This window comes from Pseudomonas sp. FP1740, assembly GCF_030687165.1.
In the GTDB taxonomy this organism is placed as follows: Bacteria; Pseudomonadota; Gammaproteobacteria; order Pseudomonadales; family Pseudomonadaceae; genus Aquipseudomonas.
Genome location: NZ_CP117461.1, coordinates 4,097,292 through 4,153,230, shown reverse-complemented (window position 1 = coordinate 4,153,230; position 55,939 = coordinate 4,097,292). Strand labels below are relative to the sequence as shown.

General features: G+C 59.7%; 58 protein-coding genes (2 of these 58 only partly in view). 27 read left to right on the top strand and 31 right to left on the bottom strand.

Annotated features, from left to right (window positions below):
* From nuoF to PSH69_RS18530, 14 genes are all read right to left on the bottom strand, one after another.
* Nucleotides 1-1,107, bottom strand: the 5' portion of a protein-coding gene (gene nuoF / locus PSH69_RS18595; RefSeq protein WP_018925511.1) for an NADH-quinone oxidoreductase subunit NuoF. The gene continues 249 nt to the left of window position 1, outside the view; only the first 1,107 of its 1,356 coding nucleotides appear in the window; its start codon is at nt 1,105-1,107; the stop codon falls past the left edge of the window.
* Entirely contained in the window at nt 1,104-1,601 is a 498-nt protein-coding gene (nuoE, locus tag PSH69_RS18590; protein ID WP_007905058.1) for an NADH-quinone oxidoreductase subunit NuoE, read from the bottom strand. The genes nuoF and nuoE overlap by 4 nt, the downstream gene beginning before the upstream one ends.
* Before the next feature lie 2 nt (nt 1,602-1,603).
* On the bottom strand, nt 1,604-3,388 hold the full coding sequence (gene nuoC / locus PSH69_RS18585) for an NADH-quinone oxidoreductase subunit C/D (RefSeq protein WP_305409384.1): 1,785 nt from the start codon (nt 3,386-3,388) through the stop codon (nt 1,604-1,606).
* 72 nt (nt 3,389-3,460) lie between these two features.
* Nucleotides 3,461-4,135, bottom strand: coding sequence for an NADH-quinone oxidoreductase subunit B family protein (locus tag PSH69_RS18580; protein WP_007940869.1), 675 nt, complete (start codon nt 4,133-4,135; stop codon nt 3,461-3,463).
* Nucleotides 4,136-4,145: 10 nt separating this feature from the next.
* The gene (locus tag PSH69_RS18575) at nt 4,146-4,559 is read right to left on the bottom strand and encodes an NADH-quinone oxidoreductase subunit A (RefSeq protein ID WP_007940868.1); all 414 of its coding nucleotides are present in this window, start codon (nt 4,557-4,559) and stop codon (nt 4,146-4,148) included.
* A gap of 545 nt (nt 4,560-5,104) precedes the next feature.
* Nucleotides 5,105-6,430, bottom strand: a complete 1,326-nt coding sequence (aceA, locus tag PSH69_RS18570; protein WP_018925513.1) for an isocitrate lyase — start codon at nt 6,428-6,430, stop codon at nt 5,105-5,107.
* 514 nt (nt 6,431-6,944) lie between these two features.
* Entirely contained in the window at nt 6,945-7,706 is a 762-nt protein-coding gene (locus PSH69_RS18565) for a secretin N-terminal domain-containing protein (protein WP_305409383.1), read from the bottom strand.
* Nucleotides 7,707-7,876: 170 nt separating this feature from the next.
* On the bottom strand, nt 7,877-8,302 hold the full coding sequence (locus tag PSH69_RS18560) for a GNAT family N-acetyltransferase (protein ID WP_305409382.1): 426 nt from the start codon (nt 8,300-8,302) through the stop codon (nt 7,877-7,879).
* Nucleotides 8,295-9,464, bottom strand: coding sequence for a cupin domain-containing protein (locus PSH69_RS18555; protein ID WP_019580081.1), 1,170 nt, complete (start codon nt 9,462-9,464; stop codon nt 8,295-8,297). Before PSH69_RS18555 ends, PSH69_RS18560 begins: the two co-directional genes overlap by 8 nt.
* An 86-nt stretch (nt 9,465-9,550) precedes the next feature.
* Nucleotides 9,551-10,921: an adenylosuccinate lyase gene (purB, locus tag PSH69_RS18550; RefSeq protein WP_018925518.1), complete on the bottom strand. Its 1,371-nt coding sequence runs from the start codon at nt 10,919-10,921 to the stop codon at nt 9,551-9,553.
* A gap of 128 nt (nt 10,922-11,049) precedes the next feature.
* Nucleotides 11,050-11,673 (bottom strand): high frequency lysogenization protein HflD, encoded by a 624-nt coding sequence (gene hflD, locus PSH69_RS18545; protein ID WP_007940860.1) that lies wholly within the window; start codon nt 11,671-11,673, stop codon nt 11,050-11,052.
* The gene (gene mnmA / locus PSH69_RS18540) at nt 11,670-12,803 is read right to left on the bottom strand and encodes a tRNA 2-thiouridine(34) synthase MnmA (RefSeq protein ID WP_305409381.1); all 1,134 of its coding nucleotides are present in this window, start codon (nt 12,801-12,803) and stop codon (nt 11,670-11,672) included. Before mnmA ends, hflD begins: the two co-directional genes overlap by 4 nt.
* A 59-nt stretch (nt 12,804-12,862) precedes the next feature.
* Complete coding sequence (locus PSH69_RS18535) at nt 12,863-13,309, bottom strand: NUDIX hydrolase (RefSeq protein WP_305409380.1); 447 nt, start codon at nt 13,307-13,309, stop codon at nt 12,863-12,865.
* A gap of 127 nt (nt 13,310-13,436) precedes the next feature.
* A complete protein-coding gene (locus PSH69_RS18530) occupies nt 13,437-15,662 on the bottom strand; it encodes an NADP-dependent isocitrate dehydrogenase (protein WP_018925521.1) in 2,226 nt (741 codons plus the stop codon).
* Nucleotides 15,663-16,168: 506 nt separating this feature from the next.
* Here PSH69_RS18530 and icd point away from each other — a divergent pair.
* A complete protein-coding gene (icd, locus tag PSH69_RS18525; protein ID WP_305409379.1) occupies nt 16,169-17,425 on the top strand; it encodes an NADP-dependent isocitrate dehydrogenase in 1,257 nt (418 codons plus the stop codon).
* 73 nt (nt 17,426-17,498) lie between these two features.
* On the opposite strand, the gene PSH69_RS18520 is transcribed toward icd, so the two are convergent.
* The gene (locus PSH69_RS18520; RefSeq protein ID WP_305409378.1) at nt 17,499-17,780 is read right to left on the bottom strand and encodes a cold shock domain-containing protein; all 282 of its coding nucleotides are present in this window, start codon (nt 17,778-17,780) and stop codon (nt 17,499-17,501) included.
* 224 nt (nt 17,781-18,004) lie between these two features.
* Here PSH69_RS18520 and clpS point away from each other — a divergent pair, with 224 nt between their 5' ends.
* Complete coding sequence (gene clpS, locus PSH69_RS18515) at nt 18,005-18,367, top strand: ATP-dependent Clp protease adapter ClpS (protein ID WP_015094394.1); 363 nt, start codon at nt 18,005-18,007, stop codon at nt 18,365-18,367.
* Nucleotides 18,368-18,397: 30 nt separating this feature from the next.
* Nucleotides 18,398-20,668: an ATP-dependent Clp protease ATP-binding subunit ClpA gene (clpA, locus tag PSH69_RS18510; RefSeq protein WP_018925524.1), complete on the top strand. Its 2,271-nt coding sequence runs from the start codon at nt 18,398-18,400 to the stop codon at nt 20,666-20,668.
* Between the two features lie 222 nt (nt 20,669-20,890).
* Here clpA and infA read toward each other — a convergent pair whose 3' ends face one another.
* The 4 genes from infA to trxB form a co-directional block, all read right to left on the bottom strand.
* On the bottom strand, nt 20,891-21,109 hold the full coding sequence (gene infA / locus PSH69_RS18505) for a translation initiation factor IF-1 (RefSeq protein WP_002553999.1): 219 nt from the start codon (nt 21,107-21,109) through the stop codon (nt 20,891-20,893).
* Nucleotides 21,110-21,209: 100 nt separating this feature from the next.
* Nucleotides 21,210-21,917 (bottom strand): arginyltransferase, encoded by a 708-nt coding sequence (locus tag PSH69_RS18500; RefSeq protein WP_305409377.1) that lies wholly within the window; start codon nt 21,915-21,917, stop codon nt 21,210-21,212.
* 87 nt (nt 21,918-22,004) lie between these two features.
* Nucleotides 22,005-22,685, bottom strand: coding sequence for a leucyl/phenylalanyl-tRNA--protein transferase (gene aat / locus PSH69_RS18495; protein WP_305409376.1), 681 nt, complete (start codon nt 22,683-22,685; stop codon nt 22,005-22,007).
* A gap of 68 nt (nt 22,686-22,753) precedes the next feature.
* Nucleotides 22,754-23,713: a thioredoxin-disulfide reductase gene (gene trxB / locus PSH69_RS18490; RefSeq protein WP_018925527.1), complete on the bottom strand. Its 960-nt coding sequence runs from the start codon at nt 23,711-23,713 to the stop codon at nt 22,754-22,756.
* A 306-nt stretch (nt 23,714-24,019) separates the two neighbouring features.
* On the opposite strand from trxB, the gene PSH69_RS18485 reads away from it, so the two are divergent.
* The 6 genes from PSH69_RS18485 (at nt 24,020) to cysG (ending at nt 31,574) form a co-directional block, all read left to right on the top strand.
* Nucleotides 24,020-26,425, top strand: a complete 2,406-nt coding sequence (locus PSH69_RS18485) for a DNA translocase FtsK (RefSeq protein WP_086944984.1) — start codon at nt 24,020-24,022, stop codon at nt 26,423-26,425.
* A gap of 68 nt (nt 26,426-26,493) precedes the next feature.
* Entirely contained in the window at nt 26,494-27,117 is a 624-nt protein-coding gene (gene lolA, locus PSH69_RS18480) for an outer membrane lipoprotein chaperone LolA (protein WP_018925528.1), read from the top strand.
* A gap of 69 nt (nt 27,118-27,186) precedes the next feature.
* Nucleotides 27,187-28,509: a replication-associated recombination protein A gene (locus PSH69_RS18475; protein WP_007941126.1), complete on the top strand. Its 1,323-nt coding sequence runs from the start codon at nt 27,187-27,189 to the stop codon at nt 28,507-28,509.
* Entirely contained in the window at nt 28,509-28,883 is a 375-nt protein-coding gene (gene crcB / locus PSH69_RS18470) for a fluoride efflux transporter CrcB (RefSeq protein WP_007941127.1), read from the top strand. The genes PSH69_RS18475 and crcB overlap by 1 nt, the downstream gene beginning before the upstream one ends.
* Before the next feature lie 15 nt (nt 28,884-28,898).
* Nucleotides 28,899-30,179, top strand: a complete 1,281-nt coding sequence (gene serS / locus PSH69_RS18465; RefSeq protein WP_258669397.1) for a serine--tRNA ligase — start codon at nt 28,899-28,901, stop codon at nt 30,177-30,179.
* Nucleotides 30,180-31,574, top strand: coding sequence for a siroheme synthase CysG (cysG, locus tag PSH69_RS18460; RefSeq protein ID WP_019580092.1), 1,395 nt, complete (start codon nt 30,180-30,182; stop codon nt 31,572-31,574).
* 64 nt (nt 31,575-31,638) lie between these two features.
* Here the strand turns inward: cysG and PSH69_RS18455 are convergent, their stop codons facing one another.
* The 8 genes from PSH69_RS18455 to PSH69_RS18420 form a co-directional block, all read right to left on the bottom strand.
* Nucleotides 31,639-32,640, bottom strand: coding sequence for a glutathione S-transferase family protein (locus tag PSH69_RS18455; protein WP_305409375.1), 1,002 nt, complete (start codon nt 32,638-32,640; stop codon nt 31,639-31,641).
* Nucleotides 32,641-32,730: 90 nt separating this feature from the next.
* The gene (locus PSH69_RS18450) at nt 32,731-33,732 is read right to left on the bottom strand and encodes a glycosyl transferase family protein (protein ID WP_064618781.1); all 1,002 of its coding nucleotides are present in this window, start codon (nt 33,730-33,732) and stop codon (nt 32,731-32,733) included.
* Nucleotides 33,729-34,064, bottom strand: a complete 336-nt coding sequence (locus PSH69_RS18445) for a TusE/DsrC/DsvC family sulfur relay protein (protein ID WP_018925534.1) — start codon at nt 34,062-34,064, stop codon at nt 33,729-33,731. The genes PSH69_RS18450 and PSH69_RS18445 overlap by 4 nt, the downstream gene beginning before the upstream one ends.
* A complete protein-coding gene (tusB, locus tag PSH69_RS18440; protein ID WP_086944981.1) occupies nt 34,061-34,354 on the bottom strand; it encodes a sulfurtransferase complex subunit TusB in 294 nt (97 codons plus the stop codon). The genes PSH69_RS18445 and tusB overlap by 4 nt, the downstream gene beginning before the upstream one ends.
* Nucleotides 34,354-34,716 (bottom strand): sulfurtransferase complex subunit TusC, encoded by a 363-nt coding sequence (gene tusC / locus PSH69_RS18435; protein ID WP_018925536.1) that lies wholly within the window; start codon nt 34,714-34,716, stop codon nt 34,354-34,356. The genes tusB and tusC overlap by 1 nt, the downstream gene beginning before the upstream one ends.
* 1 nt (nt 34,717) lies before the next feature.
* Entirely contained in the window at nt 34,718-35,110 is a 393-nt protein-coding gene (gene tusD, locus PSH69_RS18430; protein WP_026286366.1) for a sulfurtransferase complex subunit TusD, read from the bottom strand.
* Nucleotides 35,111-35,208: 98 nt separating this feature from the next.
* A complete protein-coding gene (locus PSH69_RS18425; protein WP_305409374.1) occupies nt 35,209-35,538 on the bottom strand; it encodes a DUF6388 family protein in 330 nt (109 codons plus the stop codon).
* 18 nt (nt 35,539-35,556) lie between these two features.
* Nucleotides 35,557-35,805, bottom strand: coding sequence for a hypothetical protein (locus tag PSH69_RS18420; protein WP_305409373.1), 249 nt, complete (start codon nt 35,803-35,805; stop codon nt 35,557-35,559).
* Between the two features lie 148 nt (nt 35,806-35,953).
* Here PSH69_RS18420 and PSH69_RS18415 point away from each other — a divergent pair, with 148 nt between their 5' ends.
* Nucleotides 35,954-36,304, top strand: coding sequence for a hypothetical protein (locus PSH69_RS18415; RefSeq protein ID WP_086944979.1), 351 nt, complete (start codon nt 35,954-35,956; stop codon nt 36,302-36,304).
* 61 nt (nt 36,305-36,365) lie between these two features.
* Here the strand turns inward: PSH69_RS18415 and PSH69_RS18410 are convergent, their stop codons facing one another.
* Complete coding sequence (locus tag PSH69_RS18410) at nt 36,366-36,791, bottom strand: GNAT family N-acetyltransferase (protein WP_305409372.1); 426 nt, start codon at nt 36,789-36,791, stop codon at nt 36,366-36,368.
* 149 nt (nt 36,792-36,940) lie between these two features.
* Between PSH69_RS18410 and PSH69_RS18405 the strand changes: the two genes are divergently transcribed.
* The 6 genes from PSH69_RS18405 (at nt 36,941) to PSH69_RS18380 (ending at nt 40,617) form a co-directional block, all read left to right on the top strand.
* Nucleotides 36,941-37,378 (top strand): hemerythrin domain-containing protein, encoded by a 438-nt coding sequence (locus PSH69_RS18405; protein WP_305409371.1) that lies wholly within the window; start codon nt 36,941-36,943, stop codon nt 37,376-37,378.
* Between the two features lie 158 nt (nt 37,379-37,536).
* Nucleotides 37,537-38,037, top strand: a complete 501-nt coding sequence (locus tag PSH69_RS18400; protein ID WP_305409370.1) for a hypothetical protein — start codon at nt 37,537-37,539, stop codon at nt 38,035-38,037.
* A gap of 12 nt (nt 38,038-38,049) precedes the next feature.
* Nucleotides 38,050-38,292 carry a hypothetical protein gene (locus tag PSH69_RS18395; protein WP_019580101.1) on the top strand — a complete coding sequence of 81 codons (243 nt, stop codon included), beginning with the start codon at nt 38,050-38,052 and terminating at the stop codon, nt 38,290-38,292.
* Between the two features lie 242 nt (nt 38,293-38,534).
* Nucleotides 38,535-39,128: an NUDIX domain-containing protein gene (locus tag PSH69_RS18390; protein WP_305409369.1), complete on the top strand. Its 594-nt coding sequence runs from the start codon at nt 38,535-38,537 to the stop codon at nt 39,126-39,128.
* Between the two features lie 125 nt (nt 39,129-39,253).
* Entirely contained in the window at nt 39,254-39,793 is a 540-nt protein-coding gene (locus PSH69_RS18385) for a kinase inhibitor (protein WP_305409368.1), read from the top strand.
* Nucleotides 39,794-39,798: 5 nt separating this feature from the next.
* Entirely contained in the window at nt 39,799-40,617 is an 819-nt protein-coding gene (locus PSH69_RS18380) for a helix-turn-helix transcriptional regulator (RefSeq protein WP_305409367.1), read from the top strand.
* A gap of 119 nt (nt 40,618-40,736) precedes the next feature.
* Here the strand turns inward: PSH69_RS18380 and PSH69_RS18375 are convergent, their stop codons facing one another.
* A complete protein-coding gene (locus tag PSH69_RS18375) occupies nt 40,737-41,459 on the bottom strand; it encodes a pirin family protein (protein ID WP_305409366.1) in 723 nt (240 codons plus the stop codon).
* Nucleotides 41,460-41,685: 226 nt separating this feature from the next.
* On the opposite strand from PSH69_RS18375, the gene PSH69_RS18370 reads away from it, so the two are divergent.
* Together PSH69_RS18370 and PSH69_RS18365 are read left to right on the top strand one after the other, a co-directional pair.
* A complete protein-coding gene (locus PSH69_RS18370) occupies nt 41,686-42,636 on the top strand; it encodes a GlxA family transcriptional regulator (protein ID WP_305409365.1) in 951 nt (316 codons plus the stop codon).
* Nucleotides 42,637-42,821: 185 nt separating this feature from the next.
* On the top strand, nt 42,822-44,300 hold the full coding sequence (locus tag PSH69_RS18365; protein WP_305409364.1) for a winged helix-turn-helix domain-containing protein: 1,479 nt from the start codon (nt 42,822-42,824) through the stop codon (nt 44,298-44,300).
* Here the strand turns inward: PSH69_RS18365 and PSH69_RS18360 are convergent.
* Complete coding sequence (locus tag PSH69_RS18360; protein ID WP_305409363.1) at nt 44,265-47,069, bottom strand: winged helix-turn-helix domain-containing protein; 2,805 nt, start codon at nt 47,067-47,069, stop codon at nt 44,265-44,267. The two genes, PSH69_RS18365 and PSH69_RS18360, sit on opposite strands and share 36 nt — an antisense overlap.
* Nucleotides 47,070-47,400: 331 nt before the next feature.
* Between PSH69_RS18360 and PSH69_RS18355 the strand changes: the two genes are divergently transcribed.
* Both PSH69_RS18355 and PSH69_RS18350 read left to right on the top strand, forming a co-directional pair.
* Entirely contained in the window at nt 47,401-47,976 is a 576-nt protein-coding gene (locus PSH69_RS18355; RefSeq protein WP_305409362.1) for a flavodoxin family protein, read from the top strand.
* A gap of 32 nt (nt 47,977-48,008) precedes the next feature.
* Nucleotides 48,009-48,833 carry an alpha/beta fold hydrolase gene (locus tag PSH69_RS18350; protein WP_007937066.1) on the top strand — a complete coding sequence of 275 codons (825 nt, stop codon included), beginning with the start codon at nt 48,009-48,011 and terminating at the stop codon, nt 48,831-48,833.
* A 16-nt stretch (nt 48,834-48,849) separates the two neighbouring features.
* Here PSH69_RS18350 and PSH69_RS18345 read toward each other — a convergent pair whose 3' ends face one another.
* On the bottom strand, nt 48,850-49,314 hold the full coding sequence (locus PSH69_RS18345) for a helix-turn-helix domain-containing protein (protein ID WP_305409361.1): 465 nt from the start codon (nt 49,312-49,314) through the stop codon (nt 48,850-48,852).
* A 279-nt stretch (nt 49,315-49,593) separates the two neighbouring features.
* Between PSH69_RS18345 and PSH69_RS18340 the strand changes: the two genes are divergently transcribed.
* From PSH69_RS18340 to PSH69_RS18310, 7 genes are all read left to right on the top strand, one after another.
* A complete protein-coding gene (locus PSH69_RS18340; RefSeq protein WP_305409360.1) occupies nt 49,594-50,589 on the top strand; it encodes an MBL fold metallo-hydrolase in 996 nt (331 codons plus the stop codon).
* Between the two features lie 47 nt (nt 50,590-50,636).
* Entirely contained in the window at nt 50,637-51,560 is a 924-nt protein-coding gene (locus PSH69_RS18335; protein ID WP_305409359.1) for a LysR family transcriptional regulator, read from the top strand.
* A gap of 138 nt (nt 51,561-51,698) precedes the next feature.
* On the top strand, nt 51,699-53,183 hold the full coding sequence (locus PSH69_RS18330; RefSeq protein WP_305409358.1) for a hypothetical protein: 1,485 nt from the start codon (nt 51,699-51,701) through the stop codon (nt 53,181-53,183).
* 389 nt (nt 53,184-53,572) lie between these two features.
* Nucleotides 53,573-53,941 (top strand): DUF6124 family protein, encoded by a 369-nt coding sequence (locus tag PSH69_RS18325; RefSeq protein ID WP_305409357.1) that lies wholly within the window; start codon nt 53,573-53,575, stop codon nt 53,939-53,941.
* Between the two features lie 257 nt (nt 53,942-54,198).
* Entirely contained in the window at nt 54,199-54,615 is a 417-nt protein-coding gene (locus tag PSH69_RS18320) for a DoxX family protein (protein ID WP_064618759.1), read from the top strand.
* Nucleotides 54,608-55,234, top strand: a complete 627-nt coding sequence (locus tag PSH69_RS18315) for an antibiotic biosynthesis monooxygenase (RefSeq protein WP_018925556.1) — start codon at nt 54,608-54,610, stop codon at nt 55,232-55,234. The genes PSH69_RS18320 and PSH69_RS18315 overlap by 8 nt, the downstream gene beginning before the upstream one ends.
* Before the next feature lie 45 nt (nt 55,235-55,279).
* A protein-coding gene (locus tag PSH69_RS18310) for an amidohydrolase (RefSeq protein WP_305409356.1) crosses the window boundary here: on the top strand, nt 55,280-55,939 show its start. 1,179 nt of this gene lie beyond the right edge of the window; the window shows 660 of its 1,839 coding nt (coding positions 1-660); the start codon lies at nt 55,280-55,282; the stop codon falls past the right edge of the window.

Sequence of the window (55,939 nt, the reverse complement as noted above, 5' to 3'; positions counted from 1 at the left end):
GTCACGGCATGGGGTGCAGAAGCCGCAGGATTCACGGGCGAAGAACTCTTCCATGTTGCGCAGCAGGGACACCATGTTGACGCTGTCGTCCACCGCCATGGCCAGGCCGGTACCCATACGGGTGCCCACTTTGGCGATGCCGCCGGCGTACATTTGTGCGTCCAGGTGTTCCGGCAACAGGAAACCGGTACCGGCGCCGCCTGGCTGCCAGCACTTGAGCTTGTAACCGTCGCGCATGCCACCGGCGTAGTCTTCGAACAGCTCGCGACCGGTAACGCCGAACGGCAATTCCCACAGGCCCGGATTCTTGACCTTGCCGGAGAAGCCCATGAGCTTGGTGCCCATGTCTTCGCTGCCTTCGCGGGCCAACGATTTGTACCAGTCCACGCCGTCGGCAATGATTGCCGGCACGTTGCACAGGGTTTCAACGTTGTTCACGCAAGTCGGCTTGCCCCACACGCCCACGGCGGCAGGGAAGGGCGGCTTGGAGCGCGGGTTGGCGCGGCGGCCTTCGAGGGAGTTGATCAGTGCGGTTTCTTCACCGCAGATGTAACGCCCGGCGCCGGTGTGGACGAACAGCTCGAAATCGAAGCCGCTGCCCAGGATGTTCTTGCCCAGCAGGCCTGCTGCCTTGGCTTCTTCCACGGCACGGTTCAGGTGCTTGGCGGCGGTGGTGTACTCGCCACGCAGGAAGATGTAGCCACGGTAGGTTTTCAGCGCGCGAGCACTGATCAGCATGCCTTCGATCAGCAGATGGGGCAGTTGCTCCATCAGCATGCGGTCTTTCCAGGTGTTCGGCTCCATTTCATCCGCGTTGCACAGCAGGTAGCGGATGTTGATGGATTCGTCCTTGGGCATCAGGCCCCACTTCACGCCCGTGGGGAAGCCTGCACCGCCGCGACCCTTGAGGCCGGAGTCTTTCACGGTCTGGACGATGTCGTCCTGGGCCATGTCGGCGAAGGCCTTGCGTGCAGCGGCGTAACCGTTCTTGGCCTGGTACTCGTCGAGCCATACGGCTTCGCCGTCGTCACGCAGGCGCCAGGTGAGCGGGTGAGTCTCGGCCGAACGCTTGATGCGGTTGGCAGGACCGAAGGAAGTCAGGGTCATACGTAGCCCTCGAGCAATTTGGCAACGCCGGCAGGCTGCACATCACCGAATGTGTCGTCGTCGATCATCAACGCCGGCGCCTTGTCACAGTTGCCGAGGCAGCAGACCGGCAGCAGGGTGAAGCGACCGTCGGCGGTGGTCTGGCCCAGGCCAATGCCCAGCTTGCTCTGGATTTCGCTGACCACCGATTCATGGCCGCCGATGTAGCAGACCATGCTGTCGCAGACGCGGATGATGTGACGGCCGACTGGCTGACGGAAGATCTGGCTATAGAAAGTAGCCACCCCTTCAACGTCGCTGGCCGGGATGCCGAGGATTTCGCCGATGGCGTAGAGCGCGCCGTCAGGCACCCAGCCACGTTCCTTCTGGACGATCTTCAGGGCTTCGATCGACGCCGCGCGCGGGTCTTCGTAGTGATGCAGCTCGTGCTCGATGGCCGAGCGCTCGGTTTCGCTGAGGGCGAAACGGTCTGTCAGGATAAGCGTGCTGTTCATGCTTAACGGTCCACGTCGGCCATAACGAAATCGATACTACCCAGGTACGCGATCAAGTCCGCGACCATGCTGCCTTTGATCACCGAAGGGATCTGCTGCAAGTGCGGGAAGCTTGGGGTACGAATCCGGGTGCGGTAGCTCATGGTGCCGCCATCGCTCGTCAGGTAATAACTGTTGATGCCCTTGGTCGCTTCGATCATCTGGAAGGATTCGTTGGCCGGCATGACCGGGCCCCACGAAACTTGCAGGAAGTGCGTGATCAGGGTCTCGATGTGCTGCAGCGTGCGCTCTTTAGGCGGCGGTGTGGTCAGCGGGTGATCCGCCTTGTACGGGCCTTCCGGCATGTTGCGCAGGCACTGCTCGATGATCTTGATGCTCTGGCGCATTTCTTCGACGCGAACGATGCAACGGTCGTAGGCATCGCCATTGGCCGCCAGCGGGACTTCGAATTCGAAGTTTTCGTAGCCGGAGTAGGGGCGAGCTTTACGCACGTCGAAATTGCAACCGGTCGAACGCAGGCCGGCACCGGTGACGCCCCATTCCAGGGCTTCCTTGGTGTTGTAGGCGGCAACGCCGATGGTCCGGCCACGCAGGATGCTGTTGTCCAGTGCGGCTTTCTGGTATTCGTCCAGACGCTTTGGCATCCACTCGACGAAATCCTTGACCAGTTTTTCCCAGCCGCGTGGCAGGTCGTGGGCGACGCCACCGATGCGGTACCAGGCCGGGTGCAGGCGGAAACCGGTAATGGCTTCGATCACCGTGTACGCCTTCTGGCGGTCGGTGAAGGTGAAGAACACCGGAGTCATCGCGCCGACGTCCTGGATGTAAGTCCCCAGGAACAGCAGGTGGCTGGTGATCCGGAAGAACTCGGCCATCATGATGCGGATGACATCGACCTTCTCGGGCACCTTGATGCCGGCCAGCTTCTCGACCGAGAGCACGTACGGCAGGTTGTTCATCACGCCGCCGAGGTAGTCGATACGATCGGTGTACGGAATGAAGCTGTGCCAGGACTGACGCTCGGCCATCTTCTCGGCACCACGGTGGTGGTAGCCGACGTCTGGCACGCAGTCGACGATCTCTTCACCGTCCAGCTGCAGGATGATACGGAACGCACCGTGGGCCGAAGGGTGGTTCGGACCCAGGTTGAGGAACATGTAGTCCTCGTTCGGGCCGGAACGCTTCATGCCCCAGTCTTCAGGCTTGAAGCGCGCGGCTTCTTCCTCGAGCTGTTGCTTGGCCAGGGTCAGGCTGAACGGATCGAACTCGGTGGCACGGGCCGGGAAGTCCTTGCGCAGCGGGTGACCTTCCCAGGTCGGCGGCATCATGATGCGGCTCAGGTGCGGGTGGCCGGCAAAGTGAATGCCGTACATGTCCCACACTTCACGCTCGTACCAGTTGGCGTTCGGCCAGATGCTGGTGACGGTCGGCAAGCTGAGGTCGCTCTCGGACAACGCGACCTTGATCATTACGTCACTATTACGTTCGATCGACATCAAGTGATAGAACACAGTGAAGTCGACGCCGTTTGGCAGCCCTTGACGCTTGGTACGCAGACGCTCGTCCACGCCGTGCAGGTCATAGAGCATGACGTACGGCTTGGGCAGGTTGCGCAGGAAAGTCAGGACTTCGACGAGTTTGGCACGGGCAACCCAAAGCACCGGCATGCCGGTGCGGGTAGGCTGGGCGGTGAACGCCTCTGGGCCAAAACGGTTGTTCAGTTCGACGACCACATCCTGGTCGTCTGCCTTATAAGGCGGGATGTACAGAGCACTGCCTGCAGTCATGGTTATTTATCGCTTTCGGTCAACGTAAAGAATGAAGCCAGTTTCTCGTTCTATAAAAGAAGCAGATCTGGATCAGACTTCGTCGGGGCTGCGCAGGTTGGTTACCTGAATACGCTGTTCGCGGCGCTGTTCCTTTTGCGAAGGCATCTCGGCGCGGTAAACGCCTTGATCGCCAACGACCCAGGAAAGTGGGCGACGCTCCTGGCCAATCGACTCCTGCAACAGCATCAAGCCTTGCAGAAAAGCTTCAGGGCGGGGTGGGCAGCCAGGCACGTAGACGTCCACGGGCAGGAACTTGTCCACCCCTTGAACGACGGAGTAGATGTCGTACATGCCACCGGAGTTGGCGCACGAACCCATGGAAATGACCCATTTAGGTTCGAGCATCTGCTCGTAGAGACGCTGAATGATCGGCGCCATCTTGATGAAGCAGGTACCGGCGATAACCATGAAATCCGCCTGACGCGGCGATGCCCGGATTACCTCGGCGCCAAAGCGCGCGATGTCGTGGGGCGCCGTGAAGGCGGTGGTCATTTCCACGTAGCAGCACGAAAGACCGAAGTTATACGGCCACAGGGAGTTCTTGCGCCCCCAGTTGATCGTGCCGTTGAGCACGTCTTCGAGCTTGCCCATGAAAATGTTTTTGTGAACTTGATCTTCTAACGGATCGGAAACGGTTTCCCGTTGGCCAATCGGATACTGCTCGTTAGGAGCATCGGGGTCGATCCTGGTGAGATTGTATTGCATTGCCAAAGCCTCATTGTTTCAGCTTCGCTTGCCGCTTAAGACGAGCTGCCGGAGCCCAGTCAAGGGCGCCCACTCGAAATAGGTAGACAAGACCTGCCAACAGAATTGCTATGAAAACGAGAGCTTCGACGAATCCGGTCCAGCCGCTTTCGCGGACGGACACAGACCAGGCAAAGAGAAAGAGGGCTTCGATATCGAAGATCACGAAGAGCATCGCGACCAGATAGAATTTGGCTGAGAGCCGCAAGCGGGCGCCACCTGTAGGTAGCATGCCGGACTCGAACGGTTCGTTTTTGCTGCGGCCCCAGGCTTTTGACCCGAGGAGGCTGGAGACGCCGAGCATGAAGGCGCAAAGGCCGCCGACACCCAGAAGGAAAATGGCAAAGCCCCAGTTGTGGGCCATGAGTCCGGTCGCTTCGGGCATGCTGGTAATCCTTAACAGAGAGCAAAGGTCTCTGAGCTTGATAAAGAAATAAGGCAGTGACGATATGTCGCAGCAATCAATCCCGCTGATTTTATGGCTAAACACCCTGCAAGTAAAATTCCTATAGCGAAATTATTTATTGGAATAAGGACATGGCGTATCTCCAAAGCCCTGTAGCCCATACGGTTCGGGCATTGGCGGGGGTTTTGTCAAATATGTTTTGTAGGGAATGTAACGAACATAGTTGTCGCTAAATGATAATCAATGTTATTTGGTGTGGTTTTCAAACTGTTTAGCGAGCAGCGGTACGGCAAGTTGTCTTATATGCGCGTTACTGCAAGTAGCGCGCGGGGTGGTTTTACCTTGTTTTCCTGATCGTGAAACTGCTCTGGATCAAGGTTTTTCCCTGCGCTCGATCCTGTAGGAGTGAGAGGAGGGGAATCCCAGGCAAAAAAACACCCCGAACCAGTCGGGGCGTCAGATGAGCGGCTTTGCGGTTAGCTTTTTATTCGGTCCGCAAGGGCCGTTTGTTTAAGCGAAGCAGATCAGTGGAACTGTTCTTCTTCGGTCGAGCCGGTCAGTGCGGTGACCGAAGACGTGCCACCCTGGATCACGGTGGTCATGTCGTCGAAGTAGCCGGTGCCCACTTCCTGCTGGTGAGCCACGAAGGTGTAGCCCTTGGCGGCGTCAGCGAACTCTTGCTCTTGCAGCTTCACATAGGCAGTCATGTCGTTGCGGGCGTAGTCGTGCGCCAGGTTGAACATGCTGTGCCACATGTTGTGAATGCCGGCCAGGGTGATGAACTGGTGCTTGTAACCCATGGCGGACAGTTCGCGCTGGAACTTGGCGATGGTCGCGTCGTCCAGGTTTTTCTTCCAGTTGAAGGAAGGCGAGCAGTTGTACGACAGCAGTTGGTCCGGGTATTCCTTTTTGATCGCTTCAGCGAAGCGACGGGCTTCGTCCAGATCCGGCTTGGCGGTTTCGCACCAGATCAGGTCAGCGTACGGCGCATAGGCCAGGCCGCGAGCGATGGCCTGGTCGAGACCGGCGCGAACCTTGTAGAAGCCTTCCTGGGTACGGGTGCCGGTCACGAATGGCTGGTCGTACGGGTCGCAGTCGGACGTCAGCAGGTCAGCAGCGTTGGCGTCGGTACGGGCCAGGATAATGGTCGGTACGCCGGCGACGTCGGCTGCCAGACGAGCAGCGGTCAGCTTCTGTACGGCTTCCTGGGTCGGAACCAGTACCTTGCCGCCCATGTGGCCGCATTTTTTCACGGAGGCCAGTTGGTCTTCGAAGTGAACGCCGGCGGCGCCTGCTTCGATCATGCTTTTCATCAGCTCGTAAGCGTTCAGCACGCCGCCGAAACCGGCTTCAGCGTCAGCCACGATCGGGGCGAAGTAGTCGATGTAGCCTTCGTCGCCCGGGTTCTTGCCGGCTTTCCACTGGATCTGGTCAGCGCGACGGAACGAGTTGTTGATGCGCTTGACCACGGTTGGAACCGAATCCACCGGGTACAGCGACTGGTCCGGGTACATCGATTCGGCGGAGTTGTTATCCGCAGCCACTTGCCAGCCCGACAGGTAGATCGCCTGGATGCCGGCCTTGACTTGTTGTACCGCCTGGCCGCCGGTCAGGGCGCCCATGCAGTTAACGAAATCTTTCTCGGGACGGAAGGATGGCTTGGCGCCCTGGGTCACCAGATTCCAGAGCTTCTCGGCGCCCATTTTTGCAAAGGTGTGCTCAGGTTGAACCGAGCCACGCAGACGGACGACGTCAGCAGCGGAGTAATTGCGCTTCACGCCTTTCCAGCGTGGGTTTTCAGCCCAGTCTTTTTCGAGGGCTGCAATTTGCTGTTCGCGTGTCAGTGCCATGGAGATAAACCTCGTCGCGTCTTTAATCGAAAATGGTTCTGGGTGAACAATTCCTGCGTGCCAAATACGCTCATTCAGTTGGGGCGTACATGGCTGCTCGCTGACCAGAAGCTTAGGCGGTCAAGTCGGGTTCGGCGGGGATGGCGACGGGATGAACGATGGGCTCGAGGGGGAGGTGAGCAGGTAAGGGCGAACTGGCGAACGCATTCGGGCGTCGTGGGCCTGGGTGCGAACTTCAGTGTGGAGCCGGGTTACCTAATTACGCTTCCGTCCCTCGGGACAACTTCGTTCCAGTCGGCAACCTCGTCAAACACACCTTGTGGGCGGTACAGACACGAATCGGCTCGCGGGGTAGGGTGCGAACAGCGACTCGAAAGCCCTTGCCAGGGCCTCTGATTAGCGGGAGCGAGGCCATCATGCCTTTGCTTTTTTGGCTCGTCAAACGTTTTGTAGTGCTTTTTTTCAAGCACTACATCTTTAGTCTAATACGACTAATCAGTCAGTTTTTGGTGCTTTAGTCCAAGGTGTCGACTTTCACCCGCAAAGTCATGTCATCCCGGCCCTGAGTCGAGTAGCTGCGGGTCAGGCCCTGTTTGTCGGCCTGAGTCTGACGATTCGCGCCGGCCAGGGTGATCCACTCGCCCAGTCGACCGCTGACAGTTGTGTCGGTACTTTGCACGTTCACTACATCGGGACGTTCTTGGCTCATCCGGTCACGGTTGGTACTGATAGCCAGGTGAACGATGTCGCCGGTGACGCTGGCGGTGACGTAGAAACCCTGGGTGACATTGCGGTATTCGGTCTGGCTGCGCAGATCGCCGTAGCTGTCGGTCTGGGTGCTGGTGAGCGGTACGCTTTGGCCGACCTGGATCAGTGCCGGTGCGCCTTCGCTGGCCTGAATCTGCTGGATACCGCCTTCACGGCTGTCGGTGCTGCGATTGATGATGCGGGTCTGATTCGGTGCGGCGCCATTCACCGAGTAGCCCTGATCGCCCTGAAAGTTGTTTTCATTGGTGTCGACGGTGATCAGAAGGCGCTTGGGTGCGGTATCGAGTTGCGCTAGGAAGGTCTTGAGTTCATCGATCTTGTCGGGCTCGGCGTTGACGATCAGTTGGTTGCCGTAGGCGCTGACCTTGCCGTCCTTGCCGATGAAATTCTGCGCTACTGGCAGCAGGTCGGCGCTGGTGCGGTAATTCAGGGGCACGATCTCGGTGGCGGCCATGACCGAAAAACTGCAGGTCAGCAGCAGCGTGGTGAGTAGGGTGCGTAGGGACATGTCCGTTTCTCCGCAAATCAAAGGTTTGATATTGCCAGTTTGTCGGCCCGGCGTGGTGCGAGTTGAATCACAGACAGCAAAACGCCCCGGCATCCGAGAATGGCGGGGCGTTTTGTGGTGTTCTTGATATGTATTTGTGGTGAGGGGGCAAGCCCCCTCACCACAGGGAATCAAGTCGAGTGACGCACCATGTCCACATGCGGAATCCCGGCTTCCAGGAATTCCTCACTGACCATGCTGAAACCCAGGCGCTCATAGAACGCCGTGGCCTGCACTTGCGCGCTCAGCATCTGCTGCTTCAGCCCGCGCTTCTCGGCTTCACCGATCACCGCTTGCATCAGCGCATCGCCAACCTTCATGCCGCGCCAGTCTTTGAGCACCGACACCCGGCCGATGTGGCCATCGGGCAGCAGGCGGGCGGTGCCGATCGGAAAGTCGCCTTCGAAGGCCAGGAAATGCACCGCCGTGGCGTCATCGGCATCCCATTCCAGTTCAGGTGGAACGGATTGCTCGGTGACGAATACCGCTTCACGAATGCGCCGGATCTCAGCGTTGTCCTTTTGCCAGTCTGCGACACGTACGTGAATCTTATTCATCGGCAAACCCCAGGCTGCCCTGCTTGACCAGTTCGCACAGCAGGCCACGGCCGTCTTCGTCGCTCAGCCATGGGCCGAGGTTATCGACATGCAGGGCGTCGGCGGCGCAGATCATTTTCAGCAGCTCGCGCAGCTTGCCCGGCAGGTAGCGGCTCTGGCCGCTGGCGAACAGCAGCAGGTCGTCATCGACTTCCGACCAGGCCAGACGCGCACTCGGGTTGCGGATCAGCACGGCACCTTCTTCGAGCGCGCTGAGGAAGTCTTGCTCTTCGACTTCTTCCGGGCCGACCACCAGTTCCGGGTAGCGCGGCTCGGTCATGAACTGGCCGAACCAGGTCAGCAGCAGGCGCTCGTCGCTCATGTGCTCGGCCAGCAGGCTTTTGAGGCGATCGAGGGCATCGTGCTGGATCTGATGAGGATCGACCGCCGGCAGGGCGTCGGCGTCGGTGTAGCGCTCTTCGTCCGTCAGGAACTGGCTGAGGAAGTCGGTGAAGTGGGTCAGCACTTCAGCGGCGCTCGGGGCGCGGAAGCCGACCGAGTAGGTCATGCAATCATCGACAGCCACACCGGAATGAGCCAGGCGCGGCGGCAGGTAGAGCATGTCGCCCGGTTCCAGCACCCACTCATCGGTGGCTTCGAAATCGGCAAGGATGCGCAGGTCGGCGTGTTGCAGTAGCGGGCTCTCGGAATCGCACATCTGGCCGATTTTCCAGTTGCGCTTGCCGTGGCCTTGCAGCAGGAACACGTCGTAGTTATCGAAGTGCGGACCGACGCTACCACCCGGGGCGGCAAAGCTGATCATCACGTCGTCGACGCGCCAGCTCGGCAGGAAGCGGAAGTTTTCCAGCAGTTCGGCAACTTCCGGCACGAATTGGTCGACGGCTTGCACCAGCAGAGTCCATTCGCGTTCCGGCAGTTTGCTGAATTCGTCTTCGGCGAACGGGCCGCGGCGCAATTCCCAAGGGCGCTCGCCGTGCTCGATCACCAGGCGCGATTCGACTTCTTCTTCCAGCGCCAGGCCGGCCAGTTCGTCGGCGTCGATCGGGCTTTCGAAATCAGGAATCGCCTGACGGATCAGCAGCGGTTTTTTCTGCCAGTAGTCGCGCAGGAATTCCCGTGCCGTGATGCCGCCCAGAAGTTGAAGAGGAATATCAGGATTCATGTGTAACCTATTGAAAAAATGCACTTTTCAGACGGGAATAAAAACGCCCGGCGGCGCCGGGCGTCTCAAACGGGTAGAGCGGTCGATCAGATGCGTTTGGCTTGTGCCACAGCGTTGCCGATGTAGTTGGCCGGGGTGAGCAGTTTCAGCTCAGCCTTGGCGGCGGCTGGCATGTCCAGGCCGTCGATGAAAGTTTGCAGTGCTTCAGGGCTGATGCCCTTGCCGCGCGTCAGCTCTTTGAGCTTCTCGTACGGGTTTTCGATGTTGTAGCGACGCATCACAGTCTGGATCGGCTCGGCCAAAACTTCCCAGCAAGCGTCCAGGTCAGCGGCAATCTTTTGCTCGTTGAGCTCCAGTTTGCTGATGCCTTTGAGGCTGGCTTCGTACGCGATCACGCTGTGGGCGAAGCCGACACCGAGGTTGCGCAGTACGGTGGAGTCGGTCAGGTCGCGCTGCCAGCGGGAGATTGGCAGTTTGCTCGCCAGGTGCTGGAACAGTGCGTTGGCGATGCCCAGGTTGCCTTCGGAGTTTTCGAAGTCGATCGGGTTGACCTTGTGCGGCATGGTCGACGAACCGATTTCGCCAGCGATGGTGCGCTGTTTGAAATAACCCAGGGAGATGTAGCCCCAGATGTCGCGGTCGAAGTCGATCAGGATGGTGTTGAAGCGCGCGATCGCGTCGAACAGCTCGGCGATGTAGTCGTGCGGTTCGATCTGCGTGGTGTACGGGTTGAAGCCCAGGCCCAGCTCGTCTTCGATGAAGGCGCGGGCGTTGGCTTCCCAGTCGATCTCAGGGTAGGCCGACAGGTGAGCGTTGTAGTTGCCGACGGCGCCGTTGATCTTGCCCAGCAGCGGAACGGCGGCGACTTGAGCGATTTGACGCTCCAGGCGGTAAACCACGTTCGCCAGCTCTTTGCCCAGGGTGGTCGGCGATGCCGGTTGGCCGTGGGTGCGCGACAGCATCGGCACTTCAGCGAAACGGAGGGCCAGTTCGCGGATGGCGTTGGCGGTCTGGCGCATCAGCGGCAGCATCACGTCATCACGGCCTTCACGCAGCATCAGGGCGTGGGACAGGTTGTTGATGTCCTCGCTGGTGCAGGCAAAGTGGATGAACTCGCTGACCTTGGCCAGTTCCGGCAGCTTGGCCGCCTGCTCTTTGAGCAGGTATTCAATGGCTTTGACGTCGTGGTTGGTGGTGCGCTCGATCTCTTTGACACGCTCGGCGTGCTCCAGAGAGAAGTTTTCCGCCAGGGTGTTCAACACCGCGTTGGCTTCGGCGGAGAACGCCGGCACTTCGCTGATGGCAGGGTGAGCGGCCAGGCGCTGGAGCCAGCGCACTTCAACCAGAACGCGAGCACGGATCAGACCGTATTCGCTGAAAATTGGGCGCAGGGCCTGGGTTTTGCCGGCGTAGCGGCCGTCAACAGGGGAAACCGCAGTGAGCGAAGAGAGCTGCATGGGGTGTTCTCGGACAGTCGGGCAACGAAATGGGGCGCGTATCATACATGAAAAATATCCGCCGGTCCGTTGCCAACTGACCGGCGTATTACGCGTTACTGATTACAAAACGGTATTGCAGGCGCGGTTCAGCTGCTGCGCATCAGCGGGTAAAGCTCTTTAAGCAACTTGCGTCGGCTGATCACCAGCTGCCAGCGATGACCGCCCAACTGCCGCCACAGGCGTGCCGAACGAATCCCGGCCAGCAACAGTGCGCGGATTTTCGAGGCATTGCTCGGTTGCTGCAGGTTGCGCATGTCGCCATGCACCTGAATCCGTTGGCGCAAGGTGCTCAGGGTGTCCTGGTACAGCGCACCGCAAGCGGCGATCACGTTTTCGTGGGCCGGGCCAAAGTGTTCGACCTGGGACTGAATCTGCGGCAGGCGTTTGCCGATCACGTCCAGCATGTCATTGCGCTTGGCCAATTGGCGCTCCAGTCCCAGCATCGCCAGGGCGTAGCGCAGCGGTTCGCGCTGAAGGGTGCTGGGGTCGCGTTCCAGGGCGCCGATCAATGCGCGATAGCCTTCGCGCAAATTGATGTCGTCGCCGCCATACACTTCCAGAGTGTCCTTGGGGTCGCGAATCAACAGGCTGCCGAGCATGCAGGTCAGGCCCGCTTCGTTGGTCTGGCCGGTCTTGGCGATTTTGTCGACCAGCACGGCGGCGAGAAACACGCCGCCCAGGGCCGTCAGTTGTTCCTGAGTCGGGCTCATGAACGCTGGCCCTTGCTGGTCCAGGGTTCGGCCACTTCGATCACGCCGCCGCCGAGGCAGATTTCACCGTCGTAGAACACCACGGATTGGCCCGGAGTGACCGCGCGTTGCGGGTCATCAAAGGTGGCGCGGTAGCCGGTGGCGGTCTTTTCCAGGGTGCAAGGCTGGTCGCTCTGGCGATAACGCACCTTGGCGGTCAGCCTGCGCGGCTCGGTCAAATCGATCGGGTTGACCCAATAGATGTCCGAGGCGAGCAGGGCGCGGGAGAACAGCTGCGGGTGGGCATTGCCCTGGCCAACGATCAGCTCGTTGTGTTCCAGGTCCTTGATCAGCACGTACCACGGTTCTTCGCCGGCGTCTTTCAAGCCGCCGATGCCCAGGCCCTGGCGCTGGCCGATGGTGTGGTACATCAGACCATGGTGGCGACCGATGACTTCACCTTCGGTGGTCTTGATCTCGCCGGGCTGGGCCGGCAGGTATTGTTTGAGGAAATCGCTGAAGCGGCGTTCGCCGATAAAGCAGATTCCGGTGGAGTCCTTTTTCTTCGCGGTGGCCAGGTCGTGTTTCTCGGCAATCGCGCGGACTTCGGGTTTTTCCAGCTCGCCGACCGGGAACAGGGTCTTGGCGATCTGTTCGCCGCCGACGGCGTGCAGGAAGTAGCTCTGGTCCTTGTTCGGATCCAGGCCCTTGAGCAATTCGGTGCGACCATCGATGTCGCGGCGACGCACGTAGTGGCCGGTGGCTATCAGGTCGGCGCCGAGCATCATGGCGTAGTCGAGGAACGCCTTGAACTTGATTTCGCGGTTGCACAGGATGTCCGGGTTCGGCGTGCGGCCGGCCTTGTATTCGGCCAGGAAGTGCTCGAACACGTTGTCCCAGTACTCGGCGGCGAAGTTGGCGGTGTGCAGCTTGATGCCAATCTTGTCGCACACGGCCTGCGCGTCCGCCAGGTCATCCATGGCGGTGCAGTATTCCGTTCCATCGTCTTCTTCCCAGTTCTTCATGAACAGGCCTTCCACCTCATAGCCTTGCTCGATCAGCAGGAGAGCGGAAACGGAAGAGTCCACGCCGCCGGACATACCGACAATGACGCGCTTCTTTTGTGTGGCAGAAGGGGCTGGATCACGCATAGGGATTTAATGAGTGTCTTGAAAAAGGACGCGATTCTAGCAGGCTCAAGCCTGCAAGGCTAAAGAGAAGGGCGGATCAGCTCGAGGCTGAAGTGTTTACCGTCCAGATAATCATCGATACAGCGGATGATCAGCTCACTGCGCCAGTTTGCGCGCTGTTGCAGCAGTTCGTCACGCGTCAGCCACTTTGTGCCGACAATACCGTCATCCAATTGATAATCCGGGTGGTGTTTGATCGCTTTTGCGGTAAAGCAGACCCGCTGATAGGTCACGCCGTTGCTGGGGGCGGTGTAGAGATAAATACCCACGACGCCGGTCGGCTCGACGTCCCAGCCGGTTTCTTCGAGGGTTTCGCGTATGGCGGCTTCGATCAGTGTTTCGTCCGGGTCCAGATGGCCGGCGGGCTGATTGAGCACCGTTCGTCCGTGTTTGGATTCCTCGACCATCAGGAAGCGACCGTTGTCTTCGACGATGGTGGCGACGGTGATGTGGGGTAGCCAATCCATGAAATGTCCTCAATGTTGAATTTGAAGCGCTTTCCCTGTAGGGGGCAGTGTTCACATTTGAATGCTGTCAACGCTGAAAACACAAACCCCGGCGCATGGCCGGGGTTTGTGATGTTCCCTTACAACCTTAAACCAACGCAGCAATCGCGGCGTTGAAGGTTGCGCTCGGGCGCATGGCCTTGCTGATCAGCTCGGCATTGGCGTGGTAGTAACCGCCGATGTCCACTGGCTTGCCCTGAACGGCGTTGAGCTCGGCAACGATGGTTGCTTCGTTCGCGGTCAGGGTTTTGGCCAGTTCGCCAAACTGCGCTTGCAGTGCAGCGTCTTCGGTCTGGGCGGCCAGGGCTTGAGCCCAGTACAGTGCCAGGTAGAAGTGGCTGCCGCGGTTGTCGATGTTGCCGACTTTACGCGATGGCGACTTGTTGTTGTCCAGGAACTGGCCAGTGGCCTGATCCAGGGTCTTGGCCAGCACCAGCGCTTTAGGGTTGTTGTACGTCACACCCAGATGCTCAAGGGAGGCGGCCAGGGCCAGGAACTCGCCCAGGGAATCCCAGCGCAGGAAGTTTTCTTCCAGCAGCTGTTGAACGTGCTTCGGTGCCGAACCGCCAGCGCCGGTTTCGAACAGGCCGCCGCCATTCATCAGCGGAACGATCGACAGCATCTTGGCGCTGGTGCCCAGTTCCATGATCGGGAACAGGTCAGTCAGGTAGTCGCGCAATACGTTGCCGGTCACCGAAATGGTGTCGAGGCCGGAGCGAGTGCGCTCCAGGGTGAACTTCATCGCGTCGACTGGCGACATGATGCGGATGTCCAGGCCGGAAGTGTCGTGATCCTTCAGGTAGGCCTGAACTTTCTCGATCACCACGCCGTCGTGGGCGCGCATTGGGTCCAGCCAGAAAATCGCCGGAGTGCTGCTTGCGCGAGCGCGGTTGACGGCCAGTTTGACCCAGTCCTGGATCGGCGCGTCTTTGGTCTGGCACATGCGGAAGATGTCGCCGGCTTCAACCGACTGTTCCAGCAGCAGGGTGCCTTTGCTGTCGGTGACACGAACAACGCCGTTGGCCTTGATCTGGAAGGTCTTGTCGTGCGAGCCGTACTCTTCGGCTTTTTTCGCCATAAGGCCAACGTTTGGCACGCTGCCCATGGTGGTCGGATCGAAGGCGCCGTTTGCCTTGCAGTCTTCGATCACCGCCTGGTAGATGGTGGCGTAGCAACGATCCGGGATCACGGCCTTGGTGTCGTGCAGTTGACCGTCGGTGCCCCACATCTTGCCGGAGTCACGGATCATCGCCGGCATCGAGGCGTCGACGATGACGTCGCTCGGCACGTGCAGGTTGGTGATGCCTTTGTCGGAGTTGACCATGGCCAACGACGGACGAACGGCGTAGACCGCCTGGATGTCCGCTTCGATCTGCGCTTGTTGCTCGGCAGGCAAGGCCTTGATACGAGCGTACAGGTCGCCGATGCCGTTGTTCAGGTTGAAGCCGATTTGCGCCAGCACGTCAGCGTGCTTGGCCAGGGCATCTTTATAGAACTCGGCAACGATCTGGCCGAACATGATCGGGTCGGAGACCTTCATCATGGTGGCTTTGAGGTGAACCGACAGCAGTACACCTTTTGCCTTGGCGTCTTCGATCTCAGCGGCGATGAAGCTGCGCAGCGCGTTTTTGCTCATGACCGCGCAATCGAGGATCTCACCGGCTTGTACGGTGGTTTTTTCCTTCAGGACGGTGGTGGTGCCGTCTTGAGCGATCAGTTCGATTTTGACGGCGTCAGCGGCGTCGATCAGGGCGGCTTTTTCGCTGCCGTAGAAATCGCCGGTGCTCATGTGGGCGACGTGGGACTTGGAGTCCTTGGCCCAGGCGCCCATTTTGTGCGGGTGCTTGCGTGCATAGTTCTTGACCGACAGCGGTGCACGACGATCGGAGTTGCCTTCGCGCAGAACCGGGTTTACGGCGCTGCCCTTGATTTTGTCGTAGCGGGCCTTGGCTTCTTTGTCGGCGTCGCTGGTCACGGTTTCCGGGTAATCCGGCAGTGCATAGCCCTGGGCTTGCAGCTCTTTGATCGCGGCCTGCAGTTGCGGAACCGAAGCGCTGATGTTCGGCAACTTGATGATGTTGGCTTCAGGTGTAACGGCCAGGTCGCCCAGTTCGGCGAGGTGGTCGGCTACCGCTTTGTCACCCAATTGCTCGGGGAAGCTGGCCAGGATGCGCCCTGCAAGAGAGATATCGCGGGTTTCAACGGCGATATCAGCGGAGGCGGTGAAGGCCTCTACGATAGGCAACAGTGAATAGGTGGCGAGGGCTGGGGCTTCGTCGGTGAAGGTATAGATGATCTTCGAGCGGGTGGGCATATTCGGATTAACTCTCTCTTCTTTGCTAAAGCGTGCATAGAAACTCGAGGGGCGCCGGGTAAGCGCGTTCGTTCAAAGTCATCCATGAGCCGAATGTCGAGGTTTCTTTGCGGTGATGTTGGGTGCATCGGTCGAGCGTCAAGCGGGTGGACTGCGGTAACAATCCTGCTTTTTCGGGCCCAGAGTCTCGGCTACATTTCCAGTGGCAGAGAGGTCGGCCGTCGTGACTCTGTGGTCAGCGGCGGCATTATACATAGGTAGCTGGCAATCTGCCGATGGTTCATATGCAACGATTCTCGTCCATTGGTCTAAAGGTCGCAGGCGGGCGTGGGGAGTAGCCTTGTATGGCGTGCTTGAGTTTGGCGCTTTTCCCTTTACTTTCAGGCTTGTACGTCACGAACTGTGCAGCTTCGCGGCAGATGGACGGAACATAGGGTTTGCGCGCCGATTCAACTGGGGTACGCTCGGACGAAGCCAGATGTTCAATCCAAACAATGGAGTTCAGCATGGGATACAAGAAGATTCAGGTTCCAGCCGTCGGCGAAAAAATTACCGTCAACGCGGACCATTCTCTCAATGTTCCTAACAACCCGATCATTCCCTTCATTGAAGGCGATGGTATTGGCGTTGATATCAGCCCGGTCATGATCAAGGTTGTCGATGCTGCTGTTAAGAAGGCTTACGGCGGCGAGCGCAAAATTTCCTGGATGGAAGTCTACGCCGGGGAGAAAGCGACTCAGGTTTACGATCAGGACACCTGGCTGCCTCAGGAAACCCTGGACGCGGTCAAGGATTACGTGGTTTCCATCAAGGGCCCTCTGACCACGCCGGTCGGCGGTGGCATCCGTTCCCTGAACGTGGCGCTGCGCCAGCAACTCGACCTGTATGTGTGCCTGCGTCCGGTGCGCTGGTTTGAAGGCGTGCCGAGTCCGGTCAAGAAGCCAGGCGACGTCGACATGACCATCTTCCGCGAAAACTCGGAAGACATTTATGCCGGTATCGAATGGAAGGCCGGTTCGCCGGAAGCGACCAAGATCATCAAGTTCCTTAAAGAAGAAATGGGCGTCACCAAGATCCGTTTCGACCAGAATTGCGGTATCGGCGTCAAGCCGGTTTCGCTGGAAGGCACCAAGCGTCTGGCGCGCAAGGCCCTGCAGTATGTGGTCGACAATGATCGCGACTCACTGACTATCGTGCACAAAGGCAACATCATGAAGTTCACCGAAGGTGCCTTCAAGGAATGGGCCTACGAAGTGGCTGCCGAAGAATTCGGCGCGACCCTGCTCGACGGCGGTCCGTGGATGCAGTTCAAAAACCCGAAAACCGGCAAGAACGTCATCGTCAAGGACGCCATCGCCGACGCCATGCTTCAGCAGATCCTGCTGCGCCCGGCCGAGTACGATGTGATTGCCACCCTGAACCTCAACGGTGACTACCTCTCCGACGCCCTGGCGGCGGAAGTGGGCGGTATCGGTATAGCGCCGGGTGCGAACCTGTCCGACACCGTGGCCATGTTCGAAGCCACCCACGGCACCGCGCCGAAGTACGCCGGCAAGGACCAGGTCAACCCGGGTTCGCTCATCCTGTCCGCAGAGATGATGCTGCGTCACATGGGCTGGACCGAAGCGGCGGATCTGATCATCAAGGGCACCAACGGCGCGATTTCCGCTAAAACCGTGACCTATGACTTCGAGCGCCTGATGGATGGCGCGAAGCTGGTATCGTCTTCCGGGTTTGGCGATGCGCTCATCTCGCATATGTAAGCCGCACATGTAGGTGAATCGGTACAAAAAAACCGCCTTCGGGCGGTTTTTTATGACTGGATGGCAGGTTGTGTCAGCTCGACACTGTTTCTGGCTTGATGGAAGGTGCGGTCTGTCCGTTCGGGAAGGTGGCAGGTGCGATCTTTACAGCATGCAACCCTTTGGGGCCCTGAACGATCTCGAAACTAACGATTTGCCCTGCCTTGAGGGTCTTGTATCCATCCATATCAATGGCTGAGTAGTGGGCAAAGAAATCGATATCCTTGCCATCCTCGTCGCGACCTTCTCTGGCCTCGGTATTAATGAAACCGAACCCCTTGGCATTGTTGAACCATTTCACCTTACCGACAGCCATACTCATATCCCTCTGCAACAGACTCCATCACTGGAGTATCATCCAGTTAATCCGCAGTCTAATCTTGTAAATAGATTGACTCCGCGGACCTTTTTTACCCACTGTGGGCTCTATTGGTTGTAACACCGTTTTCCCGATAGTCAAGGCGACCGGGCGGTCGGAGTTGAAATCGCTGATGGCCGCCCCCACCACTGTATTTGCACAACTGACGAACCTTTCTTTCCATGCATGCAATCAGCCAGATTCGACTAACATTCAATCAGGATCGCCCTGATTTACACGACGACGATTCCGCAGGCATTGCTGTTCAGGAGGCTAAGCCTGCTTTACAGGCGCCGCCTATGTACAAGGTGGTTTTGTTCAACGATGACTACACACCGATGGATTTCGTCGTCGAAGTGCTCGAGGTGTTTTTTAACCTGAATCGCGAGCTGGCGACCAAGGTCATGCTGGCCGTTCATACAGAAGGACGGGCAGTATGTGGAGTGTTTACCCGCGACATCGCCGAGACCAAGGCCATGCAGGTCAACCAGTACGCCAGGGAAAGCCAGCATCCGCTACTCTGTGAAATCGAGAAGGACGGTTAATCGCCGACCACTTGGGTATGAGGTGAAGCTATGTTAAACCGCGAGCTCGAAGTCACCCTCAATCTAGCCTTCAAGGAGGCTCGTTCGAAGCGTCATGAATTCATGACCGTCGAACACCTGCTGCTGGCCCTATTGGATAATGAGGCTGCCGCTACCGTTTTGCGTGCCTGCGGCGCAAACCTCGACAAACTCAAGCATGACCTGCAGGAGTTCATCGACTCCACCACGCCATTGATCCCCTTGCATGACGAGGATCGTGAAACCCAGCCAACCCTGGGCTTCCAGCGTGTACTGCAACGTGCTGTCTTTCACGTACAGAGCTCGGGCAAACGCGAAGTAACTGGCGCCAACGTGCTGGTCGCGATCTTCAGTGAGCAAGAGAGTCAGGCAGTGTTTCTGCTGAAACAGCAGAGCGTTGCGCGCATCGATGTCGTCAACTACATCGCCCATGGCATCTCCAAAGTGCCAGGGCATGGCGATCACTCTGAAGGTGAACAAGATATGCAGGACGACGAGGGCGGTGAGTCTTCTTCTTCAGGCAATCCTCTGGATGCTTATGCCAGCAACCTCAACGAACTCGCGCGCCAGGGTCGTATCGATCCATTGGTAGGCCGTGAGCTCGAAGTCGAGCGCGTTGCGCAGATCCTGGCGCGGCGTCGCAAAAACAACCCATTGCTGGTGGGCGAGGCGGGCGTGGGTAAAACCGCGATTGCCGAAGGCCTGGCCAAGCGCATTGTCGACAACCAGGTGCCGGACCTGCTGGCCAACAGCGTGGTGTATTCCCTCGATCTGGGGGCCTTGCTGGCCGGAACCAAATACCGCGGCGATTTCGAGAAGCGCTTCAAGGCGTTGCTCAATGAGCTGAAAAAACGTCCGCAGGCGATCCTGTTCATCGACGAGATCCACACCATCATCGGTGCGGGCGCTGCGTCCGGTGGCGTCATGGATGCCTCGAACCTGCTCAAGCCATTGTTGTCTTCGGGCGATATTCGCTGCATCGGTTCGACCACGTTCCAGGAATTCCGCGGGATCTTCGAGAAGGACCGTGCCTTGGCCCGGCGCTTCCAGAAGGTTGATGTGTCGGAGCCTTCGGTGGAAGACACCATCGGTATCCTGCGTGGCCTGAAAGGGCGTTTCGAACTCCATCACAACATTGAGTACAGTGATGAAGCCCTGCGTGCCGCTGCCGAACTGGCGTCGCGTTACATCAATGACCGGCACATGCCGGACAAGGCCATCGACGTGATCGACGAGGCGGGCGCCTATCAGCGTCTGCAGCCAGTCGAGAAGCGCGTGAAACGCATCGAAGTGCCTCAGGTCGAGGACATCGTTGCGAAAATCGCGCGAATTCCGCCAAAACACGTCACCAGCTCCGACAAAGAGCTGCTGCGTAACCTTGAGCGTGACCTGAAGCTCACGGTATTCGGCCAGGATGCGGCGATCGACTCACTGTCGACCGCGATCAAACTGTCCCGTGCCGGCCTCAAGTCGCCTGACAAGCCTGTCGGTTCGTTCCTGTTCGCAGGCCCGACCGGCGTCGGTAAAACCGAAGCTGCGCGTCAGCTGGCCAAGGCGTTGGGGGTCGAGCTGGTTCGCTTCGACATGTCCGAGTACATGGAGCGCCACACCGTATCGCGTCTGATCGGTGCGCCTCCAGGCTATGTCGGGTTCGACCAGGGCGGTCTGCTGACCGAAGCCATCACCAAGCAGCCTCACTGCGTGTTGTTGCTCGATGAAATCGAGAAGGCGCATCCGGAAGTCTTCAACCTGCTGTTGCAGGTCATGGACCACGGTACGCTGACCGATAACAACGGGCGCAAGGCAGACTTCCGTAACGTGATCGTCATCATGACGACCAACGCCGGTGCCGAGACTGCAGCGCGTGCTTCGATCGGTTTCACCTATCAGGACCACTCGTCCGATGCGATGGAAGTGATCAAGAAGAGCTTCACGCCGGAGTTCCGCAACCGTCTGGACACCATTATCCAGTTTGGTCGCCTCAGCCATGAGGTCATCAAAAGCGTGGTGGACAAGTTCCTTACCGAGCTTCAGGCGCAGCTGGAAGACAAGCGTGTGCTGCTGGAAGTCACCGACGCTGCTCGCAGCTGGCTGGCGGCCGGTGGTTACGACGTGACCATGGGTGCCCGACCAATGGCGCGCTTGATTCAGGACAAGATCAAGCGTCCGCTGGCGGAGGAGATTCTCTTTGGCGAACTGGCCGAACATGGCGGTGTGGTGCACATCGACATCAAGGACGGCGAGCTGACCTTCGAGTTCGAGACCACGGCTGAAATGGCCTGACGTTAACCGCAACAAAGCAAAAGGCGCCGAAAGGCGCCTTTTTGCTGTCTGCCATGATCGTTCCCACGCGCAGCAAAGGAATGCAGCCCGGGACGCTCCGCGTCCCTTCAAAAGCCGAACGCAGAGCGTCCGTTGAGGCATTCCCACGCAGAGCGTGGGAACGATCCGCATTGCGCACAAACAAAAACGCCCGGCATAGCCGGGCGTTTTGTATTGACTTGATTAGCGAGCGCGGTAGGTGATGCGCCCTTTGCTCAAGTCATAGGGCGTCAGCTCGACGCGCACTTTGTCGCCGGTAAGAATACGAATGTAGTTCTTGCGCATCTTGCCGGAGATATGCGCGGTTACGACGTGCCCATTTTCCAACTCCACACGAAACATGGTGTTGGGCAGGGTGTCGACGACAGTGCCTTCCATTTCGAAGCTGTCTTCTTTCGACATGCAGTAAAGCCCTCGGTGTCCAATGAATGGCCCGGTGCAACTGCGCCAGGCAAAAGCGGCGTGCATTGTGCCCGAAAAGTGGGGTTTAAGCCAAGGGGTTCTAGTTCAGGATGACCCAACGTTGATTAATCAGCAGTTCGATAGGGCGATATTGGGTCTTGTAGCTCATTTTTTTGCAGTTTTTGATCCAGTAGCCGAGATAGACCGCTTCCAGCCCCAGGCGCCCGGCTTCGGCAATCTGCCAGAGAATCGCGTAACGCCCCAGGCTGCGACGCTCCTCGCCAGGCTCGTAGAAGGTGTACACCGCTGACAGGCCATTGGGCAGCAAGTCGGTGACGGCCACCGCCACCAGTCGGCCTTCGAGACGAAATTCGTAGAAGCGGGAGAACGGCAGGTCACGCACCAGGAAGGTCGAGAACTGGTCGCGACTCGGCGGATACATATCGCCGTCGGCGTGGCGCTGTTCGATGTAGCGCTGATAGAGGTCGAAATACTCCTCGCTGAACTTTGGTCGGGCCGGGCGTACCTGCAAGTCGGCATTGCGTTTGAGAATGCGTTTCTGCTGACGGTTGGGGGTAAATTGCGCCACAGGAATGCGCGCCGGTACGCACGCATTGCAATTCTGGCAATGGGGCCGGTAGAGATGATCGCCACTGCGACGAAAGCCCATTTCCGACAGATCTGCGTAGACATGCACATCCATGGGCTGACTGGGGTCGAGGAACAGCGTAGTGGCCTGCTCCTCGGGCAGATAACTGCAAGAGTGGGGCTGAGTGGCATAGAACTTCAAACGCGCCAACTCGGTCATGATCAACCCTCGGGATAAACTTTTGATAAGGGGACGTTCTCAATTCGTCTCCCCGCATTAAGTGTAAGCCACACGGGCCAATGTCGCTCAGCAAACCCAGGTGGCACGACTGGGTTGATCCAGGTGCCGGGCAAGGTAGCCGGCAAACTCGGTGCGGGGAATCGCTCGGGCGCCCAGGCTGTGCAGATGATCGGTAGGCATCTGGCAATCGATCAGCACAAAACCTGAGTCTTTCAGATGTCGCACCAGCGTGGCAAAGCCATATTTGGAGGCGTTGTCGGCACGGCTGAACATCGACTCACCGAAAAACAGCTGTCCCATGGCCAGGCCGTAGAGCCCGCCGACCAGCACGCCATCGTCCCAGACCTCCACCGAATGGGCGTAGCCGCGCCTATGCAGTTCGACGTAGGCGTCCTGCATCGCTTGGGTGATCCAGGTGCCATCGGCGTACTCGCGCGGCGCGGCGCAGGCGCTGATGACCGCGGCAAAATCCCGATCGAAGGTCACTTGATAGCGTTGTTGGCGCAGCAGTTTATTCAGGCTGCGAGAGACATGCAGTTCGTCGGGAAACAGCACCGTGCGCGGATCCGGCGACCACCAGAGAATCGGTTGGCCTTCCGAGAACCACGGAAAGCAGCCATGGCGATACGCCTGAATCAGACGGTCGGCGGACAGATCGCCGCCCGCGGCCAGCAGTCCGTTGGGGTCGCGCATGGCTTTTTCCAGCGGCGGAAAAGTCAGGGTATTGCGTTGTAACCAAGTCAGCATGGCATCCGGGCTTGCAGAAGGGGAGGGCGGTGGCGGGCCGATAAACCCGCCAGATAGAAGGTTAACCGTCAAACGCCGGGAATGTCATCGAGATACTTCTCGGCATCCAGCGCAGCCATGCAACCGGCTCCGGCAGAGGTCACTGCCTGGCGGTAAACGTGGTCGGCCACGTCGCCGGCGGCGAATACACCCTGGATGGCGGTGGCGGTGGCGTCGCCTTCGCTGCCGCCCTTGACCAGCAGGTAGCCGTTGCGCATCTGCAGTTGGCCCTGGAACAGGTCGGTGTTGGGTTTGTGGCCGATGGCGATGAACACGCCGGCCAGCGACAGTTCAGCGGTTTCGCCGGTATGGCTGTGACGCAGGCGGGCGCCGGTCACGCCGCTGGCGTCACCGAGTATTTCGTCCAGGTTCTGGTTCCAGTGCAGGCGGATATTGCCGTTGGCGGCTTTTTCGAAGAGTTTGTCCTGCAGGATCTTCTCCGAGCGCAGTTTGTCGCGACGGTGAATCAGATGAACCTCCTTGGCGATGTTCGACAGGTACAGGGCTTCTTCCACCGCGGTGTTGCCGCCGCCGACCACTGCGACCACCTGGTTGCGGTAGAAGAAGCCATCGCAAGTGGCGCAGGCCGAAACCCCTTTGCCGGCAAAGGCTTCTTCCGATGGCAGCCCCAGGTATTGGGCCGAAGCGCCGGTGGCGATAATCAGCGCATCGCAGGTGTAGGTGCCGCTGTCGCCGATGAGCTCGAACGGGCGCTGTTGCAACTTGGCGGTATGGATGTGGTCGTAAACGATCTCGGTGTCGAAGCGTTCGGCGTGTTTCTGCATGCGTTCCATCAGCACCGGCCCGGTCAGGCCTTCGACGTCGCCGGGCCAGTTGTCGACTTCGACGGTGGTGGTCAGCTGGCCACCGGCCTGTATGCCGGTAATGACAACGGGTTTGAGGTTGGCGCGAGCGGCATAAACGGCTGCGCTGTAACCGGCAGGGCCGGAACCCAGAATGATCAGGCGGGAATGCTTCGCTTCACTCATAAAAACACCTCATAAGCCTTTGTCACAAAAGAGAATGCATGCTCAAATTGGACGGCGCGTATTGTGCTGTTGGCTATGCTGGAGCCAAGGGTCTCAAGCATGGCATTGGGCGAACAAACCCGTACAATGCCCGCTTGTAACAGTGTTTGTATCAAAAAAGCGCTGCGTGCCGTATTTCGAAAAGCCGGGGCACAGTGTTAAAAGTAGTCCCGGTTGGGGCTGTTAACTTTTTTACCTGCCTGGATTGGGCAGTTTTTATAGTCATTCAACAGATGGACGCGCCAAGGGCGCAGGAAAAGAAGCGTTTTGAAGAAATCCACCGCAGCACCTAAAACAGTCGTACCGCTCTGGCGCCAGCAATTGCACTACCGGCTCAAGGAAGGTGCATTGATCGCCATCGGTGCCTTGTGCCTGTTCCTGATGATGGCCTTGTTGACCTATGGCAAGGACGATCCGGGCTGGAGCCATAACAGCAAGATCGACGATGTGCAGAACTTCGGCGGGCCTGCCGGCTCTTACAGCGCCGACATCCTGTTCATGGTCCTGGGTTACTTCGCCTACATTTTCCCGCTATTGCTGGCGATCAAGGCCTATCAGATCTTCCGTCAGCGCCACGAGCCATGGCAGTGGAGCGGCTGGCTGTTTTCCTGGCGCCTGATCGGCCTGGTGTTTCTGGTGCTGTCGGGCGCGGCGCTGGCCCATATCCATTTCCATGCGGCGACCGGTCTGCCGGCCGGCGCGGGCGGCGCTTTGGGTGAAAGCCTCGGCGACCTGGCGAAGAATGCGCTGAACATTCAGGGCAGCACGCTGTTGTTTATCGCGCTGTTCCTGTTCGGCCTGACGGTATTCACCGACCTGTCGTGGTTCAAGGTGATGGACGTCACCGGCAAGATCACCCTCGATTTGTTCGAATTGTTTCAGGGCGCGGCCAATCGCTGGTGGGCAGCCCGTACCGAACGCAAGCAACTGGTCGCCCAGCTACGTGAAGTCGACGATCGCGTGCATGACGTGGTTGCGCCGACGGTCACCGACAAACGTGAGCAGGCCAAGGTCAAGGAACGCCTGATCGAGCGCGAGCAGGCCCTGAGCAAGCACATGTCCGAGCGTGAAAAGCAGGTGCCGCCGGTGATTGCTCCCGCGCCGCCGAAGCCGGCCGCTCCGAGCAAGCGCGTGGAAAAAGAGAAACAGGCGCCGTTGTTCGTCGACAGCGCCGTGGAAGGCACCTTGCCGCCGATTTCGATTCTCGACCCGGCGGAAAAGAAACAACTCAATTATTCGCCTGAATCCCTGGCGGCCGTCGGCCACTTGCTGGAAATCAAGCTCAAGGAATTCGGCGTCGAAGTCTCGGTAGACTCGATTCACCCGGGCCCGGTCATTACCCGTTACGAAATCCAGCCTGCCGCCGGGGTCAAGGTCAGCCGCATCGCCAACCTGGCCAAAGACCTGGCCCGTTCCCTGGCCGTGACCAGCGTGCGCGTGGTGGAAGTGATTCCGGGCAAGACCACGGTCGGTATCGAGATCCCTAACGAAGACCGGCAGATCGTGCGATTCTCCGAGGTCTTGTCGACCCCCGAGTACGATAACTTCAAGTCCCCGGTCACCCTGGCCCTGGGTCATGACATCGGCGGCAAACCGGTCATCACTGACCTGGCGAAAATGCCCCACTTGCTGGTGGCCGGTACGACCGGTTCCGGTAAGTCGGTGGGTGTGAATGCGATGATCCTGTCGATTCTGTTCAAGTCGGGCCCTGAAGACGCCAAGCTGATCATGATCGACCCGAAAATGCTTGAGCTGTCGATCTACGAAGGCATCCCGCACCTGCTGTGCCCGGTGGTCACCGACATGAAGGACGCCGCCAACGCCTTGCGCTGGAGCGTCGCCGAGATGGAACGGCGCTACAAACTGATGGCGAAGATGGGCGTGCGTAACCTGTCGGGCTTCAACGCCAAGGTCAAGGAAGCCCAGGACGCCGGCGAGCCGTTGAGCGATCCGCTGTACAAGCGCGAAAGCATCCACGACGAGGCACCGCTGCTGCAGAAGCTGCCGACCATCGTCGTGGTGGTCGACGAATTCGCCGACATGATGATGATCGTCGGCAAGAAGGTTGAAGAGCTGATCGCGCGTATCGCGCAGAAGGCGCGTGCGGCGGGTATCCACTTGATCCTCGCGACCCAGCGTCCGTCGGTGGATGTGATCACCGGTCTGATCAAGGCGAACATCCCGACCCGTATGGCGTTCCAGGTATCGAGCAAGATCGATTCGCGGACCATCATCGACCAGGGCGGCGCCGAACAACTTCTGGGCCACGGTGATATGTTGTACATGCCGCCGGGCACCAGCCTGCCGATTCGTGTTCACGGTGCATTCGTGTCCGATGACGAGGTGCACCGGGTGGTTGAAGCCTGGAAACTGCGCGGCGCGCCGGAATACAACGATGACATCCTGGCCGGTGTCGAAGAAGCCGGTAGCGGCTTTGAAAACGGCGGCGGTGGTGGTGACGATGATGCCGAAACCGATGCGCTCTACGACGAAGCGGTGCAGTTCGTCCTGGAAAGCCGTCGTGCGTCCATCTCCGCGGTTCAGCGCAAGCTGAAAATCGGCTACAACCGCGCGGCGCGCATGATCGAAGCCATGGAAATGGCCGGGGTCGTGACGTCCATGAACACCAACGGCTCGCGTGAAGTCCTGGCCCCTGGCCCGGTGCGCGACTGATCCGGTTTTGAAAGGGGCGGCGTCCTGAGGCGCCGCCCGCACTCCCACGAATGTTTATGAGGACTCCCATGCGTCTTATCCGCATGCTGTTGCTGCCGGTACTGGCTTTGACCACGCTCTCGGCCCACGCCGATGACAAGGATGTGGCGCGTCTGACTCAACTGCTGGAAAAATCCCAGACCTTGACCGCGCGCTTCTCCCAGCTGACCCTCGATGGCAGCGGCACTCAATTACAAGAAACTGCGGGTGAAATGTCCTTGCAGCGCCCGGGCCTGTTCTACTGGCACACCAACGCGCCGGCCGAGCAAACCATGGTATCGGACGGTAAGAAAGTGACCCTCTGGGACCCGGATCTGGAACAGGCCACCATCAAGACCCTCGATCAGCGTCTGACCCAGACCCCGGCGTTGCTACTGTCCGGTGACGTGTCCAAGATCAGCCAGAGCTTCGACATCAGCGCCAAGGAAGCCGGCGGCGTGATCGACTTCACCCTGAAGCCGAAAACCAAGGACACCCTGTTCGACAGCCTGCGCCTGTCGTTCCGCAATGGTCTGGTCAATGATATGCAGATGATCGACAGCGTCGGCCAGCGTACCAATATCCTGTTCACCGGTGTGAAGGCCAACGAGCCGATCCCGGCCTCCAAATTCAAGTTCGACATTCCCAAGGGTGCCGATGTGATCCAGGAGTAAACCTGTAGAAGCGGGCTTGTGTGGTGTTCGCCAAACTTGAGAATTGACTCGAGGTTTTAAAAGTACGTGATGGACCTGTTTCGCAGTGCCCCGATTGCTCAACCCTTGGCCGCCCGTTTGCGTGCGGCCAATCTGGACGAGTACGTCGGTCAGGAACACGTGCTCGCTCGCGGCAAGCCTTTGCGCGAAGCCCTGGAGCAGGGAGCCCTGCACTCGATGATTTTCTGGGGGCCACCGGGCGTGGGTAAAACCACCCTGGCGCGGCTGCTGGCGGAAGTCTCGGATGCGCACTTCGAAACGGTTTCAGCGGTGCTGGCCGGGGTCAAAGAGATTCGTCAGGCGGTGGAAGTCGCCAAGCAGCAGGCCGGGCAGTACGGTAAACGCACCATCCTGTTCGTCGACGAAGTGCATCGCTTCAACAAGTCCCAGCAGGATGCGTTCCTGCCGTACGTTGAAGACGGCACGCTGATTTTCATCGGCGCGACCACGGAAAACCCCTCGTTCGAACTCAACAACGCGCTGCTGTCCCGGGCGCGTGTCTATGTGCTCAAAAGCCTCGACGAAGCCGCCCTGCGCAAGCTGGTGCATCGCGCGCTGACCGAAGAGCGCGGGCTGGGCAAGCGGCAACTGACCCTCAGCGACGAGGGCTTCCAGATGCTGCTGTCCGCCGCCGATGGCGATGGCCGGCGTTTGCTTAACCTGCTGGAAAACGCCTCGGACCTGGCCGAAGACCACAGCGAAATCGGCGTCGACCTGCTGCAAAGCCTGCTCGGCGACACCCGTCGACGTTTCGACAAGGGCGGCGAAGCCTTCTACGACCAGATATCCGCGCTGCATAAATCGGTACGCGGTTCCAACCCCGATGGCGCGCTGTACTGGTTCGCGCGAATGATCGACGGCGGCTGCGACCCGCTGTACCTGGCCCGACGCGTGGTGCGCATGGCCAGCGAAGACATCGGCAATGCCGACCCCCGCGCCCTGAGCCTATGCCTGGCGGCGTGGGAAGTGCAGGAGCGCCTCGGTAGCCCCGAAGGCGAACTGGCGGTGGCCCAAGCCATTACCTATCTGGCTTGCGCGCCGAAAAGCAACGCGGTGTACATGGGCTTCAAGGCCGCGATGCGCAGCGCCACCGAACACGGTTCGCTGGAAGTGCCGCTGCACCTGCGCAACGCGCCGACCAAGTTGATGAAGCAATTGGGCTACGGCGACGAATACCGTTATGCCCACGATGAGCCGGATGCCTACGCCGCTGGCGAAGATTACTTCCCGGACGAGTTGGAGCCACAACGGTTCTATCAACCCGTGCCCCGCGGCCTGGAGCTGAAGATCGGCGAAAAGCTCAACCACCTCGCGCAGCTTGACCGTCTAAGCCCCCGACAGCGGAGAAAATAGTGATTCCTTTGATCGTTGCGGTTTCCGTCGGCGGTGTCGCCGGTACGCTGTTGCGTTTCGCCACCGGTAACTGGATCAACGCGAATTGGCCGCGGCACTTCTATACCGCGACGCTGGCCGTTAATATCGTGGGCTGTTTGCTGATCGGCGTTCTATACGGCCTGTTTTTGATTCGCCCGGAGGTATCGTTTGCGGTACGCGCCGGGTTGATCGTCGGCTTCCTCGGGGGGCTGACGACTTTTTCATCCTTTTCACTGGATACGGTGCGCCTGCTGGAAACCGGGCAAGTGCCGCTGGCCTTGGGCTATGCGGCCATCAGCGTATTCGGCGGGCTGCTCGCCACCTGGGCTGGCCTGTCCTTGACCAAACTTTGATAACGAGAAACCGACATGCTCGATTCCAAACTGTTACGTAGCAACCTTCAGGACGTAGCGGACCGCCTGGCATCCCGTGGCTTTGCCCTGGATGTTGCGCGCATCGAAGCGCTGGAAGAACAGCGCAAGACCGTCCAGACCCGCACCGAAGCTCTGCAGGCTGAACGTAACGCGCGCTCCAAATCCATCGGCCAGGCCAAGCAGCGCGGCGAAGACATCGCGCCGCTGATGGCGGACGTCGAGCGCATGGCGGGCGAGTTGAGCGCCGGTAAAGTCGAGCTGGACGCGATCCAGACCGAGCTGGATTCGATCCTGCTGGGTATCCCGAACCTGCCGCACGAATCGGTGCCGGTCGGCGATGACGAAGAAGGCAACGTTGAAGTGCGCCGTTGGGGCACGCCGAAGACTTTCGACTTCCCGGTTCAGGACCACGTGGCCCTGGGCGAGAAGTTCGGCTGGCTGGATTTCGAAACCGCCGCCAAACTGTCCGGCGCCCGTTTCGCCCTGCTGCGCGGCCCGATTGCTCGCCTGCACCGTGCCCTGGCGCAGTTCATGATCAACCTGCACATCAACGAACACGGTTACGAAGAGGCTTACACGCCTTATCTGGTACAAGCGCCGGCCCTGCAGGGCACCGGTCAGTTGCCGAAATTCGAAGAAGACCTGTTCAAGATCAGCCGCGACGGCGAAGCCGATCTGTACCTGATTCCGACCGCTGAGGTGTCGCTGACCAACATCGTGGCCGGCGAAATCGTCGATTCGAAACTGCTGCCGATCAAGTTCGTGGCGCACACACCATGCTTCCGCAGCGAGGCCGGCGCGTCGGGTCGCGACACTCGCGGGATGATCCGTCAGCACCAGTTCGACAAAGTCGAGATGGTCCAGATCGTTGAGCCGTCGACCTCGATGCAAGCGCTGGAAAACCTGACTGCCAACGCCGAGAAAGTCCTGCAACTGCTGGAGCTGCCATACCGCACCCTGGCGCTGTGCACCGGCGACATGGGCTTCAGCGCGGTCAAGACCTACGACCTGGAAGTGTGGATTCCGAGCCAGGACAAGTACCGCGAGATTTCGTCGTGCTCCAACTGTGGCGACTTCCAGGCCCGCCGCATGCAAGCGCGTTTCCGCAACCCGGAAACCGGCAAGCCTGAGCTGGTGCACACCCTGAACGGTTCCGGCCTGGCGGTCGGTCGTACCCTGGTGGCGGTACTCGAGAACTATCAGCAGGCCGACGGTTCGATCCGTGTGCCTGAAGTGCTCAAGCCGTACATGGGTGGCCTTGAGGTCATCGGCTAAATGGACTATCTGCCGCTGTTCCATAACCTTCGCGGCAGTCGTGTGTTGGTCGTCGGCGGGGGGGAGATTGCCTTGCGCAAATCCCGCCTGCTGGCCGAAGCCGGTGCGCTGCTGCGGGTGGTCGCACCTGAAATCGAACCGCAGTTGCGTGAGCTGGTAGCCGGCAGCGGTGGCGAGTGCCTGGTGCGTGGCTACGTCGAGGCGGATCTGGACGGTTGCGGGCTGATCATCGCCGCCACCGACGACGAACCGCTGAACGCGCAAGTCTCCGCCGATGCCCATCGGCGTTGCGTGCCGGTCAACGTGGTGGACGCGCCGGCCCTGTGCAGCGTGATCTTTCCCGCGATTGTCGACCGTTCGCCTCTGATTATTGCCGTGTCCAGTGGCGGCGATGCGCCGGTGCTGGCGCGGTTGATTCGCGCCAAGCTGGAAACCTGGATTCCTTCCACTTACGGTCAACTGGCCGGTTTGGCTGCGCGTTTCCGCAACCAGGTCAAAGGCCTGTTTCCGGACGTGCAGCAGCGTCGGGCGTTCTGGGAGGATGTGTTCCAGGGACCGATTGCCGACCGGCAACTGGCCGGGCAGGGCGCCGAGGCCGAGCGTCTGATGCTGGCGAAAATCAATGGCGAGGCGCCTGTCGCCACCGGCGAAGTTTATCTGGTGGGCGCCGGGCCGGGTGATCCCGACCTGTTGACCTTCCGCGCCTTGCGCTTGATGCAGCAAGCCGACGTGGTGCTGTATGACCGTCTGGTGGCGCCGGCGATTCTGGATTTGTGCCGTCGCGATGCCGAGCGGGTCTACGTCGGCAAGCGCCGCGCCGATCACGCCGTACCTCAGGAACAGATCAACCAGCATCTGGTGGATCTGGCCAAGGCCGGCAAGCGCGTGGTGCGCTTGAAGGGTGGCGATCCGTTCATTTTCGGGCGTGGTGGCGAAGAGATCGAAGAACTGGCGGCCCATGGCATCCCGTTCCAGGTCGTGCCGGGCATTACCGCTGCCAGCGGTTGCGCGGCGTATGCCGGGATTCCGCTGACTCACCGCGATTACGCGCAGTCAGTGCGGTTTGTCACCGGGCACCTCAAGGACGGTTCCACCGATTTGCCGTGGGCCGACCTGGTCGCGCCGGCGCAAACCCTGGTGTTTTACATGGGGCTGGTGGGCTTGCCGATCATCTGCGAGCAGTTGATCAAGCACGGTCGCGCGGCCGATACCCCGGCGGCGTTGATCCAGCAGGGCACCACGGTCAATCAGCGGGTATTTACCGGCACCCTGGCCGACCTGCCACGGCTGGTGGCGGAGCATGAAGTGCATGCGCCGACACTGGTGATCGTCGGGGAAGTGGTGCAACTGCGCGAGAAACTGGCGTGGTTCGAAGGGGCTCAGGCGCAGGTCTGACCTGTGGCGAAGGGGCTTGCCCCCGTTGTGATCGTTCCCACGCAGAGCGTGGGAACGATTAACATCAGGCCTTGCGCCAAACCCCTTTCCCGCTCAACCGCCCCCGATCATGGGCCGCGGTAAAATTCTGCGCCGGCCCTTTCGGCACAATTCCGGTCGGATTGATGGTCTTGTGGCTGCCATAGTAGTGGTTCTTGATGTGGGTGAAATCCACCGTCTCGGCAATCCCGGGCCACTGATAAATCTCCCGTAACCAGTTCGACAGGTTCGGATAATCGGCAATCCGCCGCAGATTGCATTTGAAGTGGCCGTGATACACCGCATCAAAACGAATCAGTGTGGTGAACAACCGGATATCCGCTTCGGTCAGGTATTCACCCGTCAGGTAACGATTCGCGCCCAGTAGCTGTTCCAGCTGATCCAGCTCCGCAAACAACTCATCGAACGCCTCTTCATAAGCCTGCTGCGAGGTGGCAAACCCGGCGCGATAGACGCCGTTGTTCACTGCTGGATAAATCCGCTCGTTCAGGGCGTCGATTTCGCTGCGCAGCGGTGCCGGGTAGAAATCCAGGCCATTGCCGGTCAAGTCATCGAACGCGCTGTTGAACATGCGGATGATCTCCGCCGATTCATTGCTGACGATGCGGTTGGTCTGTTTGTCCCACAGCACCGGCACGGTGACGCGGCCGGTGTAGTCGGCGGTATCGGCGGTGTAGCGCTGGTGCATGAAATTGAAATGATCGAGCTTGTCGCCGGTCGATCCGAGGTTTTTATCGAAGGTCCAGCCGTTTTCCAGCATCAACCAGCTAACCACCGACACGTCGATCAGGCTTTCAAGGCCTTTGAGTTTGCGCAGGATCAGCGTGCGGTGGGCCCACGGGCAGGCGAGGGACACATAGAGGTGATAGCGACCGGCCTCGGCGGCAAAACCACCGACGCCGCTCGGGCCTGGCTTGCCATCGGCGGTCAGCCAGTTGCGACGCTGCGCCTGTTCACGCTGGAACGCGCCATCCTTGCTGCTTTGGTACCACTGATCCTGCCAGCGACCTTCGACTAACAAACCCATGTGCCTGACTCCTCAACCTATAAGCGTTGGAGAGGAGTTTATGCGCATAGGTTCGAACAAAAAGCGCAAAGGTTGGGCTGTTATGATCGATTAAATCGATCGGTCCCGGGCGTCCCAATATTGCTGGGCGGTTTCGAAGGCTTGTTCGCGAGGCTGGCCGAGGCCGCGCAAGGCCAGGGCCATGGTCGAGATCAGCGCCATTTGCGGGTAGCTGTCGACCACGTCGCCACGCCATACGGCTTTCAAGTGCTCCGGGTCCAGGCTCGCCGGTTTGACGTGGCGCTGGCTCGACAGCTGCGGCCATTCTTCATCCCAGCTTTCGCCTCCGGTGGTGCCATACAGGTGACTGTCGGCGTCCGGATTGATCTCAATCTCGCCGCCATCGCCCTTGACGACGATTGCCGTGTCCCCGAGCAGACCGCTGGCATCGCGATGCACCGCCTGGTAGCCGGGGTGGAAAATGCTTTGCAGGCCACAACGGGCGCCCAATGGGTTGAGAATCCGCGCCAGGGAATGGATCGGCGAGCGCAGGCCCAGAGTGTTGCGCAGGTCGATCATTCGCTGAAGCTGGGGGGCCCAGTCCACCAATGGCATGAACGCCAGACCGCCCTGATCGAGTGCCGCACCGACCTGCTGCCAGTTGCGGCACAACGGTATGTTCAGCGTCTCGAGCAGTTGCTCGCTGTACAACCGCCCCGCCGTGTGCGCGCCACCGCCGTGCATGAAAATGCGCACGCCGTTCTGCGCCAGGCACTTGGCCGCCAGCAGATACCACGGCAAATGCCGTTTCTTGCCTGCGTACGTCGGCCAGTCCAGATCGACCGCCAGTGCCGGTGGATTCAGGCGTTCACGCAAGGCTTCGGTGAACCCGGCCATTTCCTCGGCGCTCTCTTCCTTGTGCCGCAACAGCATCAGGAACGCGCCTAGCTGGGTGTCCTCGATCTTGTCGTCGAGCACCATGCCCATGGCCTCGCGGGCTTCGGCCCGGGTCAGATCGCGGGCGCCGCGTTTGCCTTTGCCAAGGATCCGCACGAACTGGGCGAACGGGTGCTCGGCGGGCGTTTCGAGGGTCAGCGCTGGATAGTCGGTCATAAGCAATTCGTCGGTTTGGGCAGGCCCGCCAGTTTCGCGGCGAGTTTGGCAGGGGTGCCTTTGAACAGTCGGTTCAGGTGCAGGCTGTTGCCCTTGTCGGGGCCGAGCTTCAATGCGGTGTACTTGATCAGTGGGCGGGTGGCCGGGGACAACTGGAATTCGTCGTAGAAACTGCGCAGCAGTTCGAGGATTTCCCAATGTTCCGGGCTCAACTCGATGTCTTCGGCGGCGGCGAGGGCGGTGGCCACCTCGGTAGACCAGTCGCTCAGTTCCACCAGGAAGCCGTCCTTGTCCAGTTCAATGGCGCGGGCGCCAACGGTCAGGGATTTCATAGCCAACTGTTGACCTTGTCATAGTGAATCGACAGTTCGACGAAGGCCGGGTAGTCAATGGCACTGGCCCAGTCCGGAACTTGCAGAGCCCGGGCCTGCGCGTCTTCGGCCAGTACGAACAGTTTCAGGTTGCGAGCATGCAAAGAGCTGAATGGCGCGGTGCCTGGCTGCAGGGCATAGGTCGCATCGCCACTCAGCAGCAGCGCATCGTTGGGGCCGATCACGCGCAGGCAACTGCCCAGGCGCTCGTCGCCGAAAGGGGAATGAGACAACACATGCAAAGTCGACATCAGAGGGTGATCACCTGGTCGTAACGGTCAATAAGGGCGGTGATGTCCTGGGCGCTCAGTACCCGGGCTTCTTCAAGCGACAGACCTTTGGGGTCCAGGCCTCGGGCCGCTACGCTTTCAGCGCACACGAACAGGTCTTCGACGCCAAACATCGGCAAGGCTTGCAGGTTGGCGCTCAGGTCTTTCTGCTGCAATGCCTTGGCGTCCTGTTTCGCGGCGAGCTGGAACACGCCGTCATCAAGAAACAGCAGCCCGATCGGCAGATCGAAGGCGCCGCCGGCCAGCACGATGTCCAGCGCTTCCCGCGCATTCGGCCCGGACCACGGCGCCTGACGGCTGATAATCAGCAAGGATTTAGCCATCTCACGCGCCTCCGAAACAGATCAGACGGTCAGCGTCCTGCACCGCGTCATGCAACTGGCCAAGGCCGGACAATTCCCACGGCGCGCCCACGGCGACCGCTTCACGTTGATAGCGCTGGGCTTCTTCCTCGTTCAGCACGCCGCGACGCAGGGCGGCGGCGATGCAGACCACGCCATCGAGTTGATGTTCGGTGACGAAGGTGCGCCATTGCTTGGGCAAATCCTGCTCATCCTGAGGCGTGACCACACTGCCGGACGCGTTGTAGACACCATCCTGATAGAAAAACAGCCGGACAATCTCATGCCCGCCGGCCAGCGCCGCCTGGGCGAACAGCAAGGCACGGCGCGAGGAGGGCGCATGGGCGGCGGAAAACAGCGCTATGGCGAATTTCATGACGGACTCGATCAGCAAAACTGCGGCCATGATAAAGCTTTATCGGCAGGGCGGCGAAGGGCGTTTGCTCGCAGACCGAGTCGCTGCCATTGCGAGGATTATTTGGTCAGCCCATACAACTCGCAATACTCAAGCCAGTCCATGCCGGCCATCTCTGCAACTTCCTTGTGCACTTCCATGCGTTGGGCCTGATATTCCTCGGGCGTGGCGGTGGTCAGTTGCAGTGTCAGCTCCCAGGCAAACAAACCCAGGCGCTCGGCCTCGGCTTCGAACGCTTCATGCAAGCGTTCGTCGCGGTATTGCGCCACAGTCTCGCCTTTGGCCTGGGCGAGCAGGGGATTGAGATTGTCGAGCTCAAGACGCAGCTCAGGGCGTTCATCGAGAAATTTCCTCAGCGCCTGTTCGTGTTGCTGTTCGGTTGTCGCCATGGTCACTCCTTGAGGGGATTACGAAGACTGCTTTTTGCTCGCCTTGGCAGCCGCAGCCAGACACTCAAGGGCAAACTGCTCGGTGTAGGTCATCTGGATCGGCGTGGTTTCGCCTTTGACGGTTCTTTCGCCGTCGAGAATGTAACGAATCCGCTTGTCGGTGACGCCAATTCGCTTGGCGATCCAGGCCGGCGTCTGGCCGATCTGGCTGATCAGTTTGTCGGCGTAGTCGGTGGACGGTTTGTAGAACTCGGCATTGGGTATCATGGCTTTCCTGAAAAAATGGGCGATGCGACGCTATCGGCGCGACAGGGTGCGCGAATCGTTGCGCGGTGTCGCGGTATAAATGAAGTAAAGCAGAACGATACGCCGCGCCGCGGTGGTACAGTCCGCTTTTTCCTGATGAGCGAACGCAATGCGAATTCTGATGGTGGCGCTGGCCGCAACCTTGCTGGCGGGCTGCGCCGGATCGGCGATGAACGACGCCCGCAGCAAAACCCCGTACAAAACCCTGACCTCGGACAAACCTGAAAAAGTCGTCGCCCAGTGCGTGCAGTTTGCCTGGCAGGACGAGGCGGTGTTCGGCGTCGATGCCGGCGCGTATTTGCAACCGGGCAAGAAGGGTGGCTCGACGGTCTACACCCGTTCGGCCGAGTCTTTCGTGGACGTGACCAGCGATGCTTCAGGCACAGCCTTGAGCTACTACGCCCAGCATGATGATTTTGTCGCCAAGCGTCGTTTGGCGGCGTTGGCGACCTGCCTGTAAGAGGTTTATGAGGCAGTCCCCCTGTGGGAGCGAGCAGGCTCGCTCCCACAACGTTTGCGTTTTAATCAATCAAACGCTTCTGGAAAAAGAAACGCTTATGGCCTGGCGGATAATCGGCAATCTGCCCCAGTTCGCTGAAGCCGTGTTTTTTGTAGAACTCCGGCGCCTGGAAGTCGAAGGTGTCCAGCCAGATCCCGATGCACGCCTTCTCCCGCGCCAGGTCTTCGGCCATCTGCATCAGCTTCGAGCCCAGCCCTTGGCCCCGTGCCTGGTCCGGCACCGACAACAACTCAATGAAAAACCACTGGTAAAACACCCGGCCATAAAGCCCTCCGAGAATCTCGTCGTTGTCATCGCGCACCAACAAGGCAATCTGCTCTGACACCGTGGGCCCGGCCTTTGAGGCGTTGTAGGCGCGCAGCGGTGTGAGGATTGCTTCGCGCTCCTCCGCAGTGGCATTTTTCGACAATTCGATTCGCAGAGTCATAGGCAACACATCCTTATGGCAGTGAACACGGAGCCTATCCCGGTTGCGGCGATTGTTCTATCCCCCCCGAAGCCCAAGGAACCCCCGGGGCTCCGGGAATGTCTAGCGTGAACAGCATCGTTGTTGAAAGCAGTCATTGAGGGCAGCCCGTGAACATTTTTGAAGCCTTGCGCGAAAGCCACGACCGTCAGCGCCGCTATGCCGATGCAGTGATTCAAACCAGTGGCGACACCCCGGAACGGGTCGAGGCTTACAAACGGCTCAAATCCGAGCTTCAGGCCCACGCAACCGCTGAAGAACGCCATTTCTACATCCCGCTGATGGAGTTCGACAACGGCGTGGATCTTGGCCGCCACGCTATCTCCGAACACCACGAAATGGACGAGATGATGGAAACACTGGATGCCACCGAAATGTCCAGTCCGTCCTGGTTGGCAACGGCGAAAAAACTCTCGGAGAAGGTCCATCACCACCTCAAAGAGGAGGAGCAGAAGTTCTTTCAGATGGCCGGCAAGTTACTCGACGACCAACAGAAAGAAACCCTCGCCGGGGAGTATCAGAAAGAATACAGGGCGCAACTTTCCTGAGGATGAAAGCGCCGCAATGCGGTTCACTCAAGAGAGTCTTGAGTCAGTAAGAACTTGTGGCGAGGGAGCCAACACACCTTGCCGGCAAGGTGAAATGATTTGAATCCAATGCGCTCCTTGTAGAGAATCGCCATCTTTGCCTCGAAAGGATGCGCGCGATGAAGTTCGAAGGGACTTCCCAATACATGGGCACTCACGGGATCGTCTTCAACGTCTCGCAGATCACCCTCACCGACAGCGAGCGCGGACGCCTGCGCGAGCTGCATTTTGGCGAGGCGAAAAGCGCCCACTATGAGGTCAACAGCAAGGTTGTCGAGGTGTACGACAAGATGCAGGCCAAGAGCCTGCCGTGCGTGATGATGATCGGCATCTCCAAGCCGCTGACCCGGCAACAGGGCGATGCCCTCAATGCCCAACGCACCAAGGTCGCCAACCTGGCCGCCTCCGCCTTCGGTGGCGCTGCCGGTACTGTGGGCGGTTTAGCCGGACCTGCAGGCAGTGTCGCCGCAGGTACTGTTGTAACTGCGGGTGTGCGCTCGTACGTCAATGACGCTCTGCCCACCTACCATGCTGGCGATGTAATCGTCAGCATCCAGGCGCAGGTCAATGGTGGGATTGGCCCACAGCGCTCTTCCGAATCCCTGATCATCAAGACCTGAGTGGGGCTGCACATGTCCGAAATTACCCAGACGGTCATCGTCGTGGCGCTGGCCTTTCTACTTGATCGGTTTCTTAAGCCGTACCCGCTGCGCAAGTGGCTAGGGGTGACGCTGGTGGTGGCAGGCGCAATCGGCTGCGTTGCAGTGAGCCAGACCCAGTTGCTGGGCTTTGACTTGGGATTGATGTCGGTCCTTGCCGTGCCGGTGGGCGCGGGGCTGTTCGTGACCAGGCGGCGGTTCGAGCAGATTGGCTGAAGGTCAGGAAGGTGTGTTGACCGGACGGATACCTTGCTCCCGCTTGAGTGCGTAGCGCTCACAAAAATCGCAATGGTTGTCAGATTTTTGGGGCCGCTACGCAGCCCAGCGGGAGCAAGCTCCCTCGCCACAGGTTTCTCCGGCTCAAGGTTCTCTTGAGTGCACAGCATTACGACAGTCGCCGGGTTTTTCTGTTTTCGCCTAACATGGACGCTTTCTGACGAACATAAGGATGGATTGTCATGTCGAACACAGCCGAGAGGGTCAACATCATCGAGTCCCAGGTGCTGTCCCACGACTGGTATCTGCTGAAGAAAATCACGTTTGATTACTTGCGCAACAACGGCGACTGGCAGCGCCAGACCCGCGAGGTTTACGACCGTGGCAACGGTGCAGCGATCCTGCTGTTCAACCGCGAGAAGAAAACCGTCGTGCTGACCCGCCAGTTCCGGTTGCCGGTGTTCGTCAACGGCCATGATGGCTTGTTGATTGAAGTCGCGGCGGGGCTGCTGGAAGGTGCCGCGCCTGAAGAGCGCATTCGCGCCGAAGCCGAAGAAGAAACCGGCTATCGCGTCCACCATGTGCTGAAGGTGTTCGAGTCCTACATGAGCCCCGGTTCGGTCACGGAGAAACTGCATTTCTTTATTGCCGAGTACGATGCCTCTTCGAAAGTCAGCGAGGGCGGTGGGCTGGAAGACGAAACTGAAGAACTGGAAGTGTTGGAGTGGAAATTCGACGACGCCCTTGAGGCGTTTTATCGCGGGGAAATCTGCGATGCCAAGACCATCATGCTGCTGCAGTATGCGGCGATGAAGAATATCTTCGCAGCGGTTTGAGATCACCTGTGACAGTGCCTGGATCGAGAGAGCGTTCAGGCACAATGGTCGAGCGTTTCGGCACAGTAATCAGCCTTTGCTCTCTCTAGACTCGTGCTTCATACCAAGACACCGATGAGGTCACGATGAACATCCGAATTATCCTATCCGCATTGTCCATGGGCGTCGTCCTCACCGGGCACGCTGCCGACTTCTCGTTGACCAGCCAGGATATTGCTGAAAATCGCCCGCTGACCAGTCGCGAGGTGTTCCAGGGCTTCGGTTGCGAAGGGGGTAATACGTCTCCGCAACTGTCTTGGTCCAACGCCCCGGCGGGGACTAAAAGTTACGCGATCACGGTCTACGATCCTGATGCGCCGACCGGCAGCGGCTGGTGGCATTGGACGGTGGTCAACTTACCGGCTTCAACCAAAAGTTTGCCAAGCGGGGTCGGTTCGAACCTGCCTGCCGGTGCCGTACAAGGACGAACCGATTATGGCCAACCGGGATTTGGCGGAGCGTGCCCTCCTGTGGGGGATAAGCCCCATCGCTATCAATTCACCGTATGGGCGTTGAAAGTCGATAAGCTGCCACTCGACAGCCAGGCCAGCGGAGCCTTGGTGGGCTATATGCTCAATGCCAACGCCTTGGCCAAAGCGACCATCACTTCAACTTACGGACGTTAAGAACAATGCGCGCTTGTGACGGCATCCAGCACCGGGAGAACATTATCGATGCGTGTGTCATCCGGGCGCGGCAGCCTCATACCTTGCAACGGGTGCCGATCTTCGCAACCACCTTGTGTCGAGTGCGACAGGGGGAAAAGCTGTTGCAATGGGATGACCGGGAGATGCGCGCAGGGCCGCAACATCTGATTCTGATGCCGGCCGGGCGCGAGCTTGGTATCTCGAACTTCCCCGGTCGTCACGGTCATTACATCGCTGATGTCGTGACCTTTCCCGGTTCGACACTGCGCAACTTCAGCAGCCGATATGGCCGGCAGATCATGAGTGGGCGCCGTGCCCCGAAGACAGATCTGTGTGTTCCCCTGGACCGGCACACGACGCAGGCGTGGGATCAGTTATTGGCCGCCATCAATGCGAACGCGCCGGATGCATTGCGCACCCACTATGGGGAAGCGGTTCTGCTCAGCCTGGGCCTCAATGGCCAGGCCGGACCGCTGCTGATGGATCGTAATGATCCACTGTGCGAGCGTGTGCAGCAGTTGCTGATGGGCAGCCCTGAGAGTGACTGGACGGTTGCGAGCGTCGCACAACACCTGAACCTTGGTGAATCGACGTTGCGTCGCCAACTGGCCAATGAGGGGAGCAGCTTCAGGAATATTCTGGAAAACGTTCGACTGGCGACCGCGTTGCAATGGTTGCAAACCACTTCCCGGCCCATCGGTGAAATTGCCGGTGCCAGCGGCTACGCCTCGGCCTCACGTTTTGCCGTGCGCTTTCGCTCACATTACGGCCTGTCGCCACGGGAATTGCGGGCGGCGATTTAGGTATTCCTGTACTTGATTTGATCCGAGTGAAAACGGCCTGTCGGCCGTTTTTTTTGTACCTGGCGAAAACCTTAACCGCCGGCCCCTGTGGCGAGGGAGCAAGCTCCCTCGCCACAAAGTCATGGCATTTCGGGCAACTCCTGCGGCCGCAAATCAAACACCAGCACCTCGGCATCCACGCCATTGCTCAAGGTCAGCACCTGTTCTTCACGAACCCGTACGCCGTCGCCTTCCTGCAGCTGCATACCGTTCAGCTCGACACTGCCCCGCGCCACATGCACATAGGCGTAGCGATCGGCAGCCAGTTCCAGCGTGGCGCTTTCCTTGCCGTCGATCAGGCCGGCATACACCCGCGCATCCTGCCGGACTTTCAATGAACCCTTGGCCCCATCCGGGGAGATGATCAACTGCAAGCGGCCGCGTTTTTTCTGGGTGCTGAAATGCTCTTGCTGATAACGCGGTTTGGCGCCGCTGACATCAGGCACGATCCAGATTTGCAGGAAGTGCACCGGGCGTGTCGATGAGTGGTTGTATTCACTGTGCGCCACGCCACTGCCGGCGCTCATCAGTTGCACGTCGCCAGGGCGGATCACCGAACCGGTGCCTAAAGTGTCCTTGTGTTCCAGCGCGCCTTCGAGCACGTAGGAGAAAATCTCCATGTCGCGATGAGGGTGCTGTCCAAAGCCTTTGCCTGCGGCTACGCGGTCGTCGTTGATCACCAACAGGTCGGAAAAGCCCTGTTCCCGTGGGTTGCGGTAGTTGGCAAAGGAAAAGGTATGGAACGACTTCAACCAACCGTGATTGGCCGCACCGCGATCCGAAGCTTTGCGAAGGGTCAGCATGATGAAATCTCCTGTCAGGACGTGAATTCGTCCGAGTGAGGAGAAGGTTAATGTTTACCTGAAAGTGCAGTAAGTAGATGGAAATTGAAATACTGTCTCGCGCAGGTTGACAGTTGTGCGAACGGGTTCATGTATGCTTGTTGTTACATGTGGCCATAATGTGGGGCGCCAGACCTATGGGCGGCGCAATGGTATTGAACAGTTCTCTATTAGTGACCTTGAACCCATGAAAACCGTGGCAATGGTGTTGTTCCCAGACTTTCTCCTGCTCGACATGGCCGGCCCCATGGAAGTGTTTTCCATCGCCAATCGTTATCTGCAACCGGCGGACCGATACGAGCTATTGACCATCGGCACCGTGCAGGGCGCATTGCGGGCCTCCAACGGCGTCAGTGTCCAGGCTGATCTGCACATTGATCAGGCGAACGGGCGCTACGATGTGTTGCTGGTGCCGGGCGGGCCGGGGGCCTACAACGAAAAGTATCCGCCGCTGCTCGACTGGCTTCGGGGAGCCATCAGCCGTGCTGACCGATACGGGTCGATCTGCACCGGCGCGTTCGTGCTCGGGCATGCCGGATTGCTGGACGGCTTTCGCGTGACCACTCACTGGCATTACACCGAACGACTGATCAAAGGCTTCCCCAAGGCTATCGTCGAGACCGATCAGATTTTCGTGCAGGACCGCAACCTCATCACTTCCGGCGGTGTCACCGCCGGTATCGACCTGGCGCTGGCGGTGGTTGCCCAGGACCACGGCAAGAAAGTCGCCCAGGACGTCGCCAAAGTGCTGCTGGTAGTGATGAAACGCCAGGGCGGGCAGGCGCAGTTCAGTCCGTTGATGGCCGCGGTGGGCCCCCAGGAAACGCCGGTCACCCGGGTGCAGAACCATGTGCTCGAACACCTCGACGAAGCGTTCGGTATCGAACGTATGGCCAGTCTGGTGAACATGAGTGCGCGGCACTTCGCCAGGGTTTTCACCCGGGAAGTGAATATGACGCCGATGGAGTTTCTGCAAAGCGCGCGCATCGATCACGCCAGGAATCTGTTGGAAACCAGCGAGCTGCCGCTCAAGACCGTGGCCTATAAAAGTGGCTTCGGCAGCGTGCGGCACATGCGATTTCTTTTCAGTGAAAAGCTCGGCCTGACCCCCACCCAGTATCGCGAGCAGTTCAGTTAACGCGCTGTTGTCCGTCGTGCGCACCGCGATGACCGTGACGCTCCTCCCATGGCCGTTGTACCGTCACCCATGCCTGCCAAGATACCCGTGAACTCTTTTTTGGGAGGTGCGGGAGCCTGGATGGGCGGGTTCGATGGTGCTTGCAGTTCCTTGAGCCGAGCCAGGTTTTCAGCATATGAACGTGCATGAACAACCTCAGAGAGATAAACAGTGACACGGTGCTGCGGTTCGGGCCCTACGCATTCCACCTGCATCAGCGGTTGATCCTGGACGGTGATCGGCCGCTGCGCATGGGCGGGCGAGCCCTGGAAATTTTGCAGGTGCTGGTTGAGCACGCTGGTGCGGTGGTCAGTAAAGAGACGCTGATTGCCCGCGTCTGGCCGACGTCGGTGGTCGAGGAAATCAACCTGCGCGTCCACATCGCCGCCCTGCGTCGAGCGCTCGGCGATGGGCCGAACGGGCAGCCCTATATCGTTAATATTCCCCAGCGCGGTTATAGCTTCATCGCCCCGGTGCAGCACGATCGGGCGGGCACGCCGGTGCTGGTCGAAACCGTGCACAAGCCTCAACACAACTTGCCTGCGCGGCTCACACCGGTGACCGGTCGTGACTCGATCGTCGGCAGCGTGGTCCGGCAGTTGCCGGTTCGACGCTTCATGACCCTGATCGGCCCTGCTGGCATTGGCAAGACCACCGTGGCGTTGAGCGTGGCCGAGTTGCTGTTGCAGCACTATCGGGATGGTGTCTGGATGGTTGACCTGGCGGCCATCGATGACCCGTCGCAGCTTGTCGATCATCTGTCGCGCACGCTGGAACTGGATGTCGGCGCAAAGGCGTTGGCGCAACGGCATGCCTTGGTGGTGCTCGACAACTGCGAACACCTGCTCGAACGTTGCAGGACAGTGGTGGACGATCTGTTGGCCTCGGCGCCTCGACTGTCGATCCTCGCCACCAGTCGCGAACCGCTGCGAGCAGCGGGGGAAACGCTGCTGCGGTTACCCGCCCTGACGGTGCCGCCAGCCTCGGCGATTTATAGCGTGGACGAGGCCATGGGGTATTCAGCGGTGCAGCTGTTGGTCAGCCGCGCCCGAGCCCGTCAGCAAGGGTTTGCCTTGCGCCAACAGGACCTGAAGGCTGTGCGTGAAATCTGTCGTCGGCTGGATGGCTTGCCCCTGGCCATTGAGCTGGCGGCGGCGCAGATCGATGCATTGGCGCTGGTGGGGTTGCAAGCGCAACTGGGCAACTGTTTTCAGCTGTTGAGCCAAGGTCGACGCACCGCCGTGCCACGGCATCAGAATCTCAAAGCCGCACTGGACTGGAGCTATGAACGGCTGAGCCCGTTGGAACAGATCGTGTTGCAGCGGCTGGCGGTGTTCAAGATGGCGTTCACCCTGGACGCGGCGATTGGCGTGATCAGTGACGCGATGTTGCTGCCCGCAAGCCTGGTCAACGTGGTGGAGAGTCTGGCGAATAAATCGCTGCTGTCGGTGGAGCAGGGCAACGGCGTGACGCGCTACCGTTTCCTCAATACCACGCGCACCTACGCCCTGGAGAAACTCGAACACAGTGGTTACTTGCGTGCCTTCGAACTGCGTTATGAGCGCTACATCAGCCGGGCCCACTGGACATCAGTCGGGCAGGTCGCGCTGCAACTCGTCGAGTAACCGCCGGACTTTGATCAGGTCCGGTGTGGCGAAGCCTTCGGTGAAGCGCTGGTAAATCGGCGCCAGCAGCTCATGGGCTTGCCGGAAGTGGCCCTGACGTTGCCACAACTGGGCCAGCGATGTCGCACTGCGCAGTTCCCAGGCCAGCGCTCCCTGGGTTTTTGCCACGGCTAAAGCCTTGAGCAGCACCGCCTCGGCCGCGTCAGCACTGCTCGGGCAATCCTCTGCCAGTAACGCGTCGGCCCGAGCCCGCAGAATCTCTGCCGTGCTCCAGCCCGCCGCGCCGTTTTCGGCCCGCTCCAGCAACGCATCATCGATGAAACGACTGCCCAGAGTGACCATGATTTCCTTGACCAACCCGGTGTCCGGTCGCGGTGATGAGGGCGCATCAGTTCCGTCGATCACCTGCGCGTAATATTTGGCCCAGGTGTAGAACAGCAACACCGAGTGTTTCTTCGCCTGCTCAAGCAGCAAGGTCAGGAGCTCGCGGGCGACCGGCGTGTTGCCGTTGTAGTGGGCGATCAGGCAACCGGACAGCGCCAGGGTGTAGCAGATGGACGTGCCGTGATTGATTTGCATCGCGATGTCGAGCGCCTGTCGTGCGGTATGCCAGGCTTTTTCCGGGAGCCCTTGCAGCCAGAGAATGCGCGCCAGAATCGTCAGGGTCGCCACGCTCTGGTCGTATTGCACGCCAAAACCATGGGTGAAACGGTTGAGTTGGCCGCTCTGGGCCAGGCGTTGAATGACCTGTTCGGCATTCTCCCGCGCCAGTGCCTGATCTCCGGCAAAATGCAGGGCCAGGACCCGCAAGCGTTGGGTGCTGAGGGCCGTCATCGCATCGTCGTGCGGCCTCAACCGCTCGAATTGTCGGCTCTGCTCCAGGGCCAGTTGGTAGTGGCCGCAACTGAGATCAACCGCCAGGTGCCCGGAAATCGCTTTGAGCTGACCGGCCATATCGTTGCAGTGTTCGGCCAGGTGTTTGGCGCTGACGAAGGCTTCGACGGCTTCGGTGCTATTGCCCTGGGTGTGGTAGCAGGAACTGCCGAGGGCAAGTTTGAGGTTCATGGTCAAACGCGGGCAGGGCTGGTGCGTCGCTTCGAGCAATGCCAGGGCTTTGCCCACGTACACCCCATATTCCTTGAGCAGCGACAGCTCTTGCCAGAGCGGTGCCGAGGTCGCGGCGAGACGGATGGCCAAGGCCTGCGGCCCTTGAGCGTTCAAGCCCCAATCCAGGACTGCACGAATGTCGTCCAGGCTGCGGGCGTAACGCTCGGTCCAGCGCTCGCTCTGGGTGTGTTCCCAATCACTCTGCGCCTGCTGCATCAAGGCCAGGCAGCATTCGGCGTGGCGCTCTCGGGTGTCCGCCAGCTCTTGGGCCTGGTCGAGTTTTTCCAGCGCATAGCCTCGCGTGGTGTCGAGCAGACGGTAGAACACTTCTTCGTCGCCGACTTCCACGTTCAGCAATGACTTGGCCACCAATTGGGTAATCGAGGCAAACACTACGTCGGGCTCGATGTACTGGCCGACAATCACGGCAGCCGCCGATTCCAGGGTAAAAGCGCCCCGGAATATCCCCAGTCGGCGCAGGCACGTCTGCTCGCAGGCATTGAGCAGTTCGAAGCTCCAGTCCAGCGTGGCGCGCAGGGTCTGATGGCGGCCCATGGTGGTCGGGCAGTCTTGGGCGAGCAGGCGAAAGCTGTCTTGCAGTTGCGACAGCAAGCCGCTCAAACCCAGGTTGCCGACCTGCGCCGCTGCCAGTTCGATCGCCAACGGGATGCCGTCCAGACGTCGGCAGATTTCAATCGCCAGCGGCAGGTCGGCTTCGCTCAGTTCGAAGCTGTCGTGGCTGGCCATCGCCCGCTCGACAAACAATTGCAGCGCCGAAAACGTCAGGGCCTGAGCACGGTCGAGCACGGCGATGGGCGGCGGGCAGTCCAGCGATTCCAGGCGCTGCACGTATTCGCCTTCGGCCCGCAGGCTTTCGCGACTGGTGGCCAGAATGTGCACTTGGGGCGCCGCGCGCAGGATGCTTTCGCTGAGCAACGCAATGGCATCGATCAGGTGTTCGCAGTTGTCGATGACCAGCAGCATCTGCCGTTCGCGCAAGCATGTGGCGAGCCCGTTCATGGGATCGGCGTCATGCAACGACAAGCCCAGCGCTGTCGCCAAGTGCGCGCCGATCATCAAAGGGCAGTTGATCGGTGCCAGGTCCACCAGGCGAATGCCGTCTCGATAGCGACCGATCAGTTGCTCGGCGACGCGCAGCGCCACGGTCGTCTTGCCGATCCCGCCGGGGCCCACGAGGGTGATGAAACGCTGCTGTGAGAGTTGCGCCAGCAGTCTGTCGACCAGCGCCTGACGGCCGATCAAGCGAGTCCGGCGCACCGGCAGGTTATGGCCGCCCGGTTCATTGGCGTCGTTTTGGGGGGGGTGTTCGATGGACTCCAGGGAAAACGGCGCGACAAAACTGTAGCCGCGCTGGGCGACGGTGACGATGTAACGCTGGCCGGCCTGACCGTCACCGAGGGCTTTGCGCAGTGCCGCCATGTGCACGCGCAGGTTGGTGTCTTCCACTACGCTTTTGGGCCAGACCCGCGCGATCAGTTGCTGCTTGCTCACCACCTGGCCTGCGTGCTCCAGCAACATCAACAGAATGTCCATGGCTTGCCTGCCCAGGCGCAGGGGCTGGTCGGCCTCCATCACCAGGCGTTGTCCGGGGTAGATCCGGTAGGGGCCGAAACGGATGGCCTGTTCGGGGGTAAGGGTCAACGGGTCACTCCTGCTTGCGTCCGTCTATCACGCGGTATCCAGGCATATTCCTGAGGTTTTTTCGGTAGCGCAACGTGGCGTCATACATCTCGACAGCAGGTACAACGGCTGCGGCCTTGCCGTCAGTGCCCGGCGGTCCCGTATTTATTGGACTCAGCGCTGGTGAACGGCACGCCGGGGCCATGGGTGTACGGCAGAAAATTAACAACGTTTAACTCGTACCGATCCGGTCTACGCTCAAAAATCCATTTCTTCAAGTAGTCGAAGGTATCGGCCTTTAAGCAACAAAAAGCGTGCCGCAAAAAGGACGAACACTTCTGGAGGAGCCGGAATGAGCAACGTGGTGGTGGTCTATCACAGTGGTTACGGGCACACCCGGGTCATGGCCGAAGCCGTGGGCCTGGGGGTGGAACGGCACCTGGGCAGCACCTGTCGGCTGATTCCGGTGGAGGAAGTGGACGACCACTGGGAACGCTTGCACCGTGCCGATGCAATCATCTTCGGCGCCCCCACCTACATGGGCAGCGCCTCGGCAGCCTTCAAGGGTTTCATGGAGGCCACCGCCTCGTTCTACCTGGCCCAGCCCTGGCGCGACAAACTCGCTGCCGGGTTCACCAACTCCGGTTGTCTGTGCGGCGACAAGCTCAACACCTTGCTGCAGATGGCGGTGTTCGCCGCCCAGCACTCGATGATCTGGGTCGGCCTCGACCTGCTGCCGGCGCGCAGCAGCCTCGGCCTGTTCGACGGGCAGTTGAACCGACTCGGCAGTTCGCTGGGGGCGATGGCCCAATCGAACGTCGAACAATCCCCTGAATTTGCACCTCCACTGGAAGACCGCCGTACCGCCGCACATTTGGGCGAGCGGGTGGCGCGCCTGGCCGAACGAATGGCTTATACCTCTTATTAACCGTCGTAAACCCATGCATCAGGAGAATCGTAATGAGCACTTTCACCACCCGAGACGGCACCGAGATTTACTACAAGGACTGGGGCACAGGTCAGCCGATCGTCTTCAGCCACGGTTGGCCGTTAAACGCCGACAGTTGGGAGTCGCAGATGATCTTCCTGGCCTCCAAAGGCTACCGGGTCATCGCCCATGACCGCCGTGGTCACGGTCGTTCGAGCCAGCCATGGTTCGGCAACGAAATGGATACTTACGCCGATGACCTGGCGCAGTTGATCGAGCATCTGGATCTGCAAAACGCCGTACTCTTTGGCTTCTCCACCGGCGGTGGCGAAGTGGCGCGCTACATCGGTCGCCATGGCACCGGCCGCGTGGCCAAGGCCGGGCTGATTTCTTCGGTGCCGCCGTTGATGCTCAAGACCGAGGCCAATCCGGGCGGCCTGCCAATGGAAGTGTTCGACGGTATTCGTCAGGCGTCGTTGGTCGACCGTTCGCAGTTGTACAAGGATCTGGCCAGCGGTCCGTTCTTCGGTTTCAACCGGCCGGGTGCCAAACCTTCGCAAGGCATGATCGACTGGTTCTGGCTGCAGGGCATGGCTTCCGGCCACAAGAACGCGTACGACTGCATCAAGGCGTTCTCTGAAACCGACTTCACCGAAGACCTGAAGAAGTTCGACGTGCCGACCCTCGTGGTGCATGGCGACGACGACCAGGTGGTACCGATCGAAGCGGCGGGCATCGCCTCGGCGAAACTGGTCAAGGGCTCCACATTGAAGGTCTACCCGGGAGCCCCGCACGGCCTGACCGACACCCACAAGGATCAACTCAACGAAGATCTGCTGGCGTTCATCAAGGGCTGATCAAAATCAAAGGCGCCTACAGGGACATGTGAGTACCTGTAGGCGCTGGCGAAGGCTGCGATCTTTTGCTGTTGTGAGAGGGAAGAGTACGCATGGCACGGCAGCGCCAGGCAAACGGTGTGATGCCTTCGCTGCGGGTGAAGATATGGGAGAAATGCGCCTGGTCGCAGAAGCCACATTCCAGGCTGATTTGCGTCAGGGTCAGGTCGGTGTTCCGGATCAACTGTTTGGCCCGGGCAATGCGTTGCTGTCGGATCCAGTCCTGCGGCGAAACACCGGTGCTGCATTTGAACGCACGGGAAAAATGACTGCGCGACAGGGCACAGACCCGTGCCAGTTCGGTCACTTCCAGGGTTTCGCCGAGGTGGTCGAGGATCAACTGTTTAACCAGGTTTTCACGCCAGGGGCTAAGGCCTCCCGTGGTCTTTTTTTGCGTTTCAGTGGCGCACGTCCTGATCGCGTTTTGCTGAAAGTAAGCCATGGCCAATGTCCGTGTCGGTGGGCGCGCGCGGGTGCACTGCACGGTGGGCCAGCACGTTCCCTTGTCTGAAAAACAAGTCTGCGCAGAAGGCTTCATTCTTGGCCGCGAGGACTTTGGCTTGCGAGTTAAACGTTGTTAATTCCGCAGTCAGGCTTAAGGGTGAAAATGCGCCAACTGAGCACATCACTGCAATTCGCGCCGATGCACGGTCATGCAAGATGGGCGATGTGTAGCGGCCTGGACGGGGCCGCTTTTTCTGGCTCGATCAAGGGTGATCTCATGAAGCAATCCCGCGTTTGCACACTTGGCGGACTTGGCCTGGCATTGGCGCTGATGTCCGGCACCAGCCTGGCCCAGGCACCGGCTCAGGTGAACACTCAGGTGCCCGGTTATTACCGGCTCGCGGTGGGCGACTACGAGGTGACGGCGTTGTTCGATGGCTACAACGACCTGTCGCCCAAACTGCTCGAGGGGCTGACCCAAGACCAGATCCGCGCGTTGCTGGCTCGTCGTTCGATTGAAACGCCGGGGGTGCAAACCGCGTTCAATGCGTTTCTGGTGAATACCGGCAAACAATTGATTCTGGTGGATACCGGGGCAGGGCAGTGCATCGGTGCCACGGCGGGCCAACTGTCGGCGAACATGCAAGCCGCTGGTTATAAGCCAGAACAGGTCGATACCATCCTGCTCACCCACCTGCATCTGGACCATGTGTGCGGGTTGGTGGATGGGCAGCAAAAGCCCGTGTTCGCCAACGCCACGGTCTATGCGGCCAAGGCAGAAGCTGATTACTGGCTGGATCCCCAGGCCATGGCCAAGGCACCGGCCGGTGCCAGGGAATTCTTCAAGATCGCCCAGGACTCCACGGCGCCCTACATCGCGGCGGGTCGCTTCAAGACCTTTACTGCCGGGCAATCGCCAGTGCCGGGCGTTGTCGATGCTGAGCTGGAGGCCGGGCACACACCGGGCAGCACCACCTATCGGTTCAACTCCCAGGGCCAGAGCATTCTGTTCATGGGTGATCTGGTGCATAACCTGGCGGTGCAGTTTGAGCATCCCGAGGTATCGATCCGTTTCGACGTCGACAATCAACAGGCGATCAAGAGCCGCGCCAAGGTGTTCAGCGATGCGGCGGCCAGCAAGATCTGGGTCACGGCAGCGCATTTGCCGTTTCCGGGTGTCGGCCATATCACCGCAGTGGACAAGCATTTCCAGTGGGTGCCCATCGAGTACGGACCTTACAGACGAGCGGCGAAAGTGCCGATGATCGAGTAAAGTCCGACACACTTGCGCCTGGCTGAACATAAAAGGGAACCGTGCCCATGAACCGTAATGATCTGCGCCGCGTCGACATGAACCTGCTGGTGATTTTCGAAGCGCTGATGTTCGAAAAAAACCTGACCCGCGTCGCCGAAAAACTGTTCATGGGCCAACCGGCGGTGAGCGCGGCACTGGGCCGGTTGCGTGATTTGTTCGACGATCCGTTGTTGCTGCGCAATGGTCGCGGCATGGAGCCGACGGCGCGGGCGCTGGCGATTCTCAAGGAGCTGCAACCAGCGATGGACACCATCTCGGGGGCGGTCAGTCGGGCCAAGGAATTCGACCCCGCCACCAGTTGCGATGTGTTCCGTATCGGGCTGTCGGACGACGCCGAGTTCGGGCTGTTTCCGCCGTTGCTGCGCCAGTTGCAGGAAGAGGCACCGGGGATCGTGGTTGTGGTGCGCCGCGCCAACTATCTGTTGATGCCAGCCTTGCTGGCGTCGGGAGAAATCTCGGTGGGGGTGAGCTACACCACCGACCTGCCGGCCAATGCCAAACGCAAAAAACTGCGCGACATTCCCTGCAAAGTCCTGCGCGGAGACAGCCGACCGGGGCCGCTGACGCTGGACGAATACTGCTCCCGCCCGCATGCCATGGTGTCGTTCTCTGGCGACTTGAGCGGCAACATCGACGTCGATTTGGCCAAGGTCGGCCGCACCCGCCGCGTGGTGCTCGGCGTACCGCAATTCAGTGGTTTGCGCGCGTTACTCGCTGGCACGGAAATGATTGCCACTGTCCCGGACTATGCCGCGTGCGCATTGGTGGAAGGCTGTGCGTTGCGCGCCGAAGATCCGCCGTTTCCCATTGATGCGGCGCAACTGTCGATGGCCTGGAGCGGGGTGCATGACAACGATCCTGCCGAGAAATGGCTGCGGTCGCGGATCAGCCAGTTCATGTCGGTCTCGCTGGATATTCCGGCTGTGTAAGGCGAATCCGCGCCACACCGTTCGTCCGAAATAGCCGCTCACCTATAAGTTCTGACAGTAGCGCGTTTCCGCGCGTCGGTGTGTGATTCATTCAATGCTCTTTCGGGGGCCGGATCGATCATGCACAGGGACAGAACAATGAATATCGCTACCGCCACAGTGAACGCCGGCAGCCCGCCGCCTCCTGTCATCCAGGAAAGCGCCAACCAGTCCCTTCTCAATCCGGTGGACGTGAGGCATACGCTCATGATCGAGGTGACCGATCCGGCGTTGCAGCCCACCGACCGGGTGAGTGTGACCTGGACAGGTGCTCCGGGCTCCGGAGCAGACGGCTCTCACACCACGGCTTTCATCGACGCCGGTAGCACTCGGCCGCTGGTGATTCGACTCCCTAATTCGTTGGTTATCTTCAATCTGGGCCAAACGGTGACGGTGACTTACACCATCATTCGCGGCGCCGCTGTCCCCGTGACTTCAGAGCCCCGGGTCGTGTACGTGCTGCCTCTGGCGCAAAGCGATCTGACGCGCCCCATCATTACCCAGGCAGAACAGTCCGGGGAAGGTCCGATGCTGGACGTCAATGGCCTGACCGACGTTACCCTGCGTATCAACGCGTGGCCCTTGAACGCTCGGGGTCAATTCCTTTGGTTGCGGCTTGAGGGCAAGAACGCCGATGGCAGCGATTTCCGAATGAGGTACTGGAGTGCGCCGAGCAATGTCATCACTGACGAATTCATCCGTTTTGGTTTTTACGAGCGAAGCCACTCCGCCAATGCCCTGCACGGGCTCAAGGACCGCAGCGTATTGACCCTGAAGTTAATGGTGGGGCTGCAAGGGAGCCCGGATGAGTCCCTTGCCCAGCCGTTTGCCCATCGAAACTACATCGTCCTGACAGGTGCAGTGGTAAGCCGGGAAGTGACGATCAAGGAAGCGCCAGATAACGCCAATTTGAACCCGGTTGACGCGATCACACATTTGACCGCTGTCTTGAATTACGCCAGTGAGTCTAACGACCTGGTCAGCGTGAACTGGACTGCCGAGCCAGGCACGCCGGCGGCGGGTTCGCGAACCACAATCCCTGTCCCGGTGGGCACCATGCCCATGGACATTACGTTGCCCGTTCCATTGGTGGCTTTCAGCATCGGTAAGGCGGCGGATATCTCGTTCACCTACAGGCGTGGTTCATCGGATCCAGTCACTTCATTGCCCTGGCCGTTACATGTTCTGCCTATCCCGAAGGACTCGCTCGTTTCCCCGATGATTGCCGAAGCGAAGGGTACAACCGAGCTTGATCTGAAGGATGTCATTGTCGGAGGGACGCTGGTGTTTGGTATCTGGCTACATATTGCGATCGGACAACGATTGTCGTTGATGTTGATGGGGCGCAATGCCAGCGGCGCCGAGCACAATTTGCCCATTTGGACGGACACGCGCAACGCGGTTCATCGAGCATGGGTTACATCTGGTGGCTACAGCACGATCATACCGGCCTTCTATTTGCTGGCGCTCAGGCCCGGGAGCATATTGTCTATCGTGTTCTCGGTGTGTACGGATCAGGTGCCTGGTTCGGCGGCCAGGACGGATTTCGAAGTGCGGGAATACACTGTCATAGACACTCGTTGACCAGAGGCGGGGCTGGAGGGTTTTGGTATTCGACGTGCAGTGTTTAAAGGTGTTGATCGTTACTTCCTGAAAGCTACAGATCCTTGCGCCGTTGCCTACGGCTGCGCCAGAATCCGCCGGCTTGTGCGCTTTGGGCCTGGTCTTTATCGTTTCCGTATCGCTGCCAATCAGCGATCGGGTTTAGCGACCTGAACAGGTATAAGCGCAACAACGCTCCGTCATATTGCAGGCATTCCATGTCTGCAGTTTCGATATGGTGGCTGTGCGCGGGAGGCCCTCGGGTCTGCCGGGTCTTATACCTCTCGGTTCGCTAACCTGCGTACAGCCGCCACCCTTACTTGTTTAGCGACAGGTACTGGTGGTTCCATCAGGTATAACGGAGATTCACCATGTTCAAAGCCACACCTAACCCGCCAGCAACCGACGACGTTTCCCCCTACGATCCCCTCGATCCCAAAAAACTCAACGAAGCCGCCGAACGCGCCCTCGATCACTACCTCAAACCGTCCGACACCAAGCCCCCGCGCAAACCGAGCACGATTTACACCGTCGCCCCGGACATCAACATCGAAGAGCTGCTGACCAATGCCTGCGAGTCCTTTGCCTCGGCCAAGGTGATCGCCAGTGACTGCGCCGGATTTCTGGAGGGGCCGCAGCGCAATACGATACTGGGCGTCGCGCAGCTCATCATGTTCGGCGAGTTGGCGGTGAGTCGGGCGCTGGACAGTCTGGAGCTGAAGGCCAACCCGGCCCTATGACCTGATCCCCTGTGGCGAGGGGGCTTGCCCCCGTTCGGCTGCGCAGCAGTCGTAGAACCTGTGCATGCGGTTTGCCAGACAGACGGTGACTGCAGGTTTTGGGTCTGCTTCGCAGCCCAACGGGGGCAAGCCCCCTCGCCACAGGGGTTGCGTTGTCTGTGTATGGCGTTCCAGCCGTACAAAGAGAGCACGTACATTCAATTTTTCCCTACCCCTTGGCGGCACTATTCAATCCAATGATTGAACAGGGGTGAGTCATGAACGCTTCGCAAAGGGATGAACAGGCGCGGGATGTCGGGCTGCTGTTTCTGCGGGTCAGCGGTGGTCTGTTTCTGCTGTGGGTTCACGGCTTGCCCAAGCTGCTGGACTTCAGTGCGCAACTGCAACTGATCGAAGACCCGTTCCACCTCGGTGCCCACCTCACCCTCAGCCTGGCGATTTTCGCCGAAGTGCTGTGCCCGCTGCTGATTGTCGCTGGTGTTCTGGCGCGTCTGGCGTGCTTGCCTATTCTGTTTGTGCTGCTGGTGGCGCTGCTGGTCGTGCACCCGCAATGGAGTGTGGCCGAAGGGCAGTTCGGCTGGCTGTTGTTGATCATCTTCACCTCTGTGTTTATCGCCGGGCCTGGACGGCTGGCGCTCAATGTTCGTTTGCCCGGAGTGCTCCGTTATGTCTGAAGCCCAAACTCAAAAAGCGCCGGGGTCCGATGAGATCGTGACGCTGATCGTCAAGCACCGGGTCAAGGCCGGTTTCGAAGCAGCCTATGAAGCCTGGCTGCGCAACATCGTCAGCGTAGCGGGGCGCACGGAAGGACATCTGGGCGTGGACGTGATCCGCGGCAAGAACGCGGGCCTGGACATGTTCACCTGCGTGCTGCGCTTTTGCTCCACCGAGGCCATGCAGCACTGGCTCGATTCGCCGCAACGTCAATCGTTGATCGATGAAGCCGCGCCGATGCTGGCCGACGGCGACCAGACCGAGGTCAACCCGGTCAACGAATTCTGGTTTGCGCCGCTGGCCGATGCCGCCTCGCCGCCACCGCGCTGGAAGCAGGCCGTGGTGTCGTTGCTGGTGATTCTGCCGCACACCTTGCTGGTGCCGCTGCTCTGGGGGCCGCTGCTCAAACTCAACGCTTTTCTCTCCAACTACTTGGTCGCCACGTTCCTGATCACCCTGACCATCGTGGTGTCGGTGGTGTACGTGTGCATGCCGGCCGCGACTCGCTTGTTTGCGCCGTGGCTGACGGCCAGTCAGCCACGGGAGCACCTCGAATCCAACGCAAATTCGCCGCGCTGAGCCGGCGCTTTTTTGCTTCATTTCACTGATGACGAAGGAACTGCGATGAACGCCGATCTGATTCTGTTCAATGGTCAATTTCATACCGTAGACCGCGAAAAGCCCCTCGCCAGCGCCGTGGCGATCAAGGGCGGCCGCTTCGTCGCGGTCGGCACCGACGCCGAAGCCATGGCCCTGCGCGGCTCGGGCACCCAGGTGATCGACCTCAAGGGTCGCTGTGTCATCCCTGGCCTCAACGACTCGCACCTGCACCTGATCCGTGGCGGTTTGAACTACAACCTCGAACTGCGCTGGGAAGGCGTGCCGTCCCTGGCTGATGCGTTGCGCATGCTCAAGGAGCAAGCCGACCGCACACCGACGCCGCAATGGGTACGGGTAGTCGGTGGCTGGAACGAATTCCAGTTTGCCGAGAAGCGCATGCCGACCCTGGAAGAGCTCAACCAGGCGGCACCAGACACCCCGGTGTTTGTGCTGCATTTGTACGACCGCGCCTTGCTCAACCGCGCTGCATTGCGGGTTGCCGGTTACACCCGCGACACGCCGAACCCGCCGGGTGGCGAAATCGTGCGTGATGCCAACGGCAATCCGACCGGCATGTTGGTCGCAAGGCCGAACGCGATGATCCTGTACTCGACCCTGGCCAAGGGGCCGAAGCTGCCGCTTGAGTATCAGGTCAACTCGACCCGCCAGTTCATGCGTGAGCTC

Bases quoted from the DNA above. Each gene is read 5' to 3' on its own strand.
- nuoE (WP_007905058.1), bottom strand. From the start codon at position 1,601: ATGAACAGCACGCTTATCCTGACAGACCGTTTCGCCCTCAGCGAAACC.
- nuoC (WP_305409384.1), bottom strand. From the start codon at position 3,388: ATGACTGCAGGCAGTGCTCTGTACATCCCGCCTTATAAGGCAGACGAC.
- PSH69_RS18580 (WP_007940869.1), bottom strand. From the start codon at position 4,135: ATGCAATACAATCTCACCAGGATCGACCCCGATGCTCCTAACGAGCAG.
- PSH69_RS18575 (WP_007940868.1), bottom strand. From the start codon at position 4,559: ATGCCCGAAGCGACCGGACTCATGGCCCACAACTGGGGCTTTGCCATT.
- aceA (WP_018925513.1), bottom strand. From the start codon at position 6,430: ATGGCACTGACACGCGAACAGCAAATTGCAGCCCTCGAAAAAGACTGG.
- PSH69_RS18565 (WP_305409383.1), bottom strand. From the start codon at position 7,706: ATGTCCCTACGCACCCTACTCACCACGCTGCTGCTGACCTGCAGTTTT.
- PSH69_RS18560 (WP_305409382.1), bottom strand. From the start codon at position 8,302: ATGAATAAGATTCACGTACGTGTCGCAGACTGGCAAAAGGACAACGCT.
- PSH69_RS18555 (WP_019580081.1), bottom strand. From the start codon at position 9,464: ATGAATCCTGATATTCCTCTTCAACTTCTGGGCGGCATCACGGCACGG.
- purB (WP_018925518.1), bottom strand. From the start codon at position 10,921: ATGCAGCTCTCTTCGCTCACTGCGGTTTCCCCTGTTGACGGCCGCTAC.
- hflD (WP_007940860.1), bottom strand. From the start codon at position 11,673: ATGAGCCCGACTCAGGAACAACTGACGGCCCTGGGCGGCGTGTTTCTC.
- mnmA (WP_305409381.1), bottom strand. From the start codon at position 12,803: ATGCGTGATCCAGCCCCTTCTGCCACACAAAAGAAGCGCGTCATTGTC.
- PSH69_RS18535 (WP_305409380.1), bottom strand. From the start codon at position 13,309: ATGGATTGGCTACCCCACATCACCGTCGCCACCATCGTCGAAGACAAC.
- PSH69_RS18530 (WP_018925521.1), bottom strand. From the start codon at position 15,662: ATGCCCACCCGCTCGAAGATCATCTATACCTTCACCGACGAAGCCCCA.
- icd (WP_305409379.1), top strand. From the start codon at position 16,169: ATGGGATACAAGAAGATTCAGGTTCCAGCCGTCGGCGAAAAAATTACC.
- PSH69_RS18520 (WP_305409378.1), bottom strand. From the start codon at position 17,780: ATGGCTGTCGGTAAGGTGAAATGGTTCAACAATGCCAAGGGGTTCGGT.
- clpS (WP_015094394.1), top strand. From the start codon at position 18,005: ATGCATGCAATCAGCCAGATTCGACTAACATTCAATCAGGATCGCCCT.
- clpA (WP_018925524.1), top strand. From the start codon at position 18,398: ATGTTAAACCGCGAGCTCGAAGTCACCCTCAATCTAGCCTTCAAGGAG.
- infA (WP_002553999.1), bottom strand. From the start codon at position 21,109: ATGTCGAAAGAAGACAGCTTCGAAATGGAAGGCACTGTCGTCGACACC.
- PSH69_RS18500 (WP_305409377.1), bottom strand. From the start codon at position 21,917: ATGACCGAGTTGGCGCGTTTGAAGTTCTATGCCACTCAGCCCCACTCT.
- aat (WP_305409376.1), bottom strand. From the start codon at position 22,685: ATGCTGACTTGGTTACAACGCAATACCCTGACTTTTCCGCCGCTGGAA.
- trxB (WP_018925527.1), bottom strand. From the start codon at position 23,713: ATGAGTGAAGCGAAGCATTCCCGCCTGATCATTCTGGGTTCCGGCCCT.
- lolA (WP_018925528.1), top strand. From the start codon at position 26,494: ATGCGTCTTATCCGCATGCTGTTGCTGCCGGTACTGGCTTTGACCACG.
- PSH69_RS18475 (WP_007941126.1), top strand. From the start codon at position 27,187: ATGGACCTGTTTCGCAGTGCCCCGATTGCTCAACCCTTGGCCGCCCGT.
- serS (WP_258669397.1), top strand. From the start codon at position 28,899: ATGCTCGATTCCAAACTGTTACGTAGCAACCTTCAGGACGTAGCGGAC.
- cysG (WP_019580092.1), top strand. From the start codon at position 30,180: ATGGACTATCTGCCGCTGTTCCATAACCTTCGCGGCAGTCGTGTGTTG.
- PSH69_RS18455 (WP_305409375.1), bottom strand. From the start codon at position 32,640: ATGGGTTTGTTAGTCGAAGGTCGCTGGCAGGATCAGTGGTACCAAAGC.
- PSH69_RS18450 (WP_064618781.1), bottom strand. From the start codon at position 33,732: ATGACCGACTATCCAGCGCTGACCCTCGAAACGCCCGCCGAGCACCCG.
- PSH69_RS18445 (WP_018925534.1), bottom strand. From the start codon at position 34,064: ATGAAATCCCTGACCGTTGGCGCCCGCGCCATTGAACTGGACAAGGAC.
- tusB (WP_086944981.1), bottom strand. From the start codon at position 34,354: ATGTCGACTTTGCATGTGTTGTCTCATTCCCCTTTCGGCGACGAGCGC.
- tusC (WP_018925536.1), bottom strand. From the start codon at position 34,716: ATGGCTAAATCCTTGCTGATTATCAGCCGTCAGGCGCCGTGGTCCGGG.
- tusD (WP_026286366.1), bottom strand. From the start codon at position 35,110: ATGAAATTCGCCATAGCGCTGTTTTCCGCCGCCCATGCGCCCTCCTCG.
- PSH69_RS18425 (WP_305409374.1), bottom strand. From the start codon at position 35,538: ATGGCGACAACCGAACAGCAACACGAACAGGCGCTGAGGAAATTTCTC.
- PSH69_RS18420 (WP_305409373.1), bottom strand. From the start codon at position 35,805: ATGATACCCAATGCCGAGTTCTACAAACCGTCCACCGACTACGCCGAC.
- PSH69_RS18415 (WP_086944979.1), top strand. From the start codon at position 35,954: ATGCGAATTCTGATGGTGGCGCTGGCCGCAACCTTGCTGGCGGGCTGC.
- PSH69_RS18410 (WP_305409372.1), bottom strand. From the start codon at position 36,791: ATGACTCTGCGAATCGAATTGTCGAAAAATGCCACTGCGGAGGAGCGC.
- PSH69_RS18400 (WP_305409370.1), top strand. From the start codon at position 37,537: ATGAAGTTCGAAGGGACTTCCCAATACATGGGCACTCACGGGATCGTC.
- PSH69_RS18395 (WP_019580101.1), top strand. From the start codon at position 38,050: ATGTCCGAAATTACCCAGACGGTCATCGTCGTGGCGCTGGCCTTTCTA.
- PSH69_RS18390 (WP_305409369.1), top strand. From the start codon at position 38,535: ATGTCGAACACAGCCGAGAGGGTCAACATCATCGAGTCCCAGGTGCTG.
- PSH69_RS18385 (WP_305409368.1), top strand. From the start codon at position 39,254: ATGAACATCCGAATTATCCTATCCGCATTGTCCATGGGCGTCGTCCTC.
- PSH69_RS18380 (WP_305409367.1), top strand. From the start codon at position 39,799: ATGCGCGCTTGTGACGGCATCCAGCACCGGGAGAACATTATCGATGCG.
- PSH69_RS18375 (WP_305409366.1), bottom strand. From the start codon at position 41,459: ATGCTGACCCTTCGCAAAGCTTCGGATCGCGGTGCGGCCAATCACGGT.
- PSH69_RS18370 (WP_305409365.1), top strand. From the start codon at position 41,686: ATGAAAACCGTGGCAATGGTGTTGTTCCCAGACTTTCTCCTGCTCGAC.
- PSH69_RS18365 (WP_305409364.1), top strand. From the start codon at position 42,822: ATGAACAACCTCAGAGAGATAAACAGTGACACGGTGCTGCGGTTCGGG.
- PSH69_RS18355 (WP_305409362.1), top strand. From the start codon at position 47,401: ATGAGCAACGTGGTGGTGGTCTATCACAGTGGTTACGGGCACACCCGG.
- PSH69_RS18350 (WP_007937066.1), top strand. From the start codon at position 48,009: ATGAGCACTTTCACCACCCGAGACGGCACCGAGATTTACTACAAGGAC.
- PSH69_RS18345 (WP_305409361.1), bottom strand. From the start codon at position 49,314: ATGGCTTACTTTCAGCAAAACGCGATCAGGACGTGCGCCACTGAAACG.
- PSH69_RS18340 (WP_305409360.1), top strand. From the start codon at position 49,594: ATGAAGCAATCCCGCGTTTGCACACTTGGCGGACTTGGCCTGGCATTG.
- PSH69_RS18335 (WP_305409359.1), top strand. From the start codon at position 50,637: ATGAACCGTAATGATCTGCGCCGCGTCGACATGAACCTGCTGGTGATT.
- PSH69_RS18330 (WP_305409358.1), top strand. From the start codon at position 51,699: ATGAATATCGCTACCGCCACAGTGAACGCCGGCAGCCCGCCGCCTCCT.
- PSH69_RS18325 (WP_305409357.1), top strand. From the start codon at position 53,573: ATGTTCAAAGCCACACCTAACCCGCCAGCAACCGACGACGTTTCCCCC.
- PSH69_RS18320 (WP_064618759.1), top strand. From the start codon at position 54,199: ATGAACGCTTCGCAAAGGGATGAACAGGCGCGGGATGTCGGGCTGCTG.
- PSH69_RS18315 (WP_018925556.1), top strand. From the start codon at position 54,608: ATGTCTGAAGCCCAAACTCAAAAAGCGCCGGGGTCCGATGAGATCGTG.